The following is a 57671-nucleotide window of genomic DNA, read 5'->3' as shown; positions in this document are numbered from 1 at the left end:
TCGCCGCTGGCGGTCCACGTACCGGGGAAGCCCGCGCGCTTGCCGAGCTCACGGCACTTCTTCACGCCCAGGCCCGGCACGTCGATCCCTGTGACCCTCATGTTGCCCCCGTCCGCATCCTTGGTGACATGGGCCTCATACGTGTCGATGACCCTCGTAGGCATCTTCAGCGGGGAGCCACCGCATTTCTGGGCCGCGGCGATTCCGTTGGCGACCTGGACGGCGGTACGGAAGTCCGCGAGATACCCGGCCGGCTTCCCCTTGTCGGGAACGGGCAGATCGACAACGGCTGTGACATACATCCCGGACACCTCGCGGACCCGGCCCTCGAGCCCTCCGGGGCACTCGGCGACGACCCACGTCCGCCCGTCCTCGCCCACCCTGCCGGTGACTCCGGGCGCCTCGTATCCCTCGTCGTCACCGCCGGGCAGGATGTCCTCGGCCCGCACCGTCGACGGCAACCGGGAAATGAGCGCGACGGCCCGCACCCGCACCGACCCATGCCCCGGCCAGGTGAGGGAGCAGTTCACCAGGGAGCGGCTTTCCTGATCGGGCTGGAGCATGGTGCCGTACTGGCTCACCTCGCCCGCAACGTCGTCGGGCACGAGGCCCCGCAGCTCCTCGTACGGCAGGAGTCCGGCACAGGCACGCTTCAACTGCGCCCGGTTCGCCACCGAATGACCGCTGCTGTCCGAACGGTCGACGCCGAAGTAGAGCACCGCCCCGGTGACCAACAACACGAGCGGCAGCCCTATGAACAGCGGCTTGCGCAACCATGACGGCACCCAACCCACGGAGCCCCCCTCCCCAGCACTGCCGGCAGAATCAATTCATCACCGGCGGATCAAGGCCTGGAACCTATCAGAGCCGTACGGGCGGGCCTCCTGGCGCAGGCTGCACCGACCGCCATCCGGGCGAGCCGAACGATCGTTTCTGTGGTGATGTTCCACGCGGCGCCGGTGTGGCAGGTCTCGGGTGCCGATCCCCGCCCCGTACAACCACCGTCCTGATCAACCGCTTCGTGCGGCGCGGGGTACCCGCGCTCGCCCTCGTCCCGCTGCTCCTGGCCGGGCCCGCAGTCGTCCGACCCGACCACGCGGTGGCGGACTCCGCGCCACGCGCCCGCACCCCTGTCCAACTGCTGACGTGGGCGAGGACGTCGCGCTCGGCGTCGCACGGCAGTTGACACCGTCCTGCCCGACGCCGCCCTCCAGGCCGCCGCCCTGACCGCCGTCACCGACCTGTTCGGCATCGTGGTCCCTACCGCGGACGCCCTGCCAGCCTGCCCGAGCCGATGAGGCACGGAGGCACGGATCGCTGCGTGATCCGGTCGCCGTGCCCGGTCCCGGCCATACACGCGGGTGCGGTCCACCCGGGGCGTACCGACGAGGCCGGCGGCCCCACCCGCGAGACGGCGCGGGCAGCCTCGTGGGCCGGGGAGCCGCAAGTCAGGCGGCTACCGTGCTCTGCCGGGGCAGCCAGAAATCGAGAAGGGCGGAAACCGTTTCTGCGGGCATGTGCACATTGGGGGAATGTCCGCCGCCCTCGATCCTGACGAATCTGGCTCCCAGTTCACGGGCCATCCGTTCGACCCCGTCGGGCGCCCAGGTCTCATCGGGAGTCCCCGAGATCACGGACAGGGGAACTGACAGTCGTGCCAGTTCTGACGTCGTGTCCGTCTCCTCGAGCATGTGCTCAGCCACGGCCGCCAGTTGCGATGGACTGTTGCTCAGCCACCTGCGCTCCAGGAAGCTTTCGACGTCCTCGGGCACGAGGGCGTCGCCGCTCCGCACGAAGGGCCAGATGTCGGCAAGAGTCATCGAGTCGATGACGGAGAGCAGCAGATTCAGGCGCTCTTGCTGCCAGGAGGAAACCCCGGCGGGGCCGAAGTTCATCAATGTGAGCGACGCCCAGAGGGCGGGGTCCCCCTGGGTGGCGAGGACCGCTGCGCGGCTGACGAGCCCCCCGTACGAGTGACCCAGCAAATGAACAGGACCGGCGTCGACGCACCGGGCGACGGCCACCAGATCGCTCGCGAGGTCGGCACGAGAGAAAGAAGGGTCAGGCGACGCCTGACCGGTCTCGAACTGGCCTCGGCAGTCGACGGCCACTACGCGTACGCCCGCGTCGCTCAGCGCGGGCAGCATGGGGAGGAAGTCCTCCTTGCTGCCCATGAAACCAGGCACGAACAGGGCCGTCGCCCGGGAAAGAGCGTGCCCGGCGGGTTCGACATCCAGGGCGGCGAAGATGCCTCGCTCCGTACAGAGGCGCACCGAACGTGCGTGGTCCGGGGCCTCCAAACTCAACAACTGGCTCATGGAACAGCATGATAAGCACCCGGTCCGGGCGGATACGTGCCGTGAGTGAGCCGCAGACGCCACTCAGCCCCAATGGGGCGACGAGGAGTCCGACTGCCGGACTAATCTTCGGATTCCTCGCGTGGCGCGGGCATCCTCACCCGTGGATCGTCGTGGTGCCAGCCTCCGAAGCGCCCGATCGCCTTCCAGAGCTTCTTCTCTCCGTTCCGCTGGACCTGCCTTCCGGACTCCCAGGAGAGGACGTCCCGCCCGTATACGCTGCGGGCGAGATCGTTCACGTCGTTCTCGATGGCCCGTAGGTGCGTCCCAAGCCTCTGGATGCCGTCATTGCTGTCCCGCAGATACAGGTAAGCGATGAACAGCACGAGCCCCACCACGAGGATCCGCCAGAGCCCCAGGCCGCTACCGAGCGTCGCGGCGATGGCGGTCGCCGCGCCGGCATATCCAGCCAGTTGCTGTCGTGCCCCGATCCTCTGCACCACCTCGGACCGCAGGGAGTCGTACTCCTTCATCCGAAGTTCGATGACCTCAAGCGTCTTGTCGTGCTCACTCGTATTCCCGCTCACGGGCACCCCCTTGCGTGGATGATGCCCTGGGCGCGGGCAGGTCACTCCTGCGCGGAGCGGACCGACCACCATGTGCTCGCGTGGCAGCCGGAACCCTGACAACCGTGACGACAGGTCGGTCCGGGCGTGCCCCTGGCCAGAAAGCCACCGATGTCCCGGCGGTCGGCCAGGGTCCGCCCAGTAGTTCAGAGGCACGAGCCCGATGCTGCGTCCACGCCGGTCGAGGATGCGGCAGCGCGCCGAACACCTTGACGGGTTTCATCGTGCGCTTCCAGCACCCCTCGCAGAGCGCCTTGGCGTCGAGCGGGCGGATACTGGCTGCGGCTTCCGCAAGCAGGCCGTGCGGACCCCGCCCGGGCGGGGTTGCAGCCGACACCGAACCCTAAGCTGCCCCGAGATCCGGGCCATTCCCGGGCCAAGTCCCGACCACAGACCGTCTTTCGCTGGTCAACTCAGGTGCGGATCGTGTACCACCAGCACACGAAGAACCTGCCAGCCGCCTTCACACACCATGTGGCAGCTACGCGCGCTACTCATTTGGTGCGGCCGGACTTCCCCTCTACAGTCCCACCGAAGCAACTGACTAGCCGAGGAAGCTCAACCGCACCTGGCGGTCCGTATTGCTGATGTTCGTGTCGACCAGACACACCGACTGCCACGTCCCCAGTTCCAGCCGCCCCCCGATCACCGGCAGCGTTGCGTGCGGCGGGACGAAGGCGGGGAGCACGTGGTCGCGGCCGTGGCCGGGGCTGCCGTGGCGGTGTTGCCAGCGGTCGTCGGCGGGAAGCAGGGTGTGGAGGGTGGCCAGGAGGTCGTCGTCGCTGCCCGATCCGGTTTCGAGGATGGCGATGCCGGCGGTTGCGTGCGGCACGAAGATGTTGAGCAGGCCGTCCCTGGCCACTGCGGTCCGGGTGAGGAACTGTTCGCAGTCGTGCGTCAGGTCGGTGACAGTCTCCGTCGATCCGGTGGTGATGTGCAGGACGCTGGTGCTGAAGGCGTGGGGCATGCGTCCATCCTCTCGCCCATGCGGCGAGCTCACGCGTCCACGTGCCGAGACACCGGTGACCGTTTCAGCCATGGATCGCTACGTTCAGCGCCATGTTCCGTTCAGATCGTCTGCCGAGCGGTCGGTTCGCCCGAATTCCGGCGCCGACCGCCGAGGCCTCCTGCCCTCCGAGGAGGGTTCGGGTGGGAGGCGTGCTGGTGGTGAACGTGTTGACGTGGGTGATGCAGCGGCGGCTGGTGCCGGCCGACCGTGCCGAGCGGCTGCGCGGGGAACTTACCGAGCTCGACGCGGAGCTCGCGCGGCTGGAGGCCGCGGAAGTGGTGTTCGGGCAGTTCGCCGACGCCCAGCGGGCCGGTCAGGCAGACGACCCCGCCATGGCCGAGGAGTTGGAGCGGGTCACGACCACTCCCGGGGCGGGCGGGATGATGCTGGCCCCACACCGCGAGGAATCTTGATGGCCTATGGTGCGCTGGTCGCGGTGTTGGCTTGGCTTGTGGCACCGTCCGGTTCCGGCAACTTGACCAGCGGCCGGGGTGGAGGCTCGGCAGGGGCATACCTAGCCTGGCTGACCTTCGTACTACTGCCCTTCGTCGTGCTGGCTTGCGCCGGCGGACTCTTCGCGCGTGGTCATGCGCCAGTTGTCACCCAAAGCGCGGAAGGTCGGCAGGATGACATGGCCGGGTCCGAACGCCCAAAGCAGCCTCTAAAGCTCCCCGATGCGCTGGTCCTTACCGGAATGCTGGGGTGGGGCTTCGGCGCCATCCCCTTCATCCTCCTGGTTGTGGGCAGCCTCGTTGGGGTCGCCACAAGGTGATGAGGTTCGCCTCCCGGAGCGGTGTCCAGCCACCCCGTTCGGAGCGTAAGGGAACGGCTACCCGGTGTGTCGCCGGTTCCGGGAGCCCACGGGCGGCCTGGCGAACGATCACCTCGAACCGATCACGCCGCCGACCGGCCCGAGCACCCCACCCGCCGCTGACACCATGCCCGCGACCAGCGACTTCAGGTTGGAATTCGCCCATTCGGAGGTCGCCGACCGGGTCGAGGAGTACCACGCACTGGGTGTGGAGCACTTCGTGCTGTCCAGTTACCCGCATCTGGAGGAGGCGTACCGGTTCGGCGAGGGCGTGACGCCCTGCCGGCGGCGCGTGGTCTGCTGTCGACCGTACCGGCGTCGCCGTTGCTCGGTGTACCCGCGGCGAACGGCCGCCCGGCCTCCGCGCCGGGCGGGGCTCCGCTGCTGATCGCCGGTGGACGCCGAGCCGGGCGGTGCGGTGAGCCGGAAGGCCGGGCCGGTGAGCCGGTGTGTCGCCGTGCCGGTGCGTCGGCCGGTGTGAGGGAACCGCTGCAGATCGCGGGAAGATCCTCACCCCCGAAGAAGTTGGTGGAAGCGTGAACAACTTTGGGGTGGCCGCAACGCACACGGTCGATGTCGTCGTGGTGGGCGCCGGACAGGCAGGACTGTCCGGCGCCTACCATCTGCGACGCGCAGGAATGGAGCCCGACCGTGATTTTGTCGTGCTCGACCACTCCCCGCACCCCGGCGGCGCCTGGCAGTTCCGCTGGCCCTCGCTGACATACGGCAAGGTCCACGGCATGCACGCGCTGCCCGGCATGGAACTCACCGGAGCCGACGACAGCCGGCCCTCATCCGAAGTGATCGGTGAGTACTTCGACACCTACGAGCGCGCCTTCGACCTGCGGGTTCACCGGCCGGTCGAGGTGAGCGCCGTGCGCGAGGGCGACGGCGGGCGGCTGCTCGTCGAGACGTCCGAGGGTACGTACGCCACCCGCGCCCTGATCAACGCCACCGGCACCTGGGACCGGCCGTTCTGGCCGCGCTACCCGGGACAGGAGACCTTCCGGGGGCGGCAGCTGCACACCGTGAACTACCCGGGGCCCGCCGAGTTCGCCGGGCAGCGCGTGGTCGTGGTGGGCGGCGGCGCCTCCGGTACGCAGCATCTGATGGAGATCGCCGAGGTGGCGGCCGGGACGTACTGGGTGACGCGTCGGCCGCCGGTCTTCCGGGAGGGGCCGTTCGGTGCGGACCAGGGGCGGGCCGCCGTGGCGATGGTGGAGGAGCGGGTGCGGCGCGGGCTGCCGCCGCAGAGTGTGGTGAGCGTGACCGGGCTGCCGCTCACCGACGCGATCCGGCGCGCCCGCGAGGAGGGGGTGCTCGACCGGTTGCCGATGTTCGACCGGATCACGCCGACCGGGGTCGCGTGGGACGACGGCCGGACCGTCGAGGCCGATGTCATCCTTTGGGCGACCGGGTTCCGGGCCGCCATCGATCATCTCGCGCCGCTGAAACTGCGCGAGCCGGGCGGCGGCATCCAGGTCGAGGGCACACAGGCGGTACGGGATGAGCGCATCCATCTCGTCGGGTACGGCCCGTCCGCCAGCACGATCGGCGCCAACCGGGCGGGGCGGGCCGCGGTGCGTGCGATCGCACGACTGCTGGACAAGGCCGTGGCGGGGACCGAAGCGGAGACGGAAACAAGGACGGACGAGGAGCTCATGCCGGCCGTGGTGTGACGGCGCAGTTGCTCAGCCGCCGGACGCGCTGCGGCGGTTGCGGTTGAACTCCTCCACGTTTCTCTGTTGTTCCGCATAGCTGCCGGTGAAGCGGGTGTCCCCCGGCGCGACCGTGACGAAGTACAGCCACGGTCCGGGGGTGGGGGTGATCGCCGCCATCATCGCCTGCTCGCCCGGGTTGCCGATCGGTGTGGGCGGCAGTCCCTTGCGCTCATAGCTGTTGTACGGACTGTCGATCTTCGTGTCGCCGGTGGTGGTGTCCAGGGTGCTGCGGTTGAGCGCGTAATTGAGTGTGGAGTCCATCTGGAGCGGCATGCCCCGGTCGACCCTGTTGTAGATGACCCTGGCGACCTTGCCCATGTCGCCCTCGGTGTCCGCCTCGGCCTGCACGATGCTTGCGATCGTCACCGTCTGGTACACCGAGACACCGTTGCGCCGCGCGCCTGCGGTGATGTGGTCCGCGCCGAAGCGTTCGACCGCCGTGTCGACCATGTACCTGAGCAGGCTCTGCGGGGTGGAGTCGGAGGTGACGGGGTACGTCGCCGGGAAGAGGTAACCCTCGGGATTGCCCTTCGCCTCGGCCGGAAGCGGTAGATCTGCCGTACCGGCGGCCTTCTCGGTGGTGCCGGATGCCACGGCCAGGGTCTTGTCGACCGCGGCGTACACCTGGGACGCCCGCCATCCCTCGGGGATGACGAGCGGGCGAGCCCGCTCGACCTTCGGCCCCCGTGTCAGCAGTGGTACGAGGACAGCCGCTGCCACGACGAGGACAAGGAGGATGCCGATGAACAGCACCAGACGACCGCGCCGGGTCGGGCGGAGAGTGCGACGGGGCGGGGTGTCCGGGGACTCGTTCACCATGCGGGCACGCTATCCCGCCGTCCGGAACCCCCAACTGGACGACACGGGCCCACACTCCATGAACAGAACACACGAACAGGGGATCGGGTGTTCGCTGGAACGTGTGATCGTTTCACTGTTCGTTGCTCAACTCCCCTGCGACAGATGATGATTACAGGGCGCAAGCGACGGGCTGCAGACCGCGACTGCGCAGTCCCACATATGCACCATGTACAAGGAGAAAAACCGGATGAACCTCATCACCAACCTGCTCGCCGGCATCGTCCACTTCGTGGGTTGGCTCGTCTGACCATTGCTCCGCCCGGCGCCGTCACTCCCCGTCCCACGGGAGCGGCGGCGTCGCCGTGTGTACGCCCTCGGCGGGGCACGCCCGACCCCGCCGATCAGCTTGGCGCGGGGGCCAGTTCGGTGTCCCGCCGGACCAGGGCGGCGTAGCGGCCGCCCTGTTGGAGGAGTTCGTCATGGCTGCCGCGCTCGGCGGTTCGGCCGCCGTCCAGGACGACGATCTGGTCGGCGTCGCGGACGGTGGAGAGCCGGTGGGCGATGGTGATGGTGGTCCGTCCCGCGGAGAGTGCGTCGATCGCTTCCTGCACGGCGAATTCCGTACGGGTGTCGAGGGCGCTCGTCGCCTCGTCGAGCACCAGGACGGGCGGGTCGCGCAGGATCGTACGGGCGATGGCAAGGCGTTGTTTCTCGCCGCCCGAGAAACGGTAGCCGCGTTCACCGACCAGGGTGTCGTAGCCGTCGGGCAGTGAGGCGATGTGGTCGTGGATCTGCGCCGCACGGGCGGCTGCCTCGATTTCGGCGTCGGTCGCATCCGGCTTGGCGAAGCGCAGGTTGTCGGCGACCGAGGCATGGAAGAGATACGTCTCCTGAGAGACCACACCCACGGCCCGCGCCAGGGTGTCGAAGTCCAGATCGCGTACGTCGACGCCGTCGAGCGTGACCCGGCCGCCGGTGACGTCGTAGAGCCTGGGCACCAGATAGCTGAGCGTGGACTTGCCGGACCCGGTCGGTCCGACGACCGCCAGGCTGCCACCGGCCGGCACGGTCACATCGACGCCGCTGAGGGTCGGGCCGTTCTTCTCGTCGTAACTGAAGTCGACGTCCTCGAAGCGGATCTCGCCTCGGATCTTCTCCAGCCGGACAGGGTTCTCGGGCTCGGTGATGTCCACCTCGAGATCGAGGTACTCGAAGATCCGCTGGAAGAGCGCGAGGGACGTCTGCATCTGCACGCCGGTGGAGAGCAGACTCACGGCGGGCCGGAAGAGCCCCTGCTGAAGCGAGACGAAGGCGACGAGCGTGCCGATGGAGACGGCAGGGCCGCCGGACTGCAGGGCCATGCCCGCCGCCCAGTAGATGACGGCGGGCATGGCCGCCATGACGATGCCGATCGTCGACATCCGCCACCGCCCGGCCATGCTGGAGCGCACTTCGAGGTCGACCAGCTTCTCGGACTCCTCGGCGAAGCCCTTGGTGAGGGAGTCCGCCCGGCCCATCGTCCGGCCGAGCAGGATGCCGCTGACGGAGAGCGACTCGGTGACCGTGGCCGCCATGGCGGCCATCTGCTTCTGGCGCTGGGTGGTGATCTTCTTGCGCTCACGGCCGACCCTGCGGCTGATCCAGACGAAGACCGGAAGCAGGAGGAGCGAGACGAGGGTGAGCCGCCAGTCGAGCGCGAGCATGGCGACGACCGTGGCGACGACCGCGGTGAGATTGGAGACCAGTGACGTCGCGGTGGAGGTGACGGTCGCCTGCATGCCGCCAATGTCGTTGGCGATGCGGGACTGCACCTCGCCGGTGCGGGTCCTGGTGAAGAACGCGAGCGGCATCCGCTGCAGCTGCGCGTAGACCGCGGTGCGCAGGTCGTGCATGACACGCTGGCCGACCGTGGTGGAGATCAGGGTCTGCAGCACACCGAAGACGCTGTTCATCACGGCGGTGAGGACCATGCCGAGGGCGAGCAGCGACAGCAGTCCCGTACGCCCCTGCGGGATGGCGGTGTCCAGGATTTCGCGCAGCAGGAACGGCGAGGCGACCGACACCAGCGACGAGGCGCCGACGAGCAGCCCGACCAGGGCGAGCCGGCCTCGGTAGGGACGGAAGAGGCGCAGGATGCGGCGCAGCTCTGCGGGCGGGCGGCGGCTCCCGTCCCGGGGCGGGGGTGTCCAGGTGATTTCGTCGGGTTTCATGGGCTCCTTCGTCAGGCGCGCGACAGCGAGGGCTCGGGCTGGGGACTCCAGCCGAGAACTCGGGCTTTTGAGAGCATAGATCATTGTTACCTATGTTCACAATGCACAAGGTCCTGATATTGTTCCTCTCATGGACTCCTCCGACGCCGATGGCGTGCTCGCCGAGCAGTTGCTGCGGGTGACCCGCAGGCTCCAGCGGATTCAGAGCCGCCAGCTGGAGCCGATCGGCATAACTCCCGCACAGTTCCGGCTGCTCCGCATCGTCGCGCATTACGACGGGCCGCCCCGGATGGCGGACCTCGCGCAGCGCCTGGATGTCGTACCGCGTGCCGTGACCAGTCTGGTCGACGGCCTGGAGGCGAGCGGCCGGGTGCGTCGCGCCCCCGATCCGGACAGCCGCCGGGTGGTCCGGATCGAAATCACCGAGGAGGGCCTCGCCACCCTCCGGTCGCTGCGCGACGCGCGCCGGGCCGCCGCAGAGGAGATCCTGGCCCCGTTGACCGCCGATCAGCGCGAGGTGCTGGGCGGGCTGTTGTCCGCCCTGGTCAACGGAATGCCGGAGCGCCGCTGCTGAACCTGTCGGACACACGTACACCGGATGGGTGCAGCGTGTGAGCCAGTCGCCGTACCGAGTACCGAACCGAACCGCCGAGGAGTCTCGACATGCCACTGCTGGAGCCGAAGCCGGAAGCACTCCGCCCTGGTGCGGTGCGTGCACCGTCCCTGGACCGGGTCCCCGACCGGCAGGCTCCGGGCACACCCGAACCGCTGCGCGGCGAGCTGATCGGCCTGCTGGGGCCGGGGAAGGTGCTGTGGAAGGTCTCCGACCTGGTGAAGTACGCCTCCGATGCCAGTCCCTACCGGTTCGTCCCCCAGGTCGTCGTGGTCCCGGAGGACATCGACGACATCTCGGCGATCCTGTCGTACGCGCACGGAAAGGGCCGCGAGGTCGTCTTCCGGGCGGCCGGCACCAGTCTGAACGGCCAGGCCCAGGGTGAGGACATCCTTGTCGACGTGCGCCGGCACTGGGCGGGCATCGAGATCCTGGACGACGGCGCGCAGGCCCGAATCCGGCCGGGTACGACGGTCCTGCGGGCCAACGCCACCCTCGCCCGGCACGGCCGGCTGCTGGGGCCCGATCCGGCCAGCGCCATCGCCTGCACGATCGGCGGAGTCGTCGCCAACAACGCCTCCGGAATGACCGCGGGAACGACCCGCAATTCGTACCGCACCGTCTCCTCCCTCACCTTCGTACTGCCGAGCGGCACGGTCGTCGACACTGCGGATCCGGCAGCGGACGAGGACCTGGCCCATGCCGAGCCGCGGCTGTGCGAGGGGCTGCTGGCCCTCAAGGCGGAGATCGAGGCGGATGCCGAGCTCACCGCCCGGATCCGTGCCAAGTACGAGATCAAGAACACCAACGGCTACCGGCTCGACGCCTTCCTCGACGGCTCGACGCCCGTACAGATCCTGCGCGGTCTGATGGTCGGCTCCGAGGGCACCTTCGGCTTCATCTCCGAGGTCGTGTTCGACACACTGCCGCTGGACCGTCGCATCTCCACCGCCCTGCTGTTCTTCCCCTCCCTGACCGCGGCGGCGGCCGCCGTGCCCCGCTTCAACGAGGCGGGGGCGATCGCCGTCGAGTTGATGGACGGCAACACGCTGCGTGCGTCGGTGAGCGTCCAGGGCGTGCCCGCGGACTGGGCCGAGCTGCCCAAGGAGACCACGGCACTGCTGGTGGAGTTCCGGGCTCCGGACGAGGCGGGCCAGGAGGCGTACGAGCGGGCGGCGGCCACCGTCGTCGCGGGGCTCGGCCTCGTCGCCCCCGTTGCCTCGGTGACCAATGAGTTCACGCGCGAAGCCAAGGTCATCTCCGGCTACTGGAAGGCCCGCAAGGCGTTCGTCACCGCGGTCGGCGGCTCCCGGCCCTCGGGTACGACGCTGATCACGGAGGACTTCGCGGTGCCGCCCTCCCGGCTGGCCGATGCCTGTGAGGCCCTGCTCGGACTTCAGGCGGAGCACGGCTTCGACGCCGCCGTCGCCGGCCATGCGGCGCACGGCAATCTGCACTTCCTGCTCGCCTTCGACGCGGCGAAGCCGTCCGATGTCGACCGCTACGCCGCGTTCATGGACGACTTCTGCCGGCTGACGGTGGAGCGCTTCGACGGCTCCTTGAAGGCGGAGCACGCCACCGGCCGTAATATCGCCCCCTTCCTGGAGCTGGAGTGGGGCCCGAAGGCGACCGGGCTGATGTGGCGCACGAAGCAGATCATCGACCCCGACGGAGTGCTGGCGCCCCGGATCGTCCTCGACCGCGACCCGAAGGCCCATCTGCGCGGGCTGAAGACCATCCCCAGGGTCGAGCCGATCGCCGACCCGTGCATCGAGTGCGGCTTCTGCGAACCGACGTGTCCCAGCGAGGACTTGACCACCACCCCGCGCCAGCGGATCGTGCTGCGCCGGGAGATGATGCGGCAGCCGGACAGTTCACCGGTGGAGGCGCAGCTGCTCGACGCGTACGGCTATGACGCCGTCGACACCTGCGCGGGCGACTCGACCTGCAAGCTCGCCTGCCCGGTCGGCATCGACACCGGCGCCATGATGAAGGACTTCCGCCACCAGCGGCACTCGCCACGCGAGGAGCGGATCGCGGCGCTCACCGCGAAGAACTTCAAGGCGGTGGAGGTGGCGGCACGGCTCGCGGTCGCCGCGGCCGACCGGATCGGCGACCGGATCGGTGACGGGCCGCTGGAGACTCTCACCGGGCTCGCCCGCAAGGCCGTGCGCCCCGATCTGGTGCCCGAGTGGCTGCCCGAGATCCCCGGCGCCGCCGCCCGGAAGCTGCCCCGTACCTCCCGTGTCGGGGCGAGCGCCGTCTATTACCCGGCGTGTGTGAACCGTATCTTCGGCGGTCCCGAAGGCCATCGCGGCCCGTCGCTTCCGCAGGCCGTCGTCGCCGTCTCCGCCCGCGCCGGAAAGCCGGTGTGGATCCCGGACGATGTGGCGGGGACCTGCTGCGCGACGATCTGGCACTCCAAGGGGTACGACGCGGGCAATGCCGTGATGGCCAACCGCATTGTGGAAGCGGCCTGGGGCTGGACGGCAGGCGGAAAGCTGCCGCTGGTCGTCGACGCCTCGTCGTGCACGCTGGGCATCGCCCATGAGGTGGTGCCCTATCTCACCGACGACAACCGGGAGTTGCACCGGGAGCTGACCATTGTCGACTCCCTGGTCTGGGCGGCCGACGAACTGCTTCCTGAGCTGACGGTCCTCCGCAAAATCGACTCGGCGGTCCTCCATCCGACGTGTTCCATGCAGCATCTGGACGACGTGGAGCAGCTGCGCACGGTCGCGGAGGCCTGCGCGGAGGAGGTCGTGATCCCGGACGACGCCGGGTGCTGCGCCTTCGCGGGCGACCGCGGCATGCTGCACAAGGAGTTGACGGCCTCCGCGACGGCGAAGGAGGCCGCCGAGGTGAATGCGCGGGAGTACGACGCGTATCTCTCGGCCAACCGGATGTGCGAGATCGGTATGGACCGGGCCACGGGGCAGTCGTACTACTCGGTGCTGATGGAGCTGGAGCGGGCCACGCGGCCGGGCGCTGTGGTGCGGTGATCACCGGGCCCGTCCGGCGGCCGATTCGTCCTCGGCCGCCGGACGGGCCCGACGATGCCCTCTGACAGCCGGGCGGGCTCAGTCTCCGAGCCCGCCCGGCTTTTGCGTGGGCACAAAAGTCCATGGTTTCGAAGCAGGAGTCCAATCACTCCCCTTGCGCATCAGCAGTCCCAACTACCAGGGTCCTTACCTAGGTTCATTCACCAGCCGCGCACGTCAGACCCCCCTTCTGGAGGATCGATGAACGACGCAGCACAGCAGGACGACGGTACGCAGGACGGCGACGAAGGCTCGATGAGCCGTCGCTCGGTCCTGTGGACGACCGCCTCAGTGGCCGGTGCCGGGCTCGGACTCGGCGCTCTCAACAGCGGCACCGCGGCCGCTGCCACCCCCTCCCGGAGCCCGGAGGCCACTCCCACGGGACAGGCGGCCGCTCCGAAGCGCCAGGGGCGCACCATGGCAGGGGTGCCGTTCGACCGGCGCTCCACCGTCCGGGTCGGCATCGTCGGCCTCGGCAACCGCGGTGGCAGCATGATCGATCTCTTCCTCGCCGTCACCGGCGTACAGGTCGTCGCCGTGTGCGACCCGGTCAAGGCCAAGGCCGAACGGGCGGCGGCGAAGGTGACCGCCGCCGGTCAGCCGGCGCCCGCCGTCTACACCAACGGCGAGGACGACTACGAGAATCTCTGCAAGCGCGGGGACATCGACTTCGTCTATGTGGCGACGCCCTGGGACTTCCACTTCGAGATGGCGAAGACCGCCATGCTGAACGGCAAGCATGTCGGCGTGGAGTGTCCGATCGCTCTCCAGCTCGACCAGCTCTGGGAGTTGGTCGACCTCTCCGAGCGCACCAGACGCCACTGCATGCAGCTGGAGAACTGCTGTTACGGGCAGAACGAGATGCGGGTGCTGCGCATGGCGCATGCCGGTCTCTTCGGTGATCTGCTGCACGGCGCGGGCGCGTACAACCACGATCTGCGCGGCCTGATGTTCGACCCGGGGTACTACGAAGGTCCCTGGCGCAGGCTGTGGCACACCAGGTTGCGGGGCGATCTCTACCCCAACCACGGGTTCGGTCCGGTCGCCAACTACATGGACATCAACCGCGGCGACCGTGCGGTGAGCATCACCAGTGTCGGATCCCCGTCCCTGGGGCTCGCCGAGTACCGCGAGAAGAACATGCCGGCCGGTGATCCGAGCTGGAAGGAGACCTATATCGAGAGCGACCGGACGATCAGTCTCGTCCAGACCGCCAAGGGACGGGTCATCCGGCTGGAGCACGATGTGTCCACTCCGCATCCGTACTCGCGGATCAACAGTCTCGGCGGTACGAAGGGTGTCTTCGAGGACTACCCGGCCCGTATCTACATCGAGCCCGACCACACGGACGACAACTGGGGTGACTTCGCCAAGTACACCCAGTGGGACCACTGGCTGTGGAAGGAACACGCCAACCCGCCCGGCGGTCACGGCGGTATGGACTACATGCTGGTGTTCCGGCTGATGCAGTGCATGCGGCTCGGCCTCGTCCCCGACTTCGATGTGTACGACGCGGCGACCTGGACGTCACCCGTTCCGCTCAGCCATCTGTCCATCAAGGCGAAGGGCGCGCCGCAGCAGATTCCGGACTTCACCCGCGGCGAGTGGAAGAAGGCACGCTCCGGCATGGACTCGGAGAATCCGGAGAAGGCCTGACGGGCCGGTACGACGGGCTGCGGGGCCTGCTCCGGTCGAGCCGGCCCCGCGGCACCTCCCCCGCAGCACCTCCCCGGCCCGCATCGTGACCATGGCGCGATATGTGCCGTTCCTGGAGAAAACCAATTGCTCCGACGGACGTCCCGGGGCGAACCTTGCACGGTTTGAGTCATTCACCGAGCAAACCGACACACACCGAACCATGGGACGTCATGCAGATTCGCGATCTTCCGTACCCGGATCCAGGCGATCCCGATGTCCGGTCAGGCCCACGCTTCCTGTTCTGGCTCGGCCGCAATCAGCTGCGCGGCCAGCTCAAGTCCATGTCCTGGGGCCTTTTGCACCAGTGCTCCCTTGCCGGGCTGCCGCCTGCCGTCGGCTTCGCCGTGCAGGCGGTCGTCGACCGTTCCGGCAGCCGGCTCGCGTGGGCGGGCGGCCTGATCGCCGTCCTGGGTGTGCTGATCGCGCTGGGCGACACCATGCTCCACCGGACCGCCGTCACCAACTGGATCACTGCCGCCGCGCGCGTTCAGCAACTGCTGGCCCGTAAGACCGCGGAGCTCGGCGCGGCGCTGACCCGCCGGGTCGCCGCGGGCGAGGTCGTCGCGGTGTCCACCGGCGACGTCGAGAAGATCGGCTGGTTCGTCGAGGCGCTCTCCCGCTTCGCGGCGGCCGCCGCCGCCCTCGTACTGATCTGCGTGGGGCTCATCCTCTATCTGCCGTCGCTGGGCGTCCTGGTGGCACTCGCCCTGCCACTGCTGGCACTGGCTGTGCTGCCGCTGCTCCCCCGGGCCACCCGGCGCGCCGACCTCCAGCGCGAAAAGGCGGGCAAGGCCACCGAACTGGCCTCGGACACCGTTGCCGGGCTGCGGGTACTGCGCGGAATCGGCGGCGAGGAGCTGTTCCTGGGCCGCTACCGGCGCGCCTCGCAGGAGGTCCGCAAGGCCGCGGTGCGCAGCGCGCGGATGTGGTCGCTGATCTCGGCGATCCAGGTGCTGCTGCCGGGCGTGCTGCTCATCTCGCTGGTCGTGTACGGAGCGACGCTGGCCCGCGACGGCCGGATCGAGGTCGGTCAGCTGGTCACGGTGTACAGCGCGGCGTCACTGCTGCTGTTCCCACTGCGGCACTTCGAGGAGATCGCGATGGCGTACTCCTTCTCGCGGCCCTCCGCCCAGCGCGCGGTCCGGGTGCTGTCACTGCACCGCACGGACCGGCCGTCGACCGTCGACGCAGCACCGACCGGCGACCTGTACGACCCGGTCACCGGGCTGATGGCCCCGGCCGGCCTGTTCACCGCGGTGGTCTGCGGCGATCCGGACGAGGCGGGCCGGCTGGCCGAGCGTCTCGGCGGACACGCGCATGCGAACGCGGACTCGGACGAGGTCGGGAACGGGGCGGAGGATTCGACGGAGAACGGAACGCGCGGCTCCACGACCGGGCAGAAGACCCCGTCCGTCCTGCTCGGTGGCGTACCACTGGACGAACTCCCGCTGGACTCGGCGCGGACCGCCGTACTGGTCCAGGACAAGGACCCGGTACTGCTCTCCGGCACGCTGCGCGAGCTGCTCGACGTTCCGTCGTCCGGCCGGGTGAGCGCCGAGGACGCGCTGTCCGCCGCCCAGTGCGGCGATGTGCTGGACTCATTGGCGCAGGCGTCCGTCGACACGGACGGCGACCCGATGACGACACGCATCACCGAACGCGGCCGGTCGCTCTCGGGCGGCCAGCGCCAGCGGCTCGCTCTGGCCCGCTCGTTGGTGACCGACCCGGAGGCGCTGGTTCTCGACGAGCCGACCTCCGCCGTCGACTCGCACACGGAGGCACGGGTCGCCGCCGGAATCAAGGCACTGCGCCAGGGCCGCACGACCGTGGCGTTCGCCTCGTCACCGCTGCTGCTCGACCTCGCGGACCGGGTGGTGCTGGTGCACCGGGGCACGGTCGTCGCAGTCGGCGCACACCGTGAACTCCTGCACACGGACCCCCGCTACCGGGCAGTCGTGACGCGCGAGACGGACGACGAAATCGCGGTCCTGACCTCTCAGGACGCGACCAAGCGGAGCAGGACGATCGAGGAAGTCGAGGAACGGGCATGATCGGCGTCGCAGAACCGGCGTACGACCCGGCCGCACCGGAGTCGGTGACGACCCTGCCGGTCGGCACCCCCACCACCGTACGGAGCTATGTACGGGAGTTGCTGCGGCGCCACCGCAGGCCGTTCACCGTGCTCATCTCGTTCAACGCCATCGCGGTGATCGCCTCGATCGTCGGCCCCTATCTGCTGGGCGGGCTGGTCGAGGACCTCTCCGACGGCGTCACCGACCTGCATCTGGAGCGCACCGCCGGGGTGTTCGCGCTCGCGCTGATCGTGCAGACCGTGTTCACGCGGATGATGCGCCTGCGCAGCGCGATGCTCGGTGAGGAGATGCTGGCCGATCTGCGCGAGGACTTCCTCGTACGGTCGGTCGGGCTGCCGCCGGGCGTGCTGGAGCGGGCCGGGACCGGTGATCTGCTCTCCAGGATCACCACGGACATCGACCGGTTGGCCAATGCGATGCGCGAGGCCGTGCCGCAGCTGGCGATCGGTGTGGTGTGGGCGGGGCTGCTCCTGACCGCACTCGCCGTGACGGCTCCGCCGCTGGCGCTCTCGGTTCTGGTCGCCCTGCCCGTCCTGGTCCTCGGCTGCCGCTGGTACTTCAGGCGGGCGCCGTCCGCGTACCGTTCGGAGGCCGCCGGATATGCGGCGGTCGCGGCGATGCTCGCGGAGACCGTGGATGCCGGACGGACCGTGGAGGCCCACCGTCTGGGTGCGCGCCGGGTGGCGCTGTCGGACCGGCGGATCAAGGAGTGGACGGCTTGGGAGCGGTACACGCTCTTCCTGCGTTCCGTGCTCTTCCCTGTCATCAATGTCACCTACGTGACGATTCTCGGCGCGGTGCTGATGCTCGGCGGCTGGTTCGTCATCGAGGGCTGGCTGACCGTGGGGCAGCTGACGACGGGTGCGCTGCTGGCGCAGATGATGGTCGACCCGATCGGCCTGATCCTGCGCTGGTACGACGAGTTGCAGGTCGCGCAGGTGTCGCTGGCCCGGCTGGTCGGCGTACGGGACATCGAGCCGGACGCGGGCGATGCGGAGGTCGTCCCGGACGGCCGTGATGTCCGGGCGGACGAGGTGCACTTCGGCTACCGCGCCGGGCTCGACGTCCTGCACAAGGTGTCATTGGACGTCACACCGGGTACGCGCCTCGCGCTGGTCGGCCCGTCCGGTGCCGGCAAGTCCACGCTGGGCCGGCTGCTGGCCGGGATCTACGCCCCGCGTACGGGTGAAGTCACGCTCGGTGGCGCGGAGTTGTCACGGATGAAGGCGGAGCGCGTACGTACGCATGTGGCGCTGGTCAACCAGGAGCACCATGTGTTCGTCGGTTCGCTGCGCGACAACCTCCTGCTGGCCCGTACCGACGCCGGGGACACCGAGCTGTGGGCGTCGCTCGCGGCGGTCGACGCGGACGGCTGGGCGAGGTCCCTGGAGGAGGGGCTGGACTCCGAGGTCGGTTCCGGCGGCCTGGCGCTGACGCCGGCTCAGGCCCAGCAGATCGCACTGGCCCGGCTGGTCCTGGCCGATCCGCACACGCTGGTGCTGGACGAGGCGACGTCGTTGCTGGACCCGCGGGCCGCGCGGCACCTGGAGCGTTCACTGGCCCGGGTGCTGGACGGTCGCACGGTCGTGGCGATCGCCCACCGGCTGCACACCGCACACGACGCGGATGTGATCGCGGTGGTGGAAAGCGGCCGGATCAGTGAGCTGGGAAGCCATGACGAGCTGGTGGCGGCGGACGGCGCCTATGCGGCGCTGTGGCGGTCCTGGCACGGCTGAGAAAGCCTCCGTGACCGCCGACGGGCGCCGGGTGCTGGCCGGCGACTACAACGGAGGCGTACGCGTGTGGGCGGCGGACAGTGGCCGCTGCCTGCACGAGCTGACCCCCGACGGTGCCGATGTCGTCGCAACCGCCGTCGACGCCGAGGGCCTGACCGGCCTGGTGGTCCGCGGCCAGGCGCCGTTGGAGATGTGGGACCTCACCCGCGGCGAGCGGGTGCCGCTGCCGGACGGGGTCGAAGCCGCGTCCGTCACCGCTGTCGCGCTCAGCGGTGACGGTACGGTCGGCACCACCGGTCACGCTGACGGCACCTTGCAGTTCTGGAGCCTCCGCACCGGGGAGATCCTGCGGCGGGTGCGGGCCCATGGAGGGCCCGTGGACGCTCTGAGCCTGAGCGTCGACGGCTCCGTCGCACTGTCCGCCTCGTCCGACACGCCGCGAGATCAGACGGTCCGCGCCTGGGACGTCGCCACCGGACGGTGTCATGCGGTTCTGACCACGCCGTCGGACGAGCGGGGGCACGGGGCCTGGGGGGTGGTCCACTACGGCAGCGCGCTCCCGGCCGACGCGCGGCACGCGCTGCAGATCTGGGCCGAAGGACCGATGGTCCTGTGGGACTCCCGGACGAGCCGTGTCGTCGCCGAGGTACGGCACCGCCTCCGGCATGTGCACATCAGTGCGCTCGCCCCGAGCGGCTCCCTCGCGGTCGTGGGAATCAGCGGCGTGCCGGTCCGCGTGTGGGAACCGCTGACCGGCCGCTGCCTGCGCACGCTCGAATCCGAGGATCCGGACCGCGCGGACGACACGGCATTCGCCCGATCCGCCGCCCTCAGTGCCGACGGCCGCACCGCCGTTCTGGGTCTGCACGAGGCGATCCGCGTGCAGCCGATGCCGTCGGTCGGCTACCGGGCCCCCTGGGCGTATGCCCGCCCCAAGGCCGCAGGGGAACTGACCGACCACGGCGAGCGGTTCCGGGCCCGGATGGAACAGGCGCTCCGGCTCGCACGCCAGGGGCGGTTCGCGCAGACCGCGGACTGTCTGCGGGCCGCGGAGGCGGTTCCGGGCTTCGAGCGACACCCCGAACTGCGGGACGCGTGGAGACAGGTGGGCCGGCACGGGCGCCGGGTGGGGCTGCACGGCGCGTGGTCGGGTTTCGACCTCGACGGGGCCGGGCACTTCCCCGATCCGCTCACACTCGCGCGCTCAGCCGGAACGGCAACTACTTCGCCACCGTCCGGCTCGGGGGACCGATCGACGTCTGGAATGCGGCCGACGGCCGACGATTCGCCGAATTCACCTGGGACATGGGGACGGCGAGCACCCTCCTTCTGACCGGCAACGACCAGGCGGCCATCCTCCACGACAACTACCGCCGGAGCGTGTCCTTGCTCGATCTCGTCGGCGACTGCGCCTACCCCCTGTCGAGCACCGGCAAGGTCGAGGCGATGGCGATGACTCCGGCGGGGGACCGGGTGCTCACCGGCGAGAGCAGCGGCGAACTGCGCTGGTGCGATCTGGCGATCGACAGGGCGCAGCGCACGGTCAATGCGCATTGGGGCACCGTCACGTCCCATCGCCTTGCCGTGGCCGCGGTCGCCATCAGCGTCGACGGCCGGTTCGCGGCGTCGAGGGCCCATACCCGCGAGAATGTGTCCGAGACCTGGTACCGCCTTGAGGACGAGATCTGCCTGTGGGATCTGCGATCGGGCGAGCGGCTGCGGAATCGCACCGAGCGGCCTCCCGGACTCAGCCTGGGCTTCAGCCCTGATGGCCGAACGCTGCTGGACTACGGTGGCCACGGCCTGTGGGCCTTCGACACCCTGACGGGCCGACAGCTCTACTCGGTGGAGGGCACCAACAACGAACACATTCTGGCGACCAGCGCCGACGGCCGGCGGGGAGTGACCGCCGACTACTCGACGCTGACCGTGTTCGACCTCGCCACGGGTCACGTCCTGCGATCGCTCCCCGACGCGGGCGAGACCACGGCGCTCGCCCTCACCGGCGAGGGCCGGTTCGCCGTGACCGGTGTCCGCGGACGGCAGATCCGCGTCTGGGATCTGGACACCGGCCGCCTGCTGCGCGTTCTGGAGGGACATCGGAGCAAGGTGCACACCGTGGCCCTCAGTGAAGACGACCACCGGCTGGTGAGCGGCGACTACCACGGCACTGTCCGGGGGTGGGAGCTCAACTGGGACTTCGACTTCACGCCGCAGCCGTCACCCGGTGGGGAAGGCCGCGGACAGCGTGCCCCCCTCGGTGTCGTTGATCGTCCGCGCCGGTTCGTCCGCCGAGGTCCACACCTTCACCCGCCGCACTACCTGCCTGGTCGGGCGCGGCGAGGAATGCGGCATCCGGCTGACCCGGAGCGAGAAGAAGGTCTCCCGCCACCACTGCATGTTCGACGTCAATCCGCCGCACCTGCGGGTGAAGGATCTCGGCAGCCGCAACGGCACGTACGTCAACGGGAGGCCGCTGAAGGGGGGCCCGGCCGCCCGGGAGCTGACCGATGGAGACGAAATCCGCCTCGGAAACGCGCTCCTGCTGGTCACTGTCACCGACGCGAAGCCCGCGACCGCACCCGATGCCCGCCAGGACCCCGCCGACGCCCTGCACACGCTGCTGGCCGCCGCGGACGCCGGCGAAACCGACCTCACCGCGATCCGCGGCTACCAACTGCTCCAGGAGCTCGGCCGTGGCGGGCAGGGCGTCGTCCACCTCGCCCGCCGAGAGGAGACCGGTGAACTCCTCGCCTTGAAGACGCTGTTGGCCCATGGTTCCGTCAGCAGTACGGCCCGCGACGGGTTCCTGCGCGAGTTCGCCTGCACGCGGGCCCTACGGCACCGCAATGTGGTCGCCTTCCACGGTGGCGGCGTGCACGGCAGCACGTTCTACTTCACCTGCGAGTTCTGCCGTTGGGGCAGTGTCGCCGACTGGGTCGTCCGGGTCGGCGGCAGACTGAGCGTCGAACAGGCGCCGGCGATCACCCTGCAGACGCTGCGCGGCCTTGACTACGCGCACGCCGCGGAGGTACCCGTACGGCTCCCCGACGGGACCGTCACTGTGCGTCACGGGCTGGTGCATCGCGACATCAAACCGCAGAATCTGCTGCTCACCGGCGACCGGAAGCGGATGACACTCAAGATCGCGGACTTCGGCCTGGCCAAGGCTTTCGACAGCGCCGGACTGTCCGGGCACACCCTGACCGGCGCGATGGGCGGAAGCCTGGCCTTCATGCCGCGCGGCCAGGTGATCGACTTCAAGTACGCTCGTCCGGAGGCCGATCTGTGGGCCGTGATGGCCTGCCCGTACTGGATGCTCACCGGCTCGGCCCCACGTGACTTCCCGCCCGGCGCCGACCCGGTAGCCGTCGTCCTGCGCGAGCCGCCGGTGCCGGTACGTGACCGATTGCCCTCCCTCCCCCGGCGGCTCGCCGAGCTGATCGACGCCGGTCTCATCGACCGGCCCCGGATCACTCTGACCACCGCCTTTGACCTTCGGAGCGCGATCCGTCAGGCCATGTGAGGCGCACCCTCCACTGCAACGGAAGAGGTCTGAGGTCCAGGCCCCTGCGGGGGTATCTGCACATGCACACGGGCTGTCTCCGCGGGGATCGGATGGCGGCTCTTCAGCCGCGCTTCGAGGCCCGGACGATCCGGGCCACGATCTCATCGGCGGTGCGCCGGGGGTGGAGCCGGGCGAGGAACACTTCGCGGGCTACCGCAAGGCCCTGGAGGCGGCCGGGCTGCCGGTGCCCGGTGAGCTGGTCGCCTGGACCGGCTTCACCCGCGAGGGCGGGCGGGCCGGGGCCGCCACCGTGCTGAGCGCCGCGGAGCGGCCGGACGCCGTGGTGTGCGCCAACGACCTGATCGCGATCGGCGCGCTGGGCACGGCGCGGGCCGCCGGGCTGCGGGTGCCGCACGACGTGGCGATCACCGGGTACGACGACATCGAGGCGGCCTCACTGGTCTCCCCCCGCCCTCACCACGGTCCTCAACCCGGCCCGGGAGATCGGCCGTTCGGCCGCGCAACTGCTGGTCGACCGGCTCGACGGGGACGGTCCGGGAACGTCCAGGGAGATCGTCCTGGCCCACCGCCTGGTACCCCGCGAGTCGGCCTGAGCGCTCCGACGGCCTGAATCCGGGCGCCCGGAACCCGGCGCTCGGACCACAGCCGTCGGACCACGGCGGTCAGATGAAGTTCAGCGCGGCCGCCCCGCCCACTCCCCCGAGCACCATGAAGGCCGGCATCAGCACCTTCAGCTCCACCCAGCTGCCGGCCCGGAACCGCATGCCCTTCGGCGGCCCGATCGGGTACCAGCGCTTGCGGCCCAGCGGGATGGGCCACAGGATCGGGCAGCCGGAGACGGTCAGCGCGTCACCGATGTCATGGACCAGCGCGCCGAGCACGATCGGCAGCCCGAGCCACAGATACTCCTGGCCGGGGGCGCTGAACAGCCAGTCCGAGCCGTTCCCCGGCTTGTCCAGGACGCCGGCCAGTATCCAGGCACTGGTCGCACCGAGCAGCCACACCAGGACGTCGCTGGACATCCGGGCAGCCCGCCACAGCAGCCCTTCGACGGCGAGCACCAGGTGGACGAAGAGGATCGCCAGGACCGCCCACCGGCCGCCGGTGATCGCCGCGGCGGAGGCCCCGGCGCCGATCAGGACCGCCCACAGCCAGGTGTGCGTCAGGGTACGGTGGCCGCCGTTCCTGCGGGGGTCGCCGGAGCCCCGGGTCGCCTTGTAGACGGCGTGGGAGAGCTTGTCGACGATCTCGCAGAGTCCCCGGGAGACCGGCCCGAAGGCGCGCGAGATGGTCGCGGACTTGTGGTCGAGGTCCGGGGCGAGCGCGGCTCCGGCGGTGATCAGCGCACCGACGACGAGGACGGGCCACGGCATCGCGTGGCCGGCGGCGGCCGCCGCCGCGCCCACCCCCAGCCAGGCCGCCGCCCCTGACAGTGAGTGTGCCGGTCCCATCATTGTTCTTCCCGCCCCCAAAGTTGTCCTGCTGCCATTGCCGCCCGGGCACGGCCGAGTTGAGTGGGCAGCGTATCGTCCGTGATCTTCATACGGTCGTCCGGTTCCCTCATCCGGGCGGAAGGCAGGCAAGATGGGGGCGTGACCCTTATCGATCAGCTGCCCCCGACCGACGACCCCGACGCCCTCTTCGAGGCCTTCTCGTCATGGACCGAGACGCAGGGCATCACCCTCTATCCCGCTCAGGAGGAGGCGCTGATCGAGGTGGTCTCCGGCGCGAATGTGATCCTTTCCACCCCGACCGGCTCCGGAAAGAGCCTGGTCGCGGCTGCTGCGCACTTCACCGCCCTGGCCCAGGACAAGGTCACCTTCTACACCGCACCGATCAAGGCGCTGGTCTCGGAGAAGTTCTTCGACCTGTGCAAGCTGTTCGGTACGGAGAACGTCGGGATGCTCACCGGCGACGCCTCCGTCAACGCCGACGCCCCGGTGATCTGCTGCACGGCCGAGGTGCTGGCCTCCATCGCCCTGCGCGACGGGAAGTACGCCGACATCGGCCAGGTCGTGATGGACGAGTTCCACTTCTATGCGGAGCAGGACCGGGGCTGGGCCTGGCAGATCCCGCTCCTGGAGCTGCCGCAGGCCCAGTTCGTCCTGATGTCGGCCACGCTCGGTGACGTCAGGATGTTCGAGCAGGACCTGACCCGCCGCACCGGCCGCCCCACTTCCGTGGTGCGCTCCGCGACCCGGCCGGTGCCGCTCAGTTACGAGTACCGGCTGACCCCGATCACCGAGACCCTCACCGAACTCCTGGAGACCAGGCAGTCGCCGGTCTACATCGTGCACTTCACCCAGGCCGCGGCCGTCGAGCGGGCGCAGTCGCTGATGAGCATCAATATGTGCACCAAGGAGGAGAAGGAGAAGATCGCCGATCTCATCGGCAACTTCCGCTTCACCACCAAGTTCGGCCAGAACCTCTCCCGCTATGTGCGCCACGGCATCGGCGTGCACCACGCGGGCATGCTGCCGAAGTACCGGCGCCTGGTGGAGAAGCTCGCCCAGGCCGGTCTGCTGAAGGTGATCTGCGGTACCGACACCCTCGGCGTCGGCGTCAACGTACCCATTCGCACCGTGCTGTTCACGGCACTCACCAAGTACGACGGCACCCGCGTCCGTACGCTGCGCGCACGTGAGTTCCACCAGATCGCGGGCCGCGCGGGCCGGGCCGGATTCGATACTGCGGGGTTCGTCGTGGCGCAGGCGCCCGAGCACGTCATCGAGAACGAGAAGGCCGTCAAGAAGGCGGGCGACGACCCGAAGAAGAAGCGCAAGGTGGTCCGCAAGAAGGCCCCGGAGGGCTTTGTCGCCTGGTCGGAGACCACCTTCGACAAGCTGATCCAGTCCGATCCGGAGCCGCTGACCTCCCGCTTCCGGGTCACGCACACGATGCTCCTGTCCGTGATCGCGCGCCCCGGCAATGCCTTCGAGGCGATGCGGCATCTGCTGGAGGACAACCACGAGCCGCGCAGGGCGCAGCTGCGGCACATCCGCCGGGCCATCGCGATCTACCGCTCGCTGCTGGACGGCGGTGTCGTGGAGCAGCTCGACAAGCCGGACGCGGAGGGCCGGATCGTCCGGCTCACCGTCGATCTCCAGCAGGACTTCGCGCTCAACCAGCCACTGTCCACCTTCGCGTTGGCCGCGTTCGACCTGCTGGACCCCGACTCCCCCTCGTACGCGCTGGACATGGTCTCCGTCGTCGAGTCGACGCTCGACGACCCGCGGCAGATCCTCGCCGCCCAGCAGAACAAGGCGCGCGGCGAAGCGGTCGGGCAGATGAAGGCGGACGGAGTCGAGTACGAGGAGCGCATGGAGCTGCTCCAGGACGTCACGTACCCGAAGCCGCTGAGCGAGCTGCTGTGGCATGCCTACGACGTGTACCGCAGGAGCCACCCGTGGGTGGGAGACCACCCGGTGTCGCCGAAGTCCGTGATCCGTGACATGTACGAACGCGCCATGACGTTCACGGAGTTCACCTCCAACTACGAGCTGGCCCGCACCGAGGGCATCGTGCTGCGCTATCTCGCGAGCGCGTACAAGGCTCTTGAACACACCATCCCGGACGACATCAAGTCCGAGGACCTTCAGGACCTGATCGCCTGGCTCGGCGAGATGGTCCGTCAGGTGGACTCCAGCCTCCTCGACGAATGGGAGCAGCTCGCCAACCCGGAGGTGGAGACCGCCGAGGAGGCGCAGGAGCGGGCCGACGAGGTGAAGCCGGTCACGGCCAACGCCCGCGCCTTCCGGGTGCTGGTGCGCAACGCGATGTTCCGCCGGGTCGAACTGGCCGCGCTGGACAAGGTCGCCGCGCTCGGCGAGCTGGACGGCGACGCGGGCTGGGACGAGGACGCGTGGGGCGATGCGATGGACGCCTACTGGGACGAGTACGAGGATCTGGGCACCGGTCCGGACGCCCGCGGACCGAAGCTGCTGAAGATCGACGAGGACGCCGCGCACGGCCTGTGGCGGGTCCGGCAGACCTTCGCCGACCCGAAGGGCGACCACGACTGGGGCATCAGCGCCGAGATCGATCTGGCGGCCTCCGACGAAGAGGGCCGGGCGGTCGTCAGGGTCACCTCGGTCGGCCAGCTGTGACCGCGCCCGCCGTGCTTACGGCACTCCTGCGAGAGTGGAGACGAACCGCATGACGAACCCCGCCGAGCGCCTGGTCGACCTCCTCGACCTGGAGCGGATCGAGGTCAACATCTTCCGCGGGCGCAGCCCCGAGGAGTCCCTGCAGCGGGTCTTCGGCGGCCAGGTCGCCGGGCAGGCCCTCGTGGCGGCCGGTCGTACCACCGACGGGGACCGGCCGGTCCATTCCCTGCACGCCTACTTCCTGCGGCCGGGCCGGCCCGGCGTGCCGATCGTCTACGAGGTCGAGCGCATCCGGGACGGCCGGTCGTTCACCACCCGCCGGGTCACGGCCGTACAGCAGGGCCGGACGATCTTCAATCTGACGGCGTCCTTCCACCGGCCGGAGGAGGCGGGCTTCGAGCACCAGCTGCCGCCCGCCCGCGAGGTCCCGGATCCCGAGGAGCTGCCGACCGTCGCCGAGGAGGTGCGTGAGCACCTCGGGGCGCTTCCGGAGGCGCTGGAGCGCATGGCCCGCCGGCAGCCCTTCGACATCCGGTACGTCGACCGGCTGCGCTGGACGCAGGAGGAGACCAAGGGCGCGGACCCGCGCAGCGCGGTCTGGATGCGTGCGGTCGGCCCGCTGGGCGACGATCCGCTGGTGCACACCTGCGCGCTGACGTATGCCAGTGACATGACGCTGCTCGACGCGGTCCGTATCCCGGTGGAGCCGCTCTGGGGTCCGCGCGGTTTCGACATGGCGTCGCTGGACCACGCGATGTGGTTCCACCGCCCGTTCCGGGCCGACGAGTGGTTCCTCTACGACCAGGAGTCGCCGATCGCAACGGGCGGACGAGGGCTGGCGCGCGGCCGGATCTACGACCGCGGAGGCAATCTGCTCGTGTCCGTGGTGCAGGAGGGGCTGTTCCGCCGCCTGGGCGAGTAGCCGTGCCCGGGCTCAGATACCGGGGAGCGGGTCCTGCTCGACCTCGTGGCGGCGGCTGCGGATGTCCGGGGGCGCCGGGTGCAGTTTGGCGTCGCAGGCGGGGCCGAGGCCGGTGCGGCGTGACTCCATGCCGGTGAGCGGGCGCCCGCACATGCGGCAGCGCACCACCCGTCGGCGCGCGGTCCGGTCGGCCGGACCTTCGGGCAACGGCTCGACGCCGGATTCGGGAAAGGGTTCAGGGGACTCCACGAATCGATCTTCTCAAGACGCCCGTCTACTCTGCGACTTCCGAACGGCACACAACGGAGGAGTTCGCGGGTGAGCAGCGTGCTGACATTGGAGTCGGTCCCCCGGCCGAAGAAGGACAAGAAGGCGGAAGGGGACATCACCCCGGATGCGGTCGCGCCCATCGGCCATGTCGTCAAGTTCGCGGACGAGCCCGGCGGGGAGTCCCGGGTGGTCGCCCATGTGGAGCGCGAACTGCCGCAGGGCGGGATACCCGCGTACCTCGCGGCACGCAAGACGGGTGCGCGTTCCTTCGTCCTGTGGGCCGACCCCGATCGCCGGGCCCGGCTGGCGACCCTGGTCACCACGTCCGCGGCCGATGGCGTCGCCACGTACCGGGTGCTGGGCGCGCAGGGTGAGCCCATCGGCACACTCGTCCGCGAGAAGGCCCTCTCCGGGAAGGGGCTGCGGACCCGCTGGACGGTCGCGCAGACCGGTTGCCAGGAGGCGGTCGGCCTCAAGGGCCGGATCTTCTGGTGGTATGTGTGGTGGCTGTTGTTCCCCGTCCAGGTGGCCATCGGCGTGGGCAGCCTCCTGAGCGGCAGCGGCGATGTGGCGCGGGGGCCGCGGCGCATCATCTGGCGGGCCGGCCAGGATGTCCCGCTGGAGTTCCGGTCGGACGACGACGAGATCCATGTCCACGCACCGTGGGTCGACTGGCGGCTCACCGCCGCGCTGACGGCGCTGATCCGCACCTTCGACAGCTGGATGGGCACCCCCTGGGACGACAAGCGGCAGTGAGCCGCAGCGGCGCCGGCGGCCGGCCCGGACCCGTCAGGGGGCGAGGATTCTGGCCTTCTGAGCCGCGAACTCGCTGTCGCTCAGCACTCCTTGACTCTTGAGGTCACCGAGTTCCTTGAGCTGAGCGATCTTGTTGCTCATCTCGTCCTCCGGCGCGAGAGACGTGGGAGCGGGCGGCAAAGGCGCTGCGAGGGCGGGCTGGGCCTGTGCCTGCGAGGCGTCCTGCCGCGCCCAGCGGCCCGCCTGCCGCCGGGAGACCCGGTTGGAGACCGAGGTGGCGGTTCCGGCGATCACCGCTGTACGGGCGACGCCGCGAAGAATGCCTGGCATGGTGCATCTCCTTTGACTGACTCTGCGGGGACGGTTCCGCCCGACCGAGGGTCAGCGGGGACGGTCGGCCCGACGAGACCGTGAACGGCTCAGACCCTGGACTCGGCCGCGTCGAGCGAGGCCAGGACCTCCTGGATCGGGATACGCCCGTTGGCGACGAGCCGGCCTCCGGAGCGGCGCAGTGCGGCCGCGAGGGGTCCCGCCCACACGTTCTCGTAGATGAGGATTCCGGCAGCGCTGCCGGGTTCGAGGACCGTACTCGCCTCGTCGATGTCGTCCTGGCCGAGCAGGCCCGAGGACGCCCCTTCGAACACGGCAAGGTCATCGCTGCCGTCCCCGGTCACCTCGGAGAGTTCCACGCCCTCGACCGTTCCGTCCTGGTTCTTCCTGACGAAGATCAGATCCAGGATCCGGATGATGCCCCGGTCGACCAGGTCGACCAGCAGGGGCAGTCCTTCTCCCGTCATCCGGCTTCCCGCCGGGAACTCGATCACCAGGTAGTCGATCGGTCCCGTCTCGTCGCTCTCGCCACTCACGCCAGCTCCTCAGAATCTCGACTGCCCCGGTTCCGCCGGAGACCACGGCCTCGGCCATTGCAACAGCGGGTGGACCGCAGCGCATCTCGGCCATGGACGTGGGTGAGCCCGGGCCCCGTTGGGCCATTGGACGGACAGCGTCCCTCCAATGGCCGAGTGGTGCGAGCCGCACCCCTTGCGTCCCCTGCCGTCACGCGGATGGTTGTCGCGCGCGGACGGCCTGCGGGGCGGGCCCGGATTCCTGCGGGGAGGCACAGACGTGACGGCCGACCAAGTGCTGGTGGGCGTGGGACTCATCGTGGTGCTGGCGGTCGGCTCCCAACTGCTGGCGAGCCGGTTGCGTGTGCCCGCACTGCTGATCCTGCTGCCGGTCGGCTTCATCACCGGGGCACTGACGGACAACGTCAATCCCGAGAAACTGCTGGGCGTCGCCTTCTCTCCACTGGTCTCCCTGGCGGTGGCGGTGATCCTCTACGACGCCGGACTCGGCCTGGACATCAAGCGGCTCCAGGGCCATACGCGGCGCATCGTGGTCCGGCTGATCTGGCTCGGGGCGCTCCTCACCTGGGTGTCGGCCGCCCTGTTCGCCGTGCCGGTGCTGAACATGTCCAAAGGCGCGGCCGTGATGCTGGGCGCGATCCTCGTCGTGTCCGGGCCGACGGTCGTCGGGCCGCTGCTCAACTTCGTACGGCCGACCGAGCGACTGCAACGCATCCTCATCTGGGAGGGCTCCCTGATCGACCCGGTCGGCGGCATCCTGGCGGCGCTCGTCTTCCATGGCGTCGTCGCGGGTGAGCACCAGGGCATCGGAAGCCGGGTGGCAGAGTTCTCGGCCGGCACCGCGGTGGGTGCGGTGGGCGGCGTGGTCGGGGCGTGTGTGCTGTGGCTGCTGCTCCGTCATGTGCGGCTGAGCGAGGAACTGACCACCTCGGTGCAGCTCGCCGCCGTGATCGGCATCGCGGCTGCCTGTGACGCGCTCCGCGACGACACGGGACTCATCTCCGCGGTCGTCATGGGGATGGCCATGGCCAACCTGCCGGACCTGGACATTCCAGCGCGCCGGCCGTTCCTCGACACCCTGGTCTCGCTGATCATCGGTCTGCTGTTCATCTCCATCTCGGCCACGGTCACCCCGGCCTCCCTCCGACATGTGGTGCTGCCGGCACTCGCCCTGGTCGCCCTCCTGGTGTTGGTGATCAGACCGCTCGTGGCGCTCGTGGCGACCGCATGCACCGATGTCCGCGGCGGGGAACGGTGGTTCATCGGGTGGATGGCTCCGCGTGGCATCGTCGCCGCGGCGACCGCCTCCACGTTCTCGGCCGCTCTGGTGGCACAGGGCATCGACGGCGCCGAACGGATTCTGCCCGCCACTTTCCTGGTGATCGTCGCCACCGTCATGTTGTACGGCCTGACGGCGTTTCCCGTCGCCCGGCGGCTCGGGGTGCTGCGCCCCGCACGGTCCCGGCCGCTTCTGGTGGGCGGTGCCCCCTGGGCGGTCGACCTGGGGCGCGCGCTGAGTTCGGCGGGTCTGGACGTGCTGATGTGGGCGGGTGCCGGCCGCCAGCGGGCGCGGATCGAGGCGGCCGGGCTGCCCCTGGCACCGGGCGAGCTGCTGGCGGCGGCCACCGGTGCCGGGGCGGAGCTGGAGGGAATCACCGGCGTGCTGCTGCTCACCGAGGACGACGACTTCAACGCACTCGCCTCCATGACCCTGCGGGAGAGCGTCGAAGGTCCGGTCCACCGTCTCGGGCCGCCCGCCGACAGCCAGGGCGTGGTGGCGCCGTACACCGGGGGCGAGGCCCTCTTCGGTGCGGGGCTGACCGGTCCGGAGCTGGCCCGGCGGTACGAGGCCGGGGCCCGGGTGGTGGCCCACCGGGTCGACGGAGCCGTCCCGGCCGGGTACGACGTGCTGTTCGTCGTCCGCCCTGACGGGCGGCTCGCCCCGGTCACGAACACCCGCATCCCGGCTGCGCATCCGGGAGACATCGCCGTCCTGCTGAGTCCCCCGTCCAGGAAGCCGTCGGCCTGATGGCGGCCGTCTTCAGCCGGCCGGTCGAGCCGCAGCACAGCGGAGCGGAGGCTGACGGGTGTCGTCACCCGGGGATCCCGACCACGGGCCCCGCGAAGGCACCCCGGCGGGCGGCCGCTCACCCGCGACCGGCCGCCCGCCGTCGGCACCGAGGTCAGACGATGTCGAGCAGGTCCTCCAGCGGTGCGGGCACGCGGTCGGGCGGGAGCCCCTCGATCAGCACCCGGCCGTAGCGAATCTTGCGCCCCTTCTTGGTACCGAGAAACCGCCGCAACTGCTGCTGCGGGCTGCGTCCCCGCTGCGCGGGCTGGGACAAGAAGGTCTGCAGGGGACGCAGGTCGCCCTCCTGCCGGATGAGCTCCGTCACCCGTTCCACGCCCAGGGCGCGGATGAGTTCGTCCTCCAGGTCCGAATCGCACACGAAGAAGTCCGGCGGCAGCCCGGCCCGCGCCCAGCCGCGGGCGTAGTAGCCGCGTTCCCTCTCGTCGCACAGACCCGTCAGATACAGGTCCAGACCGTCCGGCCCGAGGCGGTCGATGAAGCGGGCCACGCTCATCGCGCCGCCCATCGCCAGGACGCAGACCCCCTCCGCCGCCAGGTCCCGGCCGTAGCCCGCCGCCAGCGCTTCGACCGCGGCGACGTCGCTCGGCCCTTCGAGCAGGACGGCCCCCCGGACGGGCAGCAGCGTGGCCAGCTCGTACGCCGGGTCACCGGAGCCACCCGCCGCCCACGCGATGACCGCGTCCCGGAAGGACCTCATGTCAGCCAAGGGACGCTTCCACCTGCGCGGGCAGTGACCGCCGGGTCGCTGCCGGGGACAACTGGGTGCCCGCCTCGCCGAAGGCTGCCAGGTCGGGGGCGTGACGTTCGACCAGCTCCGCCAGTCCGGCCACGGTGGCGCCCGCGAAGAACTCGGCCGCCGGCAGATCCACGTGCAGCACGGTCCGGATGCGGGCGAGGAGGTCCATGCCCAGCAGCGAGTTGCCGCCCATCTCGAAGAATTCGTCGTCAGTGCCGACCTCTTGGAGGGCGAGCGCGTCGGCCAGCAGGTCCGCCAGCAGTTCCTCGACGGGGGTGCGCGGGGCCACGTAGGGCGTATCCACGGTCCGCGGCAGGTGCGTGGGGGCCGGCAGGGCCCGCCGGTCCGTCTTGGAGCCCAGCGTCAGCGGGAACTCGTCCATGACGACGATGACGGACGGGTGCATGTACCGGGGCAGCTTGTGGTGCAGGGCCAGGCGCAGCCTGGGCACCAGCCCTTCGGCGGGGCCGTTCGGCACGACGTACGCCACCAGGACCTTCCGTCCGGGCATGACGTCGTCGCGGGCCAGCACGACGGCCTCCTTCAGATCCGGCAGGCCGGACAGGGCCGCCGCGACCTCACCGGGCTCGATCCGGTAGCCGTCGACCTTGACCTGGTCGTCGATCCGGCCGCGGAACTCCAGGGCGCCGTCGGCGTTGAGCCGGACCATGTCGCCGATGCTGTACATCCGCTCGCCGGGGGCGAACGGGTCGGGGACGAACCGCTCGGCGGTGAGCGCCGGGCGCCCCACGTAGCCGCGGGCCACACCACTGCCGCTGGTGTAAAGCAGACCCCACTCGCCCTCGGGGACGGGCTCCAGCTTCTCGTCCAGGACGTACAGGCGGGTGTCGGTGACCGCGCGTCCGATCGGGACGCTGTCGCCGATCAGATCGGTCAGCACGTGGCAGGAGGTGAAGCAGGTGTCCTCGGTGGGCCCGTAGCCGTTGACCACCAGCAGGTCCGGGTAGGCCCGGCGCAGCGCGTTCATGTGCAGGGGGGACAACGGCTCCCCGCCGCCGAGCATCTGGCGCAGCCCGGCCATGCTGTCGAGATGGTCGTCGACCAGGCGGTGGAACAGGCCGGTGGTCAGCCACAGCGTGGTGATCCGTTCCTTCTCCAGGAACGCGGCCAGTTCGTGCATCGCCACCGTGCCCGGCGGATAGACGACCAGCTTGGCCCCGTTGAGCAGCGATCCCCAGATCTCGAAGGCGGAGGGGTCGAAGCGCAGCGAGCAGAACTGCAGGAAGGTCTCGTCCGCGGTCAGCGAGGCGTAGTCGCCGTCCTGCACCAGGCGGACCACTCCGCGGTGCCGCACGCCGACGCCCTTGGGCATGCCGGTCGAGCCGGAGGTGTAGCAGATGTAGGCCAGGTTGTCGGGGCCGGTGCCGGGCTCGATCGGCCCCGCGACGGGGGCCGTCTCCCACTCGCGATCGAGGTTGACCACGGTGCCGTCGATCTCGGGCACCCGGTCGCTCAGCCGGTCGTGGGTCAGCAGGACTCGGGCCTGCGCCTGTTCCAGCATGTAACGGAACCGCTCGGGGGGTTCGTTCTGGTGCACGGGCAGGTAGACGCCGCCCGCCTTCAGGATGCCGACGAGCGCGATGATCATCTCGAACGAGCGCTCGGCGAACAGGCCGACCACGCTCTCCGTGCCGACCCCGAGCGCGCGCAGGTGCCGGGCCAGCAGATCGGCCCGCCGGTCGAGCTCCGCATAGCTCATGTCAACGCCGTCGAAGCGCAGGGCGGTCGCCTCGGGGCGAAGGCGCACCTGTTCGTCGAACAGATCGATGATGGTCGCGTTCCGCCAGTCGTCAATTGTCATGAGATGCCCGCCTTGTCGAACGCCGCTTCAAACTCCCGCTCCGGGGAGCCGGCGAGGTCGAAGACCTCGGTTTCCATCCTGCCCGCGCCAGTACGCCGCGCCGGAGTCATCGAACCCGCCAATTTCAGTACCGGACACAACCGGCTCGTGGTGGTCACGCGATCCCCTGCTTGCGCAGGCTGTCCAGAATCGTCGCGGCACGCAGCGACAGCAGGCTGAACGATCCCGCATCGCCGATGCCATGGCTCGACTCGCACAGCCCGTTGAGGAACAGCGGTGGCGTGCCGTCGGTGTGGGGCCGCAGCTGGTAGTCGGGTTCGACGACCAGATAGCCATCGTCATCGAACTGGAATCGGTCGATCACGCCGGCCAGCAGTGCCGGATACGCTTCCTGGTGGTGATTCGGTCCGAGGTCGCGGAATCCGGTCGCGAGAATCACCAGGTCCACGTGGTCCGTCGACACGTCCTTGGTGTGGACTTCCTCCACCTCCAGGCGCACGCCCGTGTCGTCCGGTTCCGCGGTCCGGACCTCGCTGTTGCCCCGGACGAATATCCGCTGATCGCCGTCCAGGCGCTGCTCGTACATCAGCGCGTACAGGTGGTGCAGGACGTCGGCGTCGGTCGACGAGTAATTGGTGGGGCGCATGTACGCGTCGAGTTCGTTCTTGCTCGCCCGATTCGCCCGGTAGTAGTAGTCCGTGAACGCGGGGAAGAAGCCCTCCTCGCTGAACGGACTGGTGTCCTTGAGCCGCAGCCCGAATTTCCGCACGTAATTGACGATTCTCGCCTGCGGAAAGCGGTGCGCGAGATCGAGGACGATCTCGACGGCGCTCTGGCTGCCGCCGATGACGGCGATCGAGCGCGGGGGCTTCTCGGTCAGCTCCCGCACGGTGTGCAGGTACCGGGTGAGGTGGCACACCCGGGGGGTGTCCAGCCCGGCGAACGGTCCGGGAACGAACGGCGTACGCCCGGTGCCCAGCACCAGCGAGCGGGCCCGGTGCTGCGAGCCGTCCGCGCAGGTCACCACATACTCCGGGGTGCCGTCGACCTCGGCCACGGCGATGTCCGTCGCCCGCGCCCCGAACGCGACCTGCGGCCGGAACTGCCGGGTGGCCCAGTCGATGTACTGCGCGTACTCCTTGCGCAGCGGGAATTCCAGGGGCAGGTTCAGGTGCTCGATGAGCCTGCCCTGTTCGAAGAGGTAGTTGAGGAAGCTGTAGCGGCTGCGCGGGTTGCGCAGGGTGACGAGGTCGCGGTTCGGGTGGTTCTGCATGTTGGAACCGTCCAGCAGCAGTCCCCCCTGCCACACCGGGTTGGATGCGGCCTCCAGGAAGAAGGCGCCTGCCTGCGGCAGGTCCTCCTGCAGTGCGATGGCGAGCGACAGGTTCGCGGGTCCGAACCCGACGCCGAACACATCGACGGGTTCGGAGGCCGGCGCAGTCGCCTGGGCGTTGGGTCGATCAGTCATGCAGCACCTCGGCATACGTCATCCCGCGTCAGCATTGTTCTCCCGTTCCGCGCGCCGGCCGGCGATCAGTGCCGGGTCCGCCCGCATCTCCTCGTACCAGTGCCGCCACTTCGCCACGTCGTCGGCAAGGCCCGCGGCGGCGATCGCCGCTTCCTCCCGCTCCCAGCAGACCTCGCCCCGGGGCTGGATCCCGCTGCTGCCCAGAACCTTGCGGTAGAACGGGTCGTCTCCCTTGCGGACGTCGCTCATCAGCTCACCCACCTCGGGCGAGACCAGTTGCAGGCCCGGACGAGGGGACCAGTTCTCCAGTCCCCCGACCGACGGCAGTCCGACCGCCGCCATCAGGGTGGCCGTGACACCGGCCGGATCGGCCCGCAGGTCGTCGGAGTCGACCAGCACGTACGGGATGTCCCGCGCCCGGCACAGCTCCACCTGCTCGCGCAGCGACTGCCAGCCGCTCTCGAAGGGGGGGAAGGTCTGCGCACCGTTGAGCTCCCGCACGATGCGCAGCCTGGAGGTGGTCGACAGCCGGGGGTCGCAGATCACGAAGATCGGCGGAGCCGTGGCGAGCCCGACGAGCTGCGCGAACTGGGCCTCGCTGAGCTGGAAGCTCATCTCCTTCATCAGCAGGCCGCTGCCCCGCGGCACGTCGGCCAGCGCGACCCGCTCGCCCGACGTGACCTCCATGGGGTTGAACAGAATGCTTTCGACCGATTCCGGGCCCTGATCACCCCAGTAGCAAGCCTCGAAAGGCTCGTGGCAGTGGTGCGTCAACGACGGGTGCTGCCACAACAATCGCGCCACGGCGGTCGACCCGGTACGTGGTGGTGATATCAGCGCCAACCGGGTTTTGTACACATGGGTCAACGCAGCTTCCAATTCCACTGTCTCCTCCTGCTGACTCAGCTCGGCAACGGCCGAAGCCATGGATTTCATCGGAGGTTTCACGGGATTCTCACCGCGCCTGCAGCGCCTGGTCGAGATCCTCGATGATGTCGGCCGGATGCTCGATTCCGATGCTCAGCCTGATCATGTCCGGCGGCACCGGGACCCGGGCGGGATCGGCGTCCGCGGCCTGCTTGTGCGTGGTGGCCCCGGGAATCGTCGCCGTGCTCTTGACCTGACCGAGGTTGTTCGCCCGCCAGATGAGCCTGAGGCGGTCCATCACCTCGTGCGCGGCCCGGACACCGCCCCTCGGGCGGAAGCAGACAAGGAAACCGAACCGGTTCTCCGCCTCGCCCCCGTCCAGCTCGCTGTCGACCAGCCACATGTCCCGCTCGGCGATTCGGTGAGACCGGTGGCTCTCCAGTCCCGGATAGAAGACCTCGACGACACCGGCGTGCTCCGCGAGGTACCGGGCCACCCCGTGCGCGGTGCGGGACATGGCGTCCACCCGGCCGCGCACTTCCCGGATGTCCGCAAGGATCGTCCACGCGTTGAACGGGCTGATGACCGCGCCCATGTCCCGCAGGGGACCACGGCGCAGATAGCCGGCGTAGTCGGCCGACAGCTGCGCAGGCTGCCCGCGCAACCCCAGGTCGTGTCGGGCGATCACCGCTCCGCCCATGCTCCGGCCGCTGGCGCCGGCCGCTTTGGTGAGCGAGTGCACCACCACGTCCGCGCCGAGGGCCAGCGGGCGCAGCAGCGCGGGCGTCGCGAGGGTCGCGTCGACGATGAGCGGGATCCGCGCCTGCCGGGCCAGCGCCGCCAGCGCCGGGATGTCCACGAGTTGCACCGTCGGGTTCGACGGGACCTCCGCGTAGAGGAACCGGGTCTCGCCGTCGATGAGGCGGGCCCAGTCCTCGACCGACAGCGGGTCACCGACCCAGCGCACGTCGACGTCCCGTTCCTCCCCGTACCGCTTGTTGAAGACCATCGTGGTGGACCCGTAACACTGCGGTGACGCCACGATGTTGGGCTTGGGCCCGGCAGCCGCGGACAGGAGCGGCATCGTGGCCAGGGTGATCGCGCCCATCCCGGTCGCGGTGAGGGTGGCGCTCACCTCGGCGTCGACCCGGTATCCCTCCAGCGCCGCCACGGTCTGCTCCAGGAGGCGGACCGTCGGGTTGCCCCGACGCGAGTACACCCAGCCGTCGCCGTCCTCCGCGGTGGCGGCGAGCATGGCGTCCATCGACGGGAAGCTCTGCGCGGTCGCCAGATGGGCGGGCTCGCTCAGTGAACCGAGGTGATGGGCCGACTCCGCATGGTCATAGGACCCGCTGATGGCCAGGGTCGTGAATCGGGCGTCCGTCACAGCAGCGACCTGCCTTCCGCCTCCGTCGGCCCGTTGCTCACGAGTGCTTCCTTTCTGTCCCGGTGATGCTGTGGACTGATGATCTGCGTGGCGGCGGACGGCGCAAGGGCGGGTTCTCCCTTCACCGTGGGCCGCTCCGTGCCGAGGTGTCTTCGGCCACGGCACAGGCCGCGCCTCCGGACCGGATGACTAGATCCGGGCCAGTTCGTCCTGGAGGTCGTCGAGACCGAGCGGGCCGAGCGACAATGCGGCTGTGTGCCAGGACTTCAGGTCCAGCCGCTCGCCGCGATCCGCGTGCGCCGCCCCGGCCGCGGCCCGGCCGTCCAGCCAGGCCCTCTCTCCCAACTTGTAGGAGATCGCCTGACCGGGCAGGCCGAGATAACGTCCTATCTCGCTGTCCACGAACTCGGCTGTCTGCCCGCTGTGGACGGCGAGGAACTCCTTCGCGAGCTCGGGAGTCCATGCCTGACCCGCGCCGACCGGGGCGTCTCGCGGGATGTCGAGGGCCAGGTGCACGCCGATGTCGATCAGGACCCGCACGGCGCGCAGCATCTGCCAGTCGAGGAAGCCGAGGCGATCGCCCGGGGTGCGCAGGTAGCCGAGCTCGTCCATCAGCCGCTCCGCGTACATCGCCCAGCCCTCGGTGCAGGCGTCGATGCCGCCGAGGCCGGCCTGGTACGTCGACAGCTGGTCGCTGAGGTGCCTCCACTGGGCGAGTTGCAGGTGGTGGCCCGGCACGCCCTCGTGGTACCAGACACTGCGCAGGCTCCACAGGGCGAACCGCGTGCGTCCCCGGGTCGGCAGCCACGTCCGGCCGGGGCGCGAGAAGTCCACGCTCGGCGGGGTGTAGTACGCCGCCGAGCCACTGCCCGCCGGCGCGATCGCGGATTCCACCACCCGCACCGGCGGTGCCAGCTCGAAGTACTTCCCGTCGAGCTCGTCGAGCGCTTCGTCCATCCAGCTCTGCAGCCGCAGCCGGACCTCTTCCACGCCGTCCACCGCCTCGCCGTGCCGGTCGAGGTGGTGCATCGCCTGGCGTGCCGTGGCTCCGGGCAGCACAGACTCCGCCTCGGCGCGCATCTCGGCCCGGATCCTGCGGTACTCCCCCCAGGCCCACGCGTAGGTCTCGTGCAGGTCGAGTCCGGCGCCCGTCCAGAACCGGGCCCAGGTGCGGTACCGGTCTGCGCCCACGCCGTCGGGCTGGGCCTCGGCCCTGGGGAGACAGTCGGCGCGCAACCAGTCCCGCAGCTCAGCCACCGCCGCGACGGCCAGGCCCGCCGACTTGTCCAGTTCGGACCGCAGCGGCGGCGGCACGTCGGCGTCCGCACAGAAGCCGGCGTACCAGCCCCGGCCGTCGCTGTCGCGGATCCACGCATCGAGCTGGTCGGCGACGACGCGGACCTGTCTCGGCGCCGCGACGAACTGGTCCTTCTCCAGCGCCCGGGTCAGGGATTCCCGGAAGCCGTCGAGCGTCCGCGAAACACGGCTCATCCGCCGCGCGGCCGCTGCCCAGTCGTCCGCGGTGCCCGTCGGCATCAACTGGAAGATGTCCTGGACGCGTTGCTGCAGGCCGTAGACGTTGACGACCTCACGCAGGTACTCGTCGTCGGTGCTGATGGCCAAGTCGGCCTGAAGACGCTCGCGCAGCAACCGCCCGCACCGTCGCTCCACGGCGGCCAGGGGGCCCACCGCGGCCTGCTCGGCCCTGTCCAGGTCGAGGAGGGTCGCGCGGGACAGGTCGTCCAGCCGGGCGCGGCCTTCCGGTGACAGGTCGGGCATCTCGTCCTGCCCCACCGGCACACCCAGGTAGGTAGCTATGCCCGGGTCCAGCCGGGCGAGCCCTGTGACGTAGGCATCAGCCACATCGCGCACCGCGCGGGAGTCGGCAGATATGTCGTCGCCCACCTGTCTCCACCTCCCCCTGTGTCAATCAGTCACTGGCTCTGTCCGGAGGCACGGCGTTACGCCATGGACCACGCAGCGGACTCTGGAACGCGGTGCACCGCACCGCCGAGGAACAGATCATGGCGCGACACGATTGACCGGTCAATCAAGGGCCGATTGAACGCCGACCTGGCAGAACGCAACGGTGCGGCCACCGGCCGGCCTCCCGGCTCCGGCGTATGCCGGCGCGCGGCCGAACTGGACAACTCGCCGCCGGCTTCGAGAGTTTGGCAACGCAGCGGCGGCGCCGGACGCCTTCGCGAACCGATGCGCGCGGACGGCAACCCGTGCGGGCGCCGTTCGAGGTGACGCTCCGTCATATGTGAGTTGTGGCGCCGGACGACGGCAGCCGAACCGCCAACCGCTGGTGCCGGCCCCGCGGCGGAACTCACGGCACGAACCGGTCGCCTTCCGCGCCCATGACCTTCTGTGTGGTCCCACGCTGGGGACCGCGGCCCCTGTGGCCGGCATGACCGGCCCCTGGCAGCGCCTCCCGCGGCCTGGACACCGGCACAGGCGTGATGCGTACTCACCGGGTGAGACAGCAGTGAGGCCGGGGGGTGAGCGCCCAGGGGCGCGACCGTTCGTGACCGGGTCGATACCGCTGGAGGCGGGCTCTGGAGGCGGCCTCGCCGCTCTCGCCGTACCCGACGGCAACCCGGGGCATCTCCCGGTGGAAACCCACGCTCACCCGCGCCCGGCCCGGGCCGGCGGCGACGCCCTGGACGCCGCCGTCGGCACCTCCGTCAGGCGCGCACCGCCGGCCCGCCGGCCGGTGTCACGGGGCCGGTCAGGCCGGCGGCACCTCGCAGGCACCGGCCGGCAATGGGAGGCGGAGCGGTCAGCGAGGCAGGAGCACGCCGGCGTCCTCGTCGCGGGCGATGGAGTGGACGCGGGTCGCGAGGGCCACGTCGTGGACGCCCATGCCGAACGGGTTGATCACCGTCCGGTCGGTGGGGGCGATCGGGCGCGAGTAGGCGCCGGACAGGAGCGTGGCAAGGTCCGCGTCCACCTGGCGGGCTCCCGGGGCCTCGGTGCCCGGGCCGGTGGCGCGGCCGGCCCGGGCCAGGCGGCCCAGGAGCCGGGTGTCGTCCTCGCTGACCAGATGCCAGTCGTCGACGAACAGGTGCTCGGCGCCCAGGAGCACGTCCTCGGCGGCGTCGTCCAGGGACACGTTGAGGAAGACGGAACCCTCCGGCAGCCAGGCCAGTGGTACGTAGGGGGTCGTGGTCGTCGTGGTGGCCAAAGTGACCGGGGCCGAGCGGACCGCTTCTTCGGGGTCGGCCGCGATCTCGACGTCGACCTCCGGCAGCGATTCGCGCAGGTCATCGGCGAAGGCCTCGCGCCGGGACGGCGACAGGTCGTAGGCGATCACCGACTTCACCGCGCCATGGGCCGCCAACAGATCCAGGTGCGTACGTGCCTGACGACCGCACCCCAGCAGGGCCACCCGGTCCACCGTGGGCAGAGGGCGGACCGCGCGCAGCGCCGCCACGGAGACCGCCGCGGTGCGCAGGGCGCTGATGTACGCGCCCTCCATGATGCAGACCGGTTCGGCTGTTTCCCTGTCGTACAACAGGATCAGACCGGCGGCACGGGGCAGGCCGCGATCCGGGTTGCCCAGGCTGGCGTTGATGATCTTGCATCCGTACGCGCCCTCGTGCCAGGCGGGCAGGACGAGGCTGCGGGCCGCAGCTCCGTCCGGGGCGGTCCAGCGCAACGCCGCCTCGGTCGCCACTCCGGACCGGTTCGCACGCACAGCGAGAAACGCCTCGGTGACCGCCTCGAGCGGATCGATCCGTGCACACAACGACGCGACGGTCACACCGTCGAGGTACTGCAGCGGCCTGGACAAGGCTTGCATTGCTACTTCCTTTCTCGTTACGGAACAAGACCGACCGGCACATGGGGGGGGTGGGAGAAGGGCAGCCCCCCATGTGCCGGTCGGTCCAAGGGAAACGCGACGACCTTGAAGTGCTCGGACGGCCTCCTCTACGGTCGCCCGCATGAATTCACCGCAGCCTCGTCCCAAGAAGCCGCCGCGCTGGCTCCTGCGCCGCCCGGCCCCCCACGCACCGGCCCGCATCTTCATGTTCCCCTATTCGGGTTGCGGCGCCTCGATGTACCAGGCGTGGCCGCACCGCATCGGTGCGATCGACGTCTGCCTGATCCAGCCGCCCGCCCGGCAGAACCGGATCGCCGAACCGCACTACGAGACCTACGACAACATGGCGCGGGATCTCGTCGAGTACCTGCGGCCGTACCTGGACAGGCCCTTCGCGTTCTTCGGGCACTGCGGTGGAGCACTCCCCGGCGTCGAGGTGACCCGGCAACTCGCCGCGGCCGGACTCCCGTTGCCCGAAAGAATCTTCGTCTCGGGGCAGGTGGCGCCGCACGACGGGCCGTACGGGCGGCTGCTCGAACTGGACCGGAACGGGCTGCGCACCGAACTCGGACACATCATCACCAGGCTCGGCGGCGAGCCGAGCGGACCTCTCATCGAGATGGGCCTTGAGGTCCTCGTCAACGACCTCGAGGCGAACAAGCGGTACTCCCCCGGCCGCATCACCATTCCCGCGGGCATCACCGCGATCGGCTGGTCCGAGGACGTCGAGATCCCCTCGAAGCTCATGGGCGGCTGGCAGGACACCTCGGCCGACTGCCGGTTCGTCGAGCTGAACGGCAACCACTTCGAGTTCCTCTCCGCGCCGGAGGCACTGCTCGATGAGATCCGCCGGGACTTCGGCGAAGCGGCCGAAGCCCCGGCGGAGCAGGAGCAAGCGGTCGGATGAGCCGGGCAGCTCGCTCGTCGCGCCGCTGTCATCCCCTTCACCACCGGGCACGTCAGCGGCCTGCCGGGGGGCTGAGCACGTGGCCGCAGCCGGCACGGCGTGCTCGTGGCCGCAGCGGGGACAGGCTCGCCCAGCGGGCATGACGGTCCGCGTAGTGCGGGCTCAGCGGGTGCCCGGACTGGCCCGCGGGCAGCTCGGCGGTGACGAGGTCGTCCACCGTGACCACGACCCGGCCGGCCGCGCCGAACCCCGGGACGGCGGTGCGGACGGTGTGCAGCATCCCGGCTTGCGGGCGTGGGCGGATGCCGAGCATGGCATCCGCCCACGGCGCGAGAGAGGCGAGCGGATGCTTGAGGCCGACCCTGTTCAGGCGGCCCCATTTCTGCGGGCGTTCGCGCAGTGCCGCCGTCACGCAGTCGGCGACGAAGCCGTCGACGTCGGTCGTCCCGGCGGGCAGCAGCGCGCAGTCGCGCGCGTTGAGGATCGCGAGCAGCGGTCGGTCGAAGTCCCGGAACGGGAAGCGGAACGCGGGTTCGTGCTCGCGGCAGACGGCGACATACGGTGCGAGGACGCGCCGGGCGAGGACGTCGCGCAGTCGCACGAGGACGCCGAAGGCGCGGGAGTCGGTCGCGGCGGTACCGTCCCACTCCTTGAGCAGGGACCGGGTGGGGTCGGTGGGCCGGAGCGCGGCGACCGCGAGGTCACGGTAGGGCAGGTACAGATCAGCGGCGATGTCGTGCTGCAGTGCGTGCATGCCGGCCGCATCGTGCCGTTCGGTCGCGCTGAGGACTTCGCGGATGCGGCGGGCTCGATGGCCGGGGTCCAGGTCGAGGCCGATCCGGAACTCGTCCTCGGGCAGGGCGGCGTCGTTGGCTGAGACAAGGATGCCGTCGGCGGGATCCACGACCCGCGGGCGTTCCGGTCCGGTGAGGTGGCCGTCGGCGGGTTCGGTGCGCGAGGTACCGGCCGGACGGCGGGGCAGCAGACCCGTCGCCAGGTGCGCCATCCGCTCCCGGTCGGTGACGAGGACGTTGAGGGCGACGCCGTGTGCGTCGTCGAGGACCGCGACGGCCTCGTCGACGTTGGTGGCGTGGGCGAGGCGGTGGAACCGCAGGTCGGCGGCGCGGGGGTCGTGCCCCGCCCAGCGGACGGCGATCTTCTCGCCGCACAGCGGGGTTTGCGAGACCGGCATCGTGCCGTCGGTGGAGATATCCACGGTGGCCGGTCGGCGGCCACGGATGCGGACGTGTTCCGTCCTGGTGTGCACGCCGTCCTGACCGGCGGGGACCAGGTCGAGCACGTCGGCGGTGAGGTTCGTGACGCCCCAGGCGATCCGCCCGTTGGTGCCGGTGAGCACGACCGGCAGGCCGGGGCTCGCGAGGCCGCGCAGCCGGGTGCCGGGCCAGGCGAGGTCGACCTCGTAGAGGACGTTGGGCAGGCCGAGCGCCAGGTGCAGGTCGCAGGCGAGCAGCGGCTCGTCTCCCGTGGCGACCCAGCAGTTGGAGCCGGCGACGGCGCTGTCGAGGGCGACGAGGTCAAAGGCTCCCACCTCGCCGCGATGGCGCGCCAGGCCGGCGGGCAGGGCCGGAGTTCCGCCGCCGGGCAGGAGGAAGTCGGCGATGGGTCCGGGCAGCGCGCGGCGCATGACCGCCTCCGCCCGCTTGGCCTCCTCGTTCCAGGACAACGAGTGCGACAGCACGAGCGCGGTGAGCACGCTGTCCTCCACTTGCCACGGCTGCGGCTGGTAGGACAGGAACCGGCACTCGAACGGGGTCTCGTGCGCGAAGGCGGCGTTGACCCCGTCGGCGAACGCGGTCAGCAGCTCTCGCTCCGGCTCGGCAAGCTTCTCGGTCGCGGCGTGGGCCGCGGCGGCGAGCCCGAGGTGGCGGTACACGGTGTCCAACGGCAGGGCGGTGCGGCCCCACACCTCCGCGAGCCGGCCGCTTCCGGTGCGGCGCACGAGGTCCAGCTGGAAGCCGCGGTCACGCGCCATCGTGTAGCCGAGCGCGCGGACCGCGTCGTGGTAGGTCTGCGCGGTGATCCGGGTGACGCCGTCGCCGCCGCACTCGGCCCGCACCGGTGCGGTCAGCGTGGGCACCTCGACGTCACCAGGACAGCGTGGCGCCGAGTCCTTGAGGGCGCGCAGCATCCGTCGCTCAACTGCGACCCGGCCACAGTTGCGGTGCACGTAGCCTGCGATACCGGCCGCGCCCGCGGCGAACACGGCCGCCGACATCCACGGCCACGCGAGCACAGCACCCGCGAGCAGCACGGTGGCCGCGCCCGCGGCGCCCACCACCCGGGCTGTTGGCAGCAGCAACAGGCGGCGCATGCGCGGACGGTGAGCCGGGCACGTTGTCACGAGGCCTCCAGAAGGGCTGTGGCGGTGGTCCGTACGGCGGTCGTGATCGCGGCGAGCAGCTCGGCGGCCAGCTCCTTCGACGTGGTCGCAGGCTTGTAGCGCAGCTCGAACAGCAGCTCACCGCCGACGGGCGCGATACCGAGGACGAAGTCGGACGCGGTGGCCACGACCCGGGCGCCGAGCACGTCGCGTTCGGACTGGTACGGCGCGAAGACGAGGCCTTCGTCGGGTGTGACGGTGGCGGTCTCCTCCTGCGCGACGAGCATCGCCTCGAACACGGGGCCCGCGTCCGGGTGCCGGTCGCGGATCTCGGCGAGCACGTCCTCGAACGGCAGCTCCTGGTTCTCGAACGCGGCGACGCAGACCTCGCGGGCCTGCCGGCTGACCGCGACCGGACCGGTGTCGCCCAGCCGCATGCGCAGCACGACCGTGTTGGCGACGAGCCCCACGACCTCGTCCAGCCCCGGCTCGACACGGTTGGCGAGCATGGTGGCGACCCGGATGTCGTCCTGGCCGCTCCACGCCCGCAGCGTCGCCGCGTACGCGCCGAGCACAAGCATGAAGTCGGTCATGCCGTGCTTGCGCGCCGCGGCTCGGACCGCGCGCATGTCGTCGGCCGCGAGCGTCGCCCTGGTCGACGCCGACCGCAGGCGCTGCACGAACGACGCCGTGCCCAGCTCGGCGAAGCGGCTGCCAGGGGTGTCGGCGAGCGCGGACCACGGTGGGGTGAGCCGGTCGAGCCAGTACTCCCGCTGCCGCGCCGCCTCGCCGGTGGTGAGCCATTCGGCCCGGTCCTCGGCGAGCCAGCCGCTGCCGCGTGGGACCGGCCGGGGCGCGGGTGCGCCGTCGGCGGCGATCTCGCGGTAGATCCGGGTGGCGTCGGACAGCAGCAGCGTGAGCGACCAGCCGTCGCACACGATGTGGTGGATGTTCAGGAAGATGACGTGCCGGTCGGCGGCGAGCCGGTACACGGCGACGCGCATGAGCGGCGCCTGGTCGAGCGGCAGCTCCTCCCGCGCGGCGGCGGCCATGAGCTTCTCGCAGTGACGGGCCGGGTGCTCATGGGCCGTCAGGTCCTCGACGTCGACGGCGATCGTGACGTGCGGTTCGACCACCTGGACGGGGCCGTCGCCGGTGGCCTCGATCCGGGTGCGCAGCGCCTCGTGCCGGGTCACCAGCTCGGCGAAGGTCCGTTCCAGAAGGGTGATGTCGAGCGGGCCGTCGGCGCGCAGCGCGCCCGCCATGCCGAACAGCCCGACGCCGGGCAGCTGGTCGGCGATCTCCCACATCTGGCGTTGTGCGTGGGAGAGCGGGTAGCGGGCCACCGTCTCGGACGCGGTCGGCATCACGGCCGGCGGCGCCGGCGCGGTGGCACCGGCGAGAGCGTCCGTCAGGCCCGCGATCGTGGGCGCCGACATGAAGGCGCGCATCGACAGGGTGCCGTGGCGGGCCCGGAGCCGGCTGACCACCTGCATGGCGGTGAGCGAGTCGCCGCCCGCGTCGAAGAACGGCGTCGCCGCGTCGAGGTCCGTGATGCCCAGGACCTCGGCCCAGACCTCGCGGATGCTCGCCTCCAGGGCCGCACCGGCCGGCCCAGGGGCCGGGGCCGGGGCCGCGCCCGCGGCGGCCGATCGCACAGGGGTCGCGGCGGCCGTCGCCGGGGCCGGGGCCGCGCCGACCGCGTCGGCGGACCGGTCGGACGCCAGGAGCCGGGCCAGGTCGGCGATGCCGGGCAGCGGGGTGTCACGGAAGGGCCGCTCGGCGTCCTCGACGATCGCGGCGAGCGCCCTGCGGTGCACGTCCGCCGCCAGCGCCATCGTGCTCTCCGGCAGCGCCGCCCCGTCGTACTCCATCAACAGCCGCAGCTCGTGGGTGCGGACGTCAACGGTGAAGGCCGAGCTGTAGGCGTAGTGCGTGGACTCCAGCTCCTGCGCGTCCAGCAGCTCCAGGCCGCCGGCACCCACCATCCGGCGGGTGTTGTGGTAGTCCGTGAAGTTGAAGCCGGAGTCGAACAGCGGCGCCGCACCGTACCCGGCCTGGATCGCCGCGTTCGGGTACCAGCGGTACCGCATCATCTCCTGTTCCTCCTCATGCACGCGCACCGCCAGTTCCGCCCACGACCGCGCACCCGGCGCGACCCTCAGAGGAAGCTGGTTGAGGAAGAGCCCGAGCACGCGGTCGGCGTCGGAGTCCTCGGGCCGGCACGCGAACACCATGCTGGTGGCCACGTCATCGGAGCCGGTCAGCCAGGACACGACCCGCAGGTGCGCGGCGCACAGCAGCGCCTTCACCGGCACGCCCAGCCGGGCGGCGACGGCCCGCAGGGCACCGAGCCGGCCCGTAAGGTCCACGTGGAACTGCCGCATCACGGGCGCGCCCGACCGCTCCGGCGCGATCAGCCGGGCCGGGCCGGCGGTGCGCTCGGTCCAGAACTTCCGCTGCTCCTCGTCGGCGAGCGCCGCCTGTTCCAGCGCCACGTAGTCCCCGAGGGTGGTGCGCGGGCGCGGCTGCGGCGCCGCCGTGCCCGTGTCGAGCAGCTCGCGGTACCGGGCGTGCAGGTCCTCGAAGAAGACGTTCACCGACCAGCCGTCGAGGATGGCGTGGTGGTGGGTGAAGATCAGCTGGTAGTCGGTCGCGGACGTGGTGAGCGCCACGAGCCGGAACGGGGCCGGCCGGGACAGCTCGAAGTCCTCGGCGATCTCCCCCGCCACGACCTGCCGGATCCGTTCCGCCTGGGCGTCGGCGTCGAGCCCGGTCAGATCCTCGAACGTGATCGGCACGGCGACCCCGGTGTGTACCCGCTGCACCGGGCCCAGCTCGTTGGCGAAGTCGAAGCTGGTGCGCAGCACCGGATGGGCGTCGGTGACGGCCTGCGCGGCCGCGCGGAATGCGGCCGGGTCCAGCACGCCGCGCACCCGGTAGCTCAGCATGATGTGGTAGACGCGGGCGTCGGGCGCCATCTCCTGGTGGTACATCATCCCGGACTGCAGGGCGGTCATCGGGTAGGCGTCGACGACGTCCGGCGGGAAGGCGACGCCGGCCGGCAGCCCCGCGAACGGCTCGCGGACGGCACGGTCGGCGCCGGCCTCGGTCGCCCGCGGCGCGAGAGCGGCGACCGTCGGCGCGGCGTACACGTCCCGCACGGTCAGGCCCAGGCCCCGGTCCTTGGCGAGACTCACCACGCGGATCGCACGCATGGAGTCCCCGCCGGCGTCGAAGAAGTCGGTGCCGGTGTCGGCGGCGGGGTCCGCGAGCACCTCGCGGAACACCTCCAGCAGCAGGGCCTCGCGCCCGCCGGACGGGACGGCGCCCCGCCCGGTCGGCGCCGGCTCCGATGTCGTGCCCCCGGCCGCGACGGCGACCACGGCCGCGCGGTCGAGCTTTCCGTTGTTGGTCAGAGGAAGGTCGTCGACCACCACGACGGTGCGCGGCACCATGTAGCGGGGCAGCGTCGAGCGCACCGCCGCCAGCAGCTCCGCCGGCTCGGGCGTGGCGCCGGCCTCGGGGACGACGGCGGCCACGAGGTGCGCGCCGCTGCTGTCCGTCGTGACGGCTGCGCCGGCCGCGGCGACCCCGGGCCGGGCGGAGAGCGCCCCCTCGATCTCGGCGAGCTCCACCCGGAAGCCGTTGACCTGCACCTGCTGGTCGCGGCGGCCGAGGTAGGCCAGGGTGGTGCCGTTGCGCCGGGCGAGGTCGCCGGAGCGGTACATGCGGGCGCCCGGCATCTCGCTGAAGGGGTCCGGCAGGAACCGCAGCGCGGTCTCGCGCGGCCGGCCGAGGTAGCCGTCGCTGACCTGCGGGCCACCGACGTAGATTTCGCCGACGCAACGGTCGGCGACCGGGGTGCCGTCGTCGCGCAGCACGTGCAACGCGGTACCGGGCAGCGGCGTGCCGATGTCGGACTCCGCGGTCCGGGTGTCCTCGGGCCGCAGCCGGCGCCACGACGCGTGCACCGTCGTCTCGGTGATCCCGTACATGTTGACGAGCTGGGTCCGGTGCCCGATCTCCTCGTACCAGCGCTCGACCAGCCGCCGGTCCAGGGCCTCGCCCGCGAACAGCACGTACCGGATGTGCTCGGTGGCGTCGGGCCGCGCGGCGAGTGCGGGCAGCATCACGGTCAGCGCGGACGGGGTCTGGCTGAGCACGGTCACCTGCTCGCGGGCGCACAGCTCGGCGAACTCCTCCGGCTCCCACGTGGTCAGCCGCGGCACCACGACGAGCCGCCCGCCGTGCACCAGACAGCCGAACATCTCGTACATCGACACGTCGAACGAGCAGGCGTGGAAGAGGGTCCACACGTCATCGGGGCCGAGGCCGTAGCCGTCTGCGGTCGCGTCGAGCAGGCTCAGCACGTTGTGGTGGGTGACCCGCACGCCCTTGGGCCGACCGGTGGAACCGGACGTGTAGATCACGTACGCGGCGGTGTGCGCGGGCACCTGGGCGAGCGGCGCCTTCACCGGGGCGCCCACGAGTTCGGCGAGGCCGGCCCGCTCCCTGGGCACCGTGTCGTCCTCGGTGATGGTGAGCCGGGCGCCCGAGTCGGTGAGGATGTCGCTCACGCGTGCCGTCGGCCAGGACTCGTGCAGCACCAGGCACGCCCCGCCCGAGGCCATCACCCCGATGATGGCGACGACGAGGTCCAACCCGCGCGGCAACGAGATGGCCACGACGTCCCCGGCCCCGACCCCGCGAGCGCGCAGGGCCCCCGCGGTCGCCTCGATCCGCGCCCACAGGTCCGCGTAGGACAGGACACCCTCGGGCGCGGTGACGGCGACCGCGTCCGGGCGCGTACGGGCCATCACCGCCAGGCGACCGGTCAGCGACTCGTCGGCACGCGGCATCCGACCGGGCGCGGCGACCGCGCCCGGGGCGGCCACCCCGAACGGTCCGACGGCGAGCGTCGTGACCGGGGCGGCCGGGTCGGCGCCGGCCGCCGTCAGCACATCGAGGACGGTGCCGGCGATGGCCTCGACGTCCGCGTCGGCCACGGCCCGGCGGTCCGCCTCGACGTACAGGGCAAGAGTGTCGCCCTCGTCGCGGACCAGGAAGTTCAGGCCGTACTTGGCGCCGACCTGCGCCACTTCGACATGCTCGATCGCCAGCCCGGGGAAGTCGGGCGCGGGCAGCGTGGCCCCGAGGTCGGTGACGATGACGTTGAACGCCGAGCGGGAGGCCGCGACGTCCTCGGGCACGGGCGCGTGGCGGACGGCGCCCAGGACCGCCGACCGGGTCCGGCGCACCAGCTCGGCAAAAAGGGCGGGGCCGGCGTCGAGCCGGACCGGCACCATGTCGAGCAGCAGGCCGACGACCCGTTCCAGGCCGGTGCGGTCGCGGCGGGAGACCGGCATGCCGACCACCAGGTCCTCGCGCCCGGTGTAGCGGGACAGCGCGACCGCGACCGCGGTGGAGACCACGGTGAAGACGCCGGCGCGAGCCTGCCCGGCGATCCGCCGCACGGCGGCGGTGGTGTCGGCGGGCACGACCACGCGGTGGGCGTGGCCACGCTCGCCGCCGGCGCCGTCGAGCGGCGGGGGCAGCGGGAGCGCGCCCAGCGACGCGTCGTCGAACTGCTCCCGCCAGTACCGGCGGGCCGCGGCGAGATCGGCGTGGGCGACCCGGTCGGCCTCCCAGCGGGCGAAGTCGACCACGGGGACGGCGTCGCCGAAGGGCGGCGGCTGCTGCCCCGCGGCCCGGCTGCCGTAGCAGCGCGCCAGGTCGTCCAGGAGCGGGCCGAACGACGCACCGTCGGCGATCACGTGGTGCAGCACGAAGAAGAAGACATGGTCCAGCGGCGCGAGCCGGAACAGGCGCATCAGCACCGGCGGGGCCGTGTCCAGGGCCAGCGGCAGGTCGGTGAGGCGCGCGCACTCGGCCAGGCACGCGTCCATGCCGGCCGCGTCGACCACCGTCAGCGGGGGTTCCACCGAGGGCAGGATCCGCTGCCGCGGCTCGCCGTCCGTCACCGGGAAGACGGTGCGCAGCGAGGGGTGCCGCTCGTGCAGGTCCCGCAGCGCCGTGACGAACGCGTCCCGGTCGAGCGGGCCGCGCAGGCGCAGCGCCCCGCACAGGTTGTAGGTGCCGTCCTCGGCGAAGTACGAGGTGGCCCACAGCGAGCGCTGAGCGGCAGTCAGCGGCCCGGTGTCCCCTCCGAGCGCCGGGGGCCATGTCAGCCTCTCGCGCCGGCCGATCAGGCCGACGAGGTCCTCACGGTGCCGCTTCATCTCCGCCAGCAGCTCGGACGGCAGTTCCTCGCCCCGGCCGCGGTAGCGGAGCCGTCCGTCGTCGAGGGTCAGGGCCACTCCGAGGTCGTCCAGGCGACGCAGCACCTCCCGCGCGCTCACAGCTCTCCCTCGAACACCGGCTCGGCGGCCGGGCGGTCGGCCCGCAAGCGGTCCAGCTCGGCGGCAACCTCCTCGACCGTGCCCAGCTCGAAGAAGTCCTCCAGCGCGAGCTCGACACCGGTCACCTCGGTGAGCCGGTAGAGCACCTGCACGGCCAGCATCGAGTGGCCGCCCAGCTCGAAGAAGTCCCGGTCGACGGCCACCGTGTCCAGCTCCAGCAGCTCACACCAGACCTCGGCGACCTGATCCTGTGTCGACACCTTCATCACCTTTCGCCGAAAGTCAGTACCGCGTCGGGGTCGGCCGCGCCGGCGCGCAGCACGTCGGCCAGCGCCTTTGCCCAGGTCGCGACGGTCGCGGTGTCGAGCGTCTCCGGCCAGAACAGGACCTCCAGCCGCAGCCGGTCGGTCTCGCCGGAGACGTCGATCATCAAGTCCAGGTCCATCACGGGGTCCGCCAGCTCCCGCGGCACGACACGAAGGTCCCCGAGCCGCATCCCGGTGCGCCACGCGCCCTGATGGGTGACCTTCACCTGGAACAGCGGGAACCGGCCCGCCTGGCGCGGCGGGTTCACCGCCGCGACCAGCTTGTGGAACGGGAGCCGGTCGTGTTCCTGCGCGCCGAGCACCTGCCGCCGGGCCAGGTCCAGCAGGTCACCGAAGGACGGGGCGGCGCCGGGCGCAAGCCGGACCGGCAGCTGGTTGACGAACGTGCCGATCAGCTCCTCGCTGCCGGGCCACGAGCGGTTCACCGAGTCGATGCCGAGCACCAGATCGGGGGTCGCGGTCGCGTCCCGCAGCACGACGTACGAGGCGGCGAGTACCGCCATGAACGGAGTCGCGCCGCGGGCCCGGGCGGTCTCGGCGAGGGCCTTGGTCTCCTCAGCCGTGAGGAGAGTGACCACGTGGTCGGTCACGAAGGCCGGCTTGGCCGGCCGAGGGCGGTCGAGCGGCAGGTCGATCGCCCCCGGCGTGCCGGCCAGTTGCCCGGTCCAGTACCGCGTGCACTCCTCGGCGTCCGGGCCCGCCAGCCACTCCCGTTCGGCGGCCACGTAGTGGGAGAACGAGGCGCGGGGCATCGTCACCTCGGTGTCGCCGGCCAGTGCCCGCTCGTAGTGCTCGGCGATGTCGCGTTTGAGCACCTCCAGGGACCAGCCGTCGGCGACCAGGTGGTGCAGGGCGATGGTGAGCACGTGGTGGTCGTCGGCGACCCGCTCCAAACGGACCTTGGTGAGCGGCGGTTCAAGGGTGCGGGCGGAGATCTCGAACTCGCCCGAGGTGCCCGTCTCCAGGGCGATCTCGGCCTTGGGCCATACGGCGGCCTTCGGGACGCCGCGCTCCTGGGTGAAGACGGTGCGCAGCGGCTCGTGCCGGGCGACGACCGCCGCCAGCGCGTGCCGCAACGCGTCCTCATCGAGCGGGCCGTACAGGTCGAGCGAGAGGATCAGCAGGTTGGGCGCCTTTCGGCGGTGCAGCTGCTCGAAGAACCACAGCCGCTCCTGCCCGGATGACAGGGCGCCCGTCGCGCGCGGTTCCCCGGCGGTGGCCACGGGTTCCGCGGCCTCGATCGCGGCGAGGAGACCCCGCGGAGTCGGCCGGGACAAGAACGCCCGCAGGGACGTGCCCTCCGCGCCGAACCGGGCGCGGGCGCCGGCGACCAGGGTCATCGCCAGCAGCGAGTCACCGCCTGCGGTGAAGAAGTCGTCGTCCGGGCCGATCACGGCCACGCCGAGGGCCTCGGCGACCAGGTCGCGCACCGCGTCCAGGTCGGCGGCCCGGGCGGTGGCCGGGGCGGGGTCCTCGGACGTGTCCTCGGCGCACAGGCCCTCCAGGGCCCTGTGGTCGGTCTTTCCGGAGGTGTTGACGGGCAGTCGGTCGAGCACGGTCACCTCGTGCGGGACGAGGTAGTGCGGGGCGCCGGCGCGCACGGCGGCGGCCACGTCGGTCGGCGCGTCGAGGGTCACGAACGCCCGCAGCCGGCCGCCGGTGAACACGCAGGCGGCCGAGCGTACCCCGGGCACCCGCAGCAGCTCGGCCTCCACGTCGCCCAACTCGACCCGGTGGCCGCGGATCTTGACCTGGCGGTCGCGGCGGCCGTGGAAGTCGATGGTGCCGTCGGCGGTGCGGCTCACCCGGTCGGCGGTGCGGTACAGCCGGGCGCCGGGCATGCCGGACAGGGCGTCCGGGACGAAGGTGAGCGCGGTGCGCACCGGGTCGCCGATATAGCCGCGGCCGACGCCGGCGCCGCCGACCAGCAGTTCGCCCTCGGTGCCGGCCGGCACCTCGCGGCCCTTCGCATCCACCACGTACAGGCGGGTGTTGAGTATCTCCCGGCCGATCGACGGCCATGGCCGGGCGGCGCTCTCGGCCGCGGTCACCACGTGGTGGGTGACGTCGTCGGAGCACTCGGTCGGGCCGTAGGCGTTGACGATCGGGACGTCCGGGCAGTGCTCGTACCAGCGCTGGGCGACCGCCCCGGGCAGCGCCTCCCCGGTGGCGACGAGGTACCGCAGCGACGACAGCCCGGCCCGCAGGTCGTCGTCGAGCTGCGCGGTGAGCACGGCGAGGAAGGACGGGACGATCTCCAGCACGGTCACCCCGTGCCGGCGGACCCACGCCACCAGTTCGGTGGGCTCGGCGATGTTGCGGGGCGAGGCCACCGCGGTCCGGGCGCCGATGGTGAGCGCGGTGAGGGTCTGCCACACCGAGATGTCGAAGGACAGCGGCGCGGTGAGGCCGATGACGTCGGCGGGTCCGAGCCCCAGGTCCGCGATCTTGGCCGCCATGTGGTTGTCCATGCCGCCGTCGGCGACCATCGCACCCTTGGGGGTGCCGGTGGACCCGGACGTGAAGATCACGTACGCGAGGCCGTCGCGCGGCCGGTCCGGTACCACGTCCGAGGCCGGCTGCGGCCCCGGCTCCCCGGGCTCCGGGGCGGCGACGAGCACGCTCGGCGCCGGGTCCAGCCCGGCCACGACCCGGGCGGCGAACTCCTCGTGCCCCGGCGCGACGAGCAGGGCCCGCACGTCGGCGTCGGCACACATCCGGCGGGCGCGCCGCACCGGCACGCTCGGCTCCACCGGGACGAAGGCCGCGCCGGTGAGCAGCACGCCGAGCACCATGGCGACGTAGCCGGGGCCGCGGTCGGCGACCAGCGCCACCACGGTCTCCCGGCCGGCGCCGGCCGCCCGCAGCGCCGCGGCGTGCCGGCGGGCCAGCGCGTCCAGTTCCGCGTACCCGTGGGTGACGCCGTCGGCGACCACGGCGGGCGCGTCGGGGTGCTCCCGCCGGCACGAGGAGAACCGTTCCAGCACGGGGCTCACGATCGGTTCGGGCATGATCAGGTCCTCTCCACCAGGTCACTCACGGGAACCAGCTCGGCCAGGGAGGCGGCGTCGGCACCGACCAGCGCACGCACCGTGGCGCGCATCCGGCGGGCCAGCTCCTCGATGCCCGCCGCGTCGAACCGGCCGGTCCGGTAGCGGTAGGTCACCCGGTAGCCGCCGTCCCGCTCCTCGATGTCGACCAGCAGCGGGTAGGGGGCGGCGGCAATGTCCAGGTCGGTCGTCTCCGCCTCCAGCCCGGTCAGTTCGATGGGCCGGGAGGGCGGCTGCATCACGAGCATCACGTCGAACGGCGACCCGTCCCCGCCGACGGCCGGGGTGAGCAGCGGCGCCAGCTCCTGGAAGGGCACGTTCGCGGACCGATAGGCCCGCAGGGCACCCGCACGGACGGCGGCCAGCGCCTCGGCCGGGGAGTCGGCCGGGGACAGGTCCACGGCCAGCACCGAGACGTTCAGGAGCGGGCCGACGACCCGCCGCCACTCGGGCCGGTCACGCTGGGCGATCAGCGTGCCGAGCATGATCTGCTCGCGCTCGGCCGCCCCGCTGTGGGTGAGCGCGGCCAGCGCGGTCGCGAACACCATGTAGGGGGTGGTGCCGGTGCGGCCGGCAAGGTCGCGCACCGCGGCGGCGAGACCGGCGTCGAACGCGTCGGTGTGCTTGGCCGACGCCTCCTCGCCCGGCGCGGCCGGCACGGCCCGGTCCGGCAGCGCCGACCGCCGGGCCGGGCGGCCCGCCACGTCCCGCCACAGGGCCGCGGTCTCGCTGCGGTCGCGCCGGTCCCACCAGGCCCGTTCGTCGTGGCAGTAGTCCGCGAACCCGTAGTCGGCCGCCGGGGGCGTCCGCCGGTTGTAGCGGTCGGCCAGCTCGCGCAGGAACACCGTGACGGACCAGCCGTCGCACACGATGTGGTCGATGGTGATGAACAGACCCCAGTCCCGTTCCCCGAGCCGCGCCAGCAGCGCGCGGAACGGCAGCTCCCGGCGCAGGTCGGTGACGACTGCGGCCTCGTCCTCGACCAGTCGGTCGAAGACCGCGTCGCCCAACTCGGCCACCGGGCCGCGCAGGTCCAGGCGGGCGAGGTCGAACTCCTCGGCCGGGCGGGCGGCCCAGGTGAGTTCGCCGCCGTCGGTGGCGAACCGGGCCAGCAGCACGGGGTGCGCGGCCAGGGTCTCGCGCAGCGCCGCCTCCAGTGCCTCCTCGTCCAGGTCGCCGCGCAGCCGCAGCACCCCGGGCATGTTGTACGTCGGGGAATCGGGGTCGATCTCGCGCAGGAACCAGAAGCGCTGCTGTGCGGCGCTGGCGGGGACCGGCCGGGCCGGGTCGGCGGGGGTCCGGTCCGGCACCCGGCCGGCGGTCGCGGGATCGGCCGCGCGCACGGCGCCGACGAAGTCACGCAGCCGGGGGTTGGCGAACACGACGTCGACCACCAGCCGCACGTCGAGCAGCGCGTTGACCCGGTCGATCATGGCAAGCGCGAGCAGGGAGTGGCCGCCGAGCTGGAAGAAGCTGTCGTCCCAGCCGATCGTGTCGAGCTCCAGCAGGTCCGCCCACAGGGTCCGGACGGTCGCGGCGAGCGGGTCGTCCAACTCGGCCGTGGCCTGGGTGGCCGCCGGCGTCGTGAAAGACAGCGACCGGTAGTCCACCTTCCCGTTCTTGGACCGGGGCAGCCGGCCGAGTTCGGCGATGATTGTCGGGATCATGTGCCGGGGCAGCAGGTCGGCGAGGACGGCGCGGAACCGCTCGTCCTCGCCGAGGTCGAGCACCGCCGCCGGGCCCTCCGGCCCACCGGGGCGGGACACGTACCCGACGAGCGAGGCACCCGCCGGCCCGTGGTGGACCTTCACCGCGGCCTCGAAGACGCCGGGGCACCGGCGCAGCGCGGCCTCGACCTCGCCGACCTCGATCCGCTGGCCGCGGATCTTGATCTGGGTGTCGGCGCGCCCCAGGAACTCCAGGTCGCCGTCGGCGTTGACGCGGCCGAGATCGCCGGTGCGGTAGAGCCGCCCACCGGGGGTGGCCGCGTACGGGTCCGGCACGAACATCTCGGCGGTCCGCCTCGGGTTGCCCCGGTAGCCGCGGCCGACCGCGCCGCCGCCGACGTGCAGCAGGCCGACCACACCGGGCGGCACCGGCCGCAGGTGCTCGTCGAGGACGTGCACGGTGGTGTTGGCGAGCGGCCGGCCGACCGCGGTGGTCATCGGCGCATCGGGTCCGGTTGCGCACAGCCCCGCGGTGACGTCGTCGGTGCACTCGGCCGGACCGTAGGCGTTGTGCACGGGGATGCCGGGCAGCTCCCGTACGCAGCGCCGCAGCACGTCGTGGGTGAGGGTCTCGCCCGTGGACAGCATCACCCGCAGCGCGCCCGGGGTCGCGGCGAAGCCGGCGTCGAGCAGCGCCACGATGTTGGACGGCACCAGTTCCAGCATGGTCACGCCGCCGTCGACGACGGCCTTCAGCAGACTCGCGGGCGACTGCGAGTCCGGCTCGGGCACGATCCGCACCCGGCCACCGGTCATCAGCGGGGTCAGCAGCTGCCACACGGAGATGTCGAAGGAGACCGGGGCGGTCTGGGCCACGCAGTCGTGCTCGGTGAGCCCGAAGTGCTCGGCCATCTGCCACATGTGGTTCGTGACGCCGTAGTTGGTGGAGACGGCGGCCTTGGGAACACCGGTGGAGCCGGAGGTGTGGATGATCGTCGAGGTGGCGTGGTCGTGGCAGAGCCGCGGCGGCCGGGCGTCGGTGGCACCCGAGACCAGCTCGGCGAGGTCGAACACCTCGCGGTCGCCGAACAGGTGGCGGCCCGAGGGGCCGGCGATGATCGCGGCCGGCCCGACCGCGTCGACCATCGCCTCGGCGCGCCGGGGCGCCTCGCGGGGGCTGATGGGCACGTAGGCGCCGTCGGCCTTGTGCAGGCCCACCAGCGCCACCAGGTAGTCGGCGGACCGGTCCGCGCTCATCACGACGGTGCGGTCCGTGGCCACGCCGGCGGCCCGCAGCCGCTCGGCCACGTGGTTGGCGCGGGCGTCCAGCTCCGCGTAGGTCAGCTGGACCCGGCCGTCGTCGACCGCGACGCTGTCGGGGGCGCGGTCGACCCAGCGTTCGAAGGAGTCGAGGTAGTTCTCCGGGCGCGGCACGTCGGGGCCGGTCCCCCGGGCGACCAGCGCGGCGGCTTCGTCCTCGGCCAGCAGCGGCAGTGGGCCGGTCGTCCCGGCGCCGATCCCGGCGAGCAGCACCGGCAGGGTGCGGGCCACCAGCTCGGCCCGGTCGCGGGAGACCGTGGCGGAGTCGTACTGGAGCTGGAAGTCCAGCACGTCGTCGCGGATCGCCACGTTCAGGCCGAGGTCGGACTGTGTGGTGTGGTCGGGGACCGAGTGACCGTGCAGGGTGACGGCGCCCGCCGGCAGCTCGGCGT

39 protein-coding genes and 3 pseudogenes (2 of these 42 running past the window's edge) are annotated in these 57671 nt (G+C 71.1%); 19 read left to right on the top strand and 23 right to left on the bottom strand.

Going from position 1 to position 57671, the window contains the following annotated elements; genetic code table 11:
* On the bottom strand, positions 1-785 hold the 5' portion of the coding sequence (locus tag NRF20_RS38345; RefSeq protein ID WP_413754060.1) for a hypothetical protein. It extends 466 nt beyond the left edge of the window; the window shows 785 of its 1251 coding nt (coding positions 1-785); it begins with the start codon at positions 783-785; its stop codon lies beyond the left edge, outside the window.
* A gap of 236 nt (positions 786-1021) precedes the next feature.
* On the opposite strand from NRF20_RS38345, the gene NRF20_RS38340 reads away from it, so the two are divergent.
* Complete coding sequence (locus tag NRF20_RS38340; RefSeq protein WP_266363915.1) at positions 1022-1186, top strand: hypothetical protein; 165 nt, start codon at positions 1022-1024, stop codon at positions 1184-1186.
* Positions 1187-1448: 262 nt separating this feature from the next.
* Here the strand turns inward: NRF20_RS38340 and NRF20_RS38335 are convergent, their stop codons facing one another.
* The 3 genes from NRF20_RS38335 to NRF20_RS38325 all read right to left on the bottom strand — a co-directional run bounded on the left by NRF20_RS38335 (position 1449) and on the right by NRF20_RS38325 (position 3890).
* Complete coding sequence (locus NRF20_RS38335; RefSeq protein ID WP_189280108.1) at positions 1449-2318, bottom strand: alpha/beta fold hydrolase; 870 nt, start codon at positions 2316-2318, stop codon at positions 1449-1451.
* Between the two features lie 101 nt (positions 2319-2419).
* On the bottom strand, positions 2420-2884 hold the full coding sequence (locus tag NRF20_RS38330; RefSeq protein ID WP_189280109.1) for a hypothetical protein: 465 nt from the start codon (positions 2882-2884) through the stop codon (positions 2420-2422).
* A gap of 583 nt (positions 2885-3467) precedes the next feature.
* The gene (locus tag NRF20_RS38325; protein ID WP_266363913.1) at positions 3468-3890 is read right to left on the bottom strand and encodes a secondary thiamine-phosphate synthase enzyme YjbQ; all 423 of its coding nucleotides are present in this window, start codon (positions 3888-3890) and stop codon (positions 3468-3470) included.
* Between the two features lie 182 nt (positions 3891-4072).
* Between NRF20_RS38325 and NRF20_RS38320 the strand changes: the two genes are divergently transcribed.
* The 3 genes and pseudogenes from NRF20_RS38320 (at position 4073) to NRF20_RS38310 (ending at position 6422) form a co-directional block, all read left to right on the top strand.
* The gene (locus NRF20_RS38320) at positions 4073-4345 is read left to right on the top strand and encodes a hypothetical protein (protein WP_398630880.1); all 273 of its coding nucleotides are present in this window, start codon (positions 4073-4075) and stop codon (positions 4343-4345) included.
* Between the two features lie 558 nt (positions 4346-4903).
* Positions 4904-5145 (top strand): annotated as a pseudogene (locus NRF20_RS38315) (alkanesulfonate monooxygenase); the annotation flags it as partial.
* A 134-nt stretch (positions 5146-5279) separates the two neighbouring features.
* A complete protein-coding gene (locus tag NRF20_RS38310) occupies positions 5280-6422 on the top strand; it encodes an NAD(P)-binding domain-containing protein (protein ID WP_398630879.1) in 1143 nt (380 codons plus the stop codon).
* Positions 6423-6434: 12 nt separating this feature from the next.
* On the opposite strand, the gene mltG is transcribed toward NRF20_RS38310, so the two are convergent.
* Entirely contained in the window at positions 6435-7283 is an 849-nt protein-coding gene (gene mltG / locus NRF20_RS38305) for an endolytic transglycosylase MltG (protein WP_398630878.1), read from the bottom strand.
* 383 nt (positions 7284-7666) lie between these two features.
* Positions 7667-9475 carry an ABC transporter ATP-binding protein gene (locus tag NRF20_RS38300; protein WP_398630877.1) on the bottom strand — a complete coding sequence of 603 codons (1809 nt, stop codon included), beginning with the start codon at positions 9473-9475 and terminating at the stop codon, positions 7667-7669.
* A 130-nt stretch (positions 9476-9605) separates the two neighbouring features.
* On the opposite strand from NRF20_RS38300, the gene NRF20_RS38295 reads away from it, so the two are divergent.
* The 10 genes and pseudogenes from NRF20_RS38295 to NRF20_RS38250 all read left to right on the top strand — a co-directional run bounded on the left by NRF20_RS38295 (position 9606) and on the right by NRF20_RS38250 (position 22778).
* Complete coding sequence (locus NRF20_RS38295) at positions 9606-10049, top strand: MarR family winged helix-turn-helix transcriptional regulator (RefSeq protein ID WP_398630876.1); 444 nt, start codon at positions 9606-9608, stop codon at positions 10047-10049.
* An 89-nt stretch (positions 10050-10138) separates the two neighbouring features.
* Positions 10139-13090 carry an FAD-binding and (Fe-S)-binding domain-containing protein gene (locus NRF20_RS38290; protein WP_413754059.1) on the top strand — a complete coding sequence of 984 codons (2952 nt, stop codon included), beginning with the start codon at positions 10139-10141 and terminating at the stop codon, positions 13088-13090.
* Positions 13091-13330: 240 nt separating this feature from the next.
* The gene (locus NRF20_RS38285; RefSeq protein WP_266363901.1) at positions 13331-14785 is read left to right on the top strand and encodes a Gfo/Idh/MocA family protein; all 1455 of its coding nucleotides are present in this window, start codon (positions 13331-13333) and stop codon (positions 14783-14785) included.
* A gap of 212 nt (positions 14786-14997) precedes the next feature.
* The gene (locus NRF20_RS38280; RefSeq protein WP_398630874.1) at positions 14998-16878 is read left to right on the top strand and encodes an ABC transporter transmembrane domain-containing protein; all 1881 of its coding nucleotides are present in this window, start codon (positions 14998-15000) and stop codon (positions 16876-16878) included.
* Positions 16875-18656, top strand: coding sequence for an ABC transporter ATP-binding protein (locus tag NRF20_RS38275; RefSeq protein ID WP_398630873.1), 1782 nt, complete (start codon positions 16875-16877; stop codon positions 18654-18656). Before NRF20_RS38280 ends, NRF20_RS38275 begins: the two co-directional genes overlap by 4 nt.
* Positions 18657-18666: 10 nt before the next feature.
* Complete coding sequence (locus NRF20_RS38270; protein ID WP_413754058.1) at positions 18667-19989, top strand: WD40 repeat domain-containing protein; 1323 nt, start codon at positions 18667-18669, stop codon at positions 19987-19989.
* Positions 19962-20828, top strand: a pseudogene (locus NRF20_RS38265) (WD40 repeat domain-containing protein); the annotation flags it as partial. The gene NRF20_RS38270 and the pseudogene NRF20_RS38265, both read left to right, overlap by 28 nt.
* A gap of 76 nt (positions 20829-20904) precedes the next feature.
* Positions 20905-22182, top strand: coding sequence for a protein kinase domain-containing protein (locus NRF20_RS38260; protein ID WP_413754057.1), 1278 nt, complete (start codon positions 20905-20907; stop codon positions 22180-22182).
* Positions 22148-22621 (top strand): annotated as a pseudogene (locus NRF20_RS38255) (substrate-binding domain-containing protein); the annotation flags it as partial. The gene NRF20_RS38260 and the pseudogene NRF20_RS38255, both read left to right, overlap by 35 nt.
* Positions 22622-22667: 46 nt before the next feature.
* Entirely contained in the window at positions 22668-22778 is a 111-nt protein-coding gene (locus NRF20_RS38250) for a hypothetical protein (protein ID WP_398630900.1), read from the top strand.
* 69 nt (positions 22779-22847) lie between these two features.
* Here NRF20_RS38250 and NRF20_RS38245 read toward each other — a convergent pair whose 3' ends face one another.
* A complete protein-coding gene (locus tag NRF20_RS38245; protein ID WP_266363888.1) occupies positions 22848-23639 on the bottom strand; it encodes a metal-dependent hydrolase in 792 nt (263 codons plus the stop codon).
* Positions 23640-23777: 138 nt separating this feature from the next.
* Between NRF20_RS38245 and NRF20_RS38240 the strand changes: the two genes are divergently transcribed.
* Together NRF20_RS38240 and NRF20_RS38235 are read left to right on the top strand one after the other, a co-directional pair.
* Entirely contained in the window at positions 23778-26291 is a 2514-nt protein-coding gene (locus tag NRF20_RS38240) for a DEAD/DEAH box helicase (RefSeq protein WP_398630870.1), read from the top strand.
* 49 nt (positions 26292-26340) lie between these two features.
* Entirely contained in the window at positions 26341-27213 is an 873-nt protein-coding gene (locus NRF20_RS38235; protein WP_398630869.1) for an acyl-CoA thioesterase, read from the top strand.
* 12 nt (positions 27214-27225) lie between these two features.
* Here NRF20_RS38235 and NRF20_RS38230 read toward each other — a convergent pair whose 3' ends face one another.
* Complete coding sequence (locus tag NRF20_RS38230; RefSeq protein WP_398630868.1) at positions 27226-27462, bottom strand: DUF6011 domain-containing protein; 237 nt, start codon at positions 27460-27462, stop codon at positions 27226-27228.
* 69 nt (positions 27463-27531) lie between these two features.
* Between NRF20_RS38230 and NRF20_RS38225 the strand changes: the two genes are divergently transcribed.
* Positions 27532-28239 (top strand): hypothetical protein, encoded by a 708-nt coding sequence (locus NRF20_RS38225; RefSeq protein ID WP_398630867.1) that lies wholly within the window; start codon positions 27532-27534, stop codon positions 28237-28239.
* A gap of 33 nt (positions 28240-28272) precedes the next feature.
* Here the strand turns inward: NRF20_RS38225 and NRF20_RS38220 are convergent, their stop codons facing one another.
* Together NRF20_RS38220 and NRF20_RS38215 are read right to left on the bottom strand one after the other, a co-directional pair.
* On the bottom strand, positions 28273-28569 hold the full coding sequence (locus NRF20_RS38220; RefSeq protein WP_413754056.1) for an SHOCT domain-containing protein: 297 nt from the start codon (positions 28567-28569) through the stop codon (positions 28273-28275).
* An 89-nt stretch (positions 28570-28658) separates the two neighbouring features.
* A complete protein-coding gene (locus tag NRF20_RS38215) occupies positions 28659-29105 on the bottom strand; it encodes a DUF6325 family protein (protein ID WP_266363875.1) in 447 nt (148 codons plus the stop codon).
* Between the two features lie 259 nt (positions 29106-29364).
* Between NRF20_RS38215 and NRF20_RS38210 the strand changes: the two genes are divergently transcribed.
* Complete coding sequence (locus NRF20_RS38210; RefSeq protein ID WP_398630865.1) at positions 29365-31134, top strand: cation:proton antiporter; 1770 nt, start codon at positions 29365-29367, stop codon at positions 31132-31134.
* A gap of 154 nt (positions 31135-31288) precedes the next feature.
* On the opposite strand, the gene NRF20_RS38205 is transcribed toward NRF20_RS38210, so the two are convergent.
* The 8 genes from NRF20_RS38205 to NRF20_RS38170 all read right to left on the bottom strand — a co-directional run bounded on the left by NRF20_RS38205 (position 31289) and on the right by NRF20_RS38170 (position 41285).
* A complete protein-coding gene (locus NRF20_RS38205) occupies positions 31289-31903 on the bottom strand; it encodes a TOPRIM nucleotidyl transferase/hydrolase domain-containing protein (protein WP_398630864.1) in 615 nt (204 codons plus the stop codon).
* Positions 31896-33755 carry an amino acid adenylation domain-containing protein gene (locus NRF20_RS38200; RefSeq protein WP_413754055.1) on the bottom strand — a complete coding sequence of 620 codons (1860 nt, stop codon included), beginning with the start codon at positions 33753-33755 and terminating at the stop codon, positions 31896-31898. Before NRF20_RS38200 ends, NRF20_RS38205 begins: the two co-directional genes overlap by 8 nt.
* Entirely contained in the window at positions 33752-33913 is a 162-nt protein-coding gene (locus NRF20_RS38195) for a hypothetical protein (RefSeq protein WP_398630862.1), read from the bottom strand. The genes NRF20_RS38200 and NRF20_RS38195 overlap by 4 nt, the downstream gene beginning before the upstream one ends.
* Positions 33910-35223 carry a lysine N(6)-hydroxylase/L-ornithine N(5)-oxygenase family protein gene (locus tag NRF20_RS38190; RefSeq protein ID WP_398630861.1) on the bottom strand — a complete coding sequence of 438 codons (1314 nt, stop codon included), beginning with the start codon at positions 35221-35223 and terminating at the stop codon, positions 33910-33912. Before NRF20_RS38190 ends, NRF20_RS38195 begins: the two co-directional genes overlap by 4 nt.
* Before the next feature lie 18 nt (positions 35224-35241).
* Positions 35242-35910, bottom strand: a complete 669-nt coding sequence (locus tag NRF20_RS38185) for a hypothetical protein (RefSeq protein WP_413754054.1) — start codon at positions 35908-35910, stop codon at positions 35242-35244.
* A gap of 268 nt (positions 35911-36178) precedes the next feature.
* Positions 36179-37477 carry a trans-sulfuration enzyme family protein gene (locus tag NRF20_RS38180; RefSeq protein ID WP_398630859.1) on the bottom strand — a complete coding sequence of 433 codons (1299 nt, stop codon included), beginning with the start codon at positions 37475-37477 and terminating at the stop codon, positions 36179-36181.
* 189 nt (positions 37478-37666) lie between these two features.
* A complete protein-coding gene (locus NRF20_RS38175; protein ID WP_398630858.1) occupies positions 37667-39382 on the bottom strand; it encodes a DUF885 domain-containing protein in 1716 nt (571 codons plus the stop codon).
* A gap of 880 nt (positions 39383-40262) precedes the next feature.
* A complete protein-coding gene (locus NRF20_RS38170; protein ID WP_413754053.1) occupies positions 40263-41285 on the bottom strand; it encodes an ornithine cyclodeaminase in 1023 nt (340 codons plus the stop codon).
* 142 nt (positions 41286-41427) lie between these two features.
* Between NRF20_RS38170 and NRF20_RS38165 the strand changes: the two genes are divergently transcribed.
* Positions 41428-42213 carry a thioesterase II family protein gene (locus tag NRF20_RS38165; RefSeq protein WP_413754052.1) on the top strand — a complete coding sequence of 262 codons (786 nt, stop codon included), beginning with the start codon at positions 41428-41430 and terminating at the stop codon, positions 42211-42213.
* 52 nt (positions 42214-42265) lie between these two features.
* Here NRF20_RS38165 and NRF20_RS38160 read toward each other — a convergent pair whose 3' ends face one another.
* The 5 genes in view from NRF20_RS38160 to NRF20_RS38140 are tightly spaced (at most 26 nt apart) and all read right to left on the bottom strand, a layout consistent with a single transcriptional unit that may run on beyond the window.
* Complete coding sequence (locus tag NRF20_RS38160; protein WP_413754051.1) at positions 42266-44545, bottom strand: penicillin acylase family protein; 2280 nt, start codon at positions 44543-44545, stop codon at positions 42266-42268.
* A gap of 26 nt (positions 44546-44571) precedes the next feature.
* The gene (locus NRF20_RS38155; protein ID WP_413754050.1) at positions 44572-50916 is read right to left on the bottom strand and encodes an amino acid adenylation domain-containing protein; all 6345 of its coding nucleotides are present in this window, start codon (positions 50914-50916) and stop codon (positions 44572-44574) included.
* The gene (locus NRF20_RS38150; protein WP_398630853.1) at positions 50913-51176 is read right to left on the bottom strand and encodes a phosphopantetheine-binding protein; all 264 of its coding nucleotides are present in this window, start codon (positions 51174-51176) and stop codon (positions 50913-50915) included. The genes NRF20_RS38155 and NRF20_RS38150 overlap by 4 nt, the downstream gene beginning before the upstream one ends.
* A 5-nt stretch (positions 51177-51181) precedes the next feature.
* Positions 51182-54253 (bottom strand): amino acid adenylation domain-containing protein, encoded by a 3072-nt coding sequence (locus NRF20_RS38145; RefSeq protein WP_413754049.1) that lies wholly within the window; start codon positions 54251-54253, stop codon positions 51182-51184.
* A gap of 2 nt (positions 54254-54255) precedes the next feature.
* A protein-coding gene (locus tag NRF20_RS38140) for an amino acid adenylation domain-containing protein (protein WP_413754048.1) crosses the window boundary here: on the bottom strand, positions 54256-57671 show its 3' portion. It continues 2950 nt past the right edge of the window; the window shows 3416 of its 6366 coding nt (coding positions 2951-6366); the start codon falls outside the window, past its right edge; its stop codon occupies positions 54256-54258.

This window comes from Streptomyces sp. R-74717 (assembly GCF_047305335.1).
In the GTDB taxonomy this organism is placed as follows: domain Bacteria; phylum Actinomycetota; class Actinomycetes; order Streptomycetales; family Streptomycetaceae; genus Streptomyces; species Streptomyces atratus.
Note: the sequence above shows the minus strand (reverse complement) of the source record. Positions and strands in the feature narration are given on the sequence as shown.

Coding starts and splice junctions, on each gene's coding strand:
- NRF20_RS38160 (WP_413754051.1), bottom strand. CDS start 44,545: ATGCGCCGCCTGTTGCTGCTGCCAACAGCCCGGGTGGTGGGCGCCGCG.
- NRF20_RS38280 (WP_398630874.1), top strand. CDS start 14,998: ATGCAGATTCGCGATCTTCCGTACCCGGATCCAGGCGATCCCGATGTC.
- NRF20_RS38145 (WP_413754049.1), bottom strand. CDS start 54,253: ATGCCCGAACCGATCGTGAGCCCCGTGCTGGAACGGTTCTCCTCGTGC.
- NRF20_RS38335 (WP_189280108.1), bottom strand. CDS start 2,318: ATGAGCCAGTTGTTGAGTTTGGAGGCCCCGGACCACGCACGTTCGGTG.
- NRF20_RS38325 (WP_266363913.1), bottom strand. CDS start 3,890: ATGCCCCACGCCTTCAGCACCAGCGTCCTGCACATCACCACCGGATCG.
- NRF20_RS38200 (WP_413754055.1), bottom strand. CDS start 33,755: ATGACAATTGACGACTGGCGGAACGCGACCATCATCGATCTGTTCGAC.
- NRF20_RS38300 (WP_398630877.1), bottom strand. CDS start 9,475: ATGAAACCCGACGAAATCACCTGGACACCCCCGCCCCGGGACGGGAGC.
- NRF20_RS38165 (WP_413754052.1), top strand. CDS start 41,428: ATGAATTCACCGCAGCCTCGTCCCAAGAAGCCGCCGCGCTGGCTCCTG.
- NRF20_RS38185 (WP_413754054.1), bottom strand. CDS start 35,910: ATGGAGGTCACGTCGGGCGAGCGGGTCGCGCTGGCCGACGTGCCGCGG.
- NRF20_RS38275 (WP_398630873.1), top strand. CDS start 16,875: ATGATCGGCGTCGCAGAACCGGCGTACGACCCGGCCGCACCGGAGTCG.
- NRF20_RS38290 (WP_413754059.1), top strand. CDS start 10,139: ATGCCACTGCTGGAGCCGAAGCCGGAAGCACTCCGCCCTGGTGCGGTG.
- NRF20_RS38190 (WP_398630861.1), bottom strand. CDS start 35,223: ATGACTGATCGACCCAACGCCCAGGCGACTGCGCCGGCCTCCGAACCC.
- NRF20_RS38170 (WP_413754053.1), bottom strand. CDS start 41,285: ATGCAAGCCTTGTCCAGGCCGCTGCAGTACCTCGACGGTGTGACCGTC.
- mltG (WP_398630878.1), bottom strand. CDS start 7,283: ATGGTGAACGAGTCCCCGGACACCCCGCCCCGTCGCACTCTCCGCCCG.
- NRF20_RS38285 (WP_266363901.1), top strand. CDS start 13,331: ATGAACGACGCAGCACAGCAGGACGACGGTACGCAGGACGGCGACGAA.
- NRF20_RS38220 (WP_413754056.1), bottom strand. CDS start 28,569: ATGCCAGGCATTCTTCGCGGCGTCGCCCGTACAGCGGTGATCGCCGGA.
- NRF20_RS38295 (WP_398630876.1), top strand. CDS start 9,606: ATGGACTCCTCCGACGCCGATGGCGTGCTCGCCGAGCAGTTGCTGCGG.
- NRF20_RS38245 (WP_266363888.1), bottom strand. CDS start 23,639: ATGATGGGACCGGCACACTCACTGTCAGGGGCGGCGGCCTGGCTGGGG.
- NRF20_RS38235 (WP_398630869.1), top strand. CDS start 26,341: ATGACGAACCCCGCCGAGCGCCTGGTCGACCTCCTCGACCTGGAGCGG.